58 protein-coding genes (1 of these 58 running past the window's edge) are annotated in these 57,671 nt (G+C 30.8%); 27 read left to right on the top strand and 31 right to left on the bottom strand.

The window, feature by feature from the left end; genetic code table 11:
• The first annotated feature begins 11 nt into the window (after nt 1-11).
• Entirely contained in the window at nt 12-1,265 is a 1,254-nt protein-coding gene (locus CONE_RS03410) for a D-alanyl-D-alanine carboxypeptidase family protein (RefSeq protein WP_015397344.1), read from the top strand.
• A gap of 5 nt (nt 1,266-1,270) precedes the next feature.
• Nucleotides 1,271-1,537, top strand: a complete 267-nt coding sequence (locus tag CONE_RS03405; protein WP_015397343.1) for a YbeD family protein — start codon at nt 1,271-1,273, stop codon at nt 1,535-1,537.
• 63 nt (nt 1,538-1,600) lie between these two features.
• Here the strand turns inward: CONE_RS03405 and hslU are convergent, their stop codons facing one another.
• The 7 genes from hslU to CONE_RS03370 all read right to left on the bottom strand — a co-directional run bounded on the left by hslU (nt 1,601) and on the right by CONE_RS03370 (nt 8,260).
• Nucleotides 1,601-2,935, bottom strand: coding sequence for an ATP-dependent protease ATPase subunit HslU (gene hslU / locus CONE_RS03400; RefSeq protein ID WP_015397342.1), 1,335 nt, complete (start codon nt 2,933-2,935; stop codon nt 1,601-1,603).
• Nucleotides 2,936-2,981: 46 nt separating this feature from the next.
• On the bottom strand, nt 2,982-3,521 hold the full coding sequence (gene hslV / locus CONE_RS03395) for an ATP-dependent protease subunit HslV (protein ID WP_015397341.1): 540 nt from the start codon (nt 3,519-3,521) through the stop codon (nt 2,982-2,984).
• Nucleotides 3,522-3,652: 131 nt separating this feature from the next.
• On the bottom strand, nt 3,653-4,114 hold the full coding sequence (gene dksA / locus CONE_RS03390; protein WP_041862216.1) for an RNA polymerase-binding protein DksA: 462 nt from the start codon (nt 4,112-4,114) through the stop codon (nt 3,653-3,655).
• A gap of 65 nt (nt 4,115-4,179) precedes the next feature.
• Nucleotides 4,180-5,208 (bottom strand): CobW family GTP-binding protein, encoded by a 1,029-nt coding sequence (locus CONE_RS03385; protein WP_015397339.1) that lies wholly within the window; start codon nt 5,206-5,208, stop codon nt 4,180-4,182.
• 224 nt (nt 5,209-5,432) lie between these two features.
• Entirely contained in the window at nt 5,433-6,425 is a 993-nt protein-coding gene (locus CONE_RS03380; protein ID WP_015397338.1) for a tyrosine recombinase XerC, read from the bottom strand.
• A gap of 19 nt (nt 6,426-6,444) precedes the next feature.
• Complete coding sequence (dapF, locus tag CONE_RS03375) at nt 6,445-7,326, bottom strand: diaminopimelate epimerase (RefSeq protein WP_015397337.1); 882 nt, start codon at nt 7,324-7,326, stop codon at nt 6,445-6,447.
• Between the two features lie 22 nt (nt 7,327-7,348).
• Entirely contained in the window at nt 7,349-8,260 is a 912-nt protein-coding gene (locus CONE_RS03370; RefSeq protein ID WP_015397336.1) for a lysophospholipid acyltransferase family protein, read from the bottom strand.
• Nucleotides 8,261-8,761: 501 nt separating this feature from the next.
• Between CONE_RS03370 and metK the strand changes: the two genes are divergently transcribed.
• Together metK and CONE_RS03360 are read left to right on the top strand one after the other, a co-directional pair.
• The gene (gene metK, locus CONE_RS03365; protein ID WP_015397335.1) at nt 8,762-9,913 is read left to right on the top strand and encodes a methionine adenosyltransferase; all 1,152 of its coding nucleotides are present in this window, start codon (nt 8,762-8,764) and stop codon (nt 9,911-9,913) included.
• Nucleotides 9,914-9,945: 32 nt separating this feature from the next.
• Nucleotides 9,946-10,173, top strand: coding sequence for a DUF1289 domain-containing protein (locus CONE_RS03360; protein ID WP_015397334.1), 228 nt, complete (start codon nt 9,946-9,948; stop codon nt 10,171-10,173).
• Nucleotides 10,174-10,298: 125 nt separating this feature from the next.
• On the opposite strand, the gene CONE_RS03355 is transcribed toward CONE_RS03360, so the two are convergent.
• Nucleotides 10,299-10,913: a 5-formyltetrahydrofolate cyclo-ligase gene (locus tag CONE_RS03355; RefSeq protein ID WP_015397333.1), complete on the bottom strand. Its 615-nt coding sequence runs from the start codon at nt 10,911-10,913 to the stop codon at nt 10,299-10,301.
• Between the two features lie 118 nt (nt 10,914-11,031).
• On the opposite strand from CONE_RS03355, the gene CONE_RS03350 reads away from it, so the two are divergent.
• Entirely contained in the window at nt 11,032-12,144 is a 1,113-nt protein-coding gene (locus tag CONE_RS03350; protein ID WP_235043360.1) for a tRNA nucleotidyltransferase/poly(A) polymerase-related protein, read from the top strand.
• Here the strand turns inward: CONE_RS03350 and CONE_RS03345 are convergent.
• From CONE_RS03345 to CONE_RS03325, 5 genes are all read right to left on the bottom strand, one after another.
• The gene (locus CONE_RS03345; RefSeq protein ID WP_015397331.1) at nt 12,133-13,329 is read right to left on the bottom strand and encodes a class I SAM-dependent methyltransferase; all 1,197 of its coding nucleotides are present in this window, start codon (nt 13,327-13,329) and stop codon (nt 12,133-12,135) included. The two genes, CONE_RS03350 and CONE_RS03345, sit on opposite strands and share 12 nt — an antisense overlap.
• A gap of 14 nt (nt 13,330-13,343) precedes the next feature.
• A complete protein-coding gene (locus tag CONE_RS03340) occupies nt 13,344-14,780 on the bottom strand; it encodes a DEAD/DEAH box helicase (protein WP_015397330.1) in 1,437 nt (478 codons plus the stop codon).
• Between the two features lie 265 nt (nt 14,781-15,045).
• Nucleotides 15,046-15,759, bottom strand: coding sequence for a uracil-DNA glycosylase (locus CONE_RS03335; protein WP_015397329.1), 714 nt, complete (start codon nt 15,757-15,759; stop codon nt 15,046-15,048).
• 21 nt (nt 15,760-15,780) lie between these two features.
• On the bottom strand, nt 15,781-16,416 hold the full coding sequence (locus CONE_RS03330; protein WP_015397328.1) for a LysE/ArgO family amino acid transporter: 636 nt from the start codon (nt 16,414-16,416) through the stop codon (nt 15,781-15,783).
• A gap of 150 nt (nt 16,417-16,566) precedes the next feature.
• On the bottom strand, nt 16,567-17,355 hold the full coding sequence (locus CONE_RS03325) for an exodeoxyribonuclease III (protein WP_015397327.1): 789 nt from the start codon (nt 17,353-17,355) through the stop codon (nt 16,567-16,569).
• Between the two features lie 89 nt (nt 17,356-17,444).
• Here CONE_RS03325 and pyrE point away from each other — a divergent pair, with 89 nt between their 5' ends.
• A complete protein-coding gene (gene pyrE, locus CONE_RS03320) occupies nt 17,445-18,113 on the top strand; it encodes an orotate phosphoribosyltransferase (RefSeq protein WP_015397326.1) in 669 nt (222 codons plus the stop codon).
• A gap of 28 nt (nt 18,114-18,141) precedes the next feature.
• Here pyrE and gatB read toward each other — a convergent pair whose 3' ends face one another.
• From gatB to gatC, 3 genes are read right to left on the bottom strand one after another with little or no spacing between them, the layout of a single operon-like run.
• A complete protein-coding gene (gatB, locus tag CONE_RS03315) occupies nt 18,142-19,611 on the bottom strand; it encodes an Asp-tRNA(Asn)/Glu-tRNA(Gln) amidotransferase subunit GatB (protein ID WP_015397325.1) in 1,470 nt (489 codons plus the stop codon).
• 11 nt (nt 19,612-19,622) lie between these two features.
• Nucleotides 19,623-21,146, bottom strand: a complete 1,524-nt coding sequence (gatA, locus tag CONE_RS03310) for an Asp-tRNA(Asn)/Glu-tRNA(Gln) amidotransferase subunit GatA (protein WP_015397324.1) — start codon at nt 21,144-21,146, stop codon at nt 19,623-19,625.
• A gap of 3 nt (nt 21,147-21,149) precedes the next feature.
• A complete protein-coding gene (gene gatC, locus CONE_RS03305; RefSeq protein WP_015397323.1) occupies nt 21,150-21,455 on the bottom strand; it encodes an Asp-tRNA(Asn)/Glu-tRNA(Gln) amidotransferase subunit GatC in 306 nt (101 codons plus the stop codon).
• Between the two features lie 186 nt (nt 21,456-21,641).
• Here gatC and CONE_RS03300 point away from each other — a divergent pair, with 186 nt between their 5' ends.
• From CONE_RS03300 to rodA, 5 genes are read left to right on the top strand one after another with little or no spacing between them, the layout of a single operon-like run.
• Nucleotides 21,642-22,685, top strand: a complete 1,044-nt coding sequence (locus CONE_RS03300) for a rod shape-determining protein (RefSeq protein ID WP_015389849.1) — start codon at nt 21,642-21,644, stop codon at nt 22,683-22,685.
• Between the two features lie 42 nt (nt 22,686-22,727).
• The gene (gene mreC, locus CONE_RS03295; RefSeq protein ID WP_015397322.1) at nt 22,728-23,576 is read left to right on the top strand and encodes a rod shape-determining protein MreC; all 849 of its coding nucleotides are present in this window, start codon (nt 22,728-22,730) and stop codon (nt 23,574-23,576) included.
• A 16-nt stretch (nt 23,577-23,592) separates the two neighbouring features.
• A complete protein-coding gene (gene mreD, locus CONE_RS03290; RefSeq protein WP_015397321.1) occupies nt 23,593-24,129 on the top strand; it encodes a rod shape-determining protein MreD in 537 nt (178 codons plus the stop codon).
• Between the two features lie 21 nt (nt 24,130-24,150).
• Entirely contained in the window at nt 24,151-26,004 is a 1,854-nt protein-coding gene (gene mrdA, locus CONE_RS03285) for a penicillin-binding protein 2 (protein WP_015397320.1), read from the top strand.
• Nucleotides 26,005-26,039: 35 nt separating this feature from the next.
• Nucleotides 26,040-27,176, top strand: a complete 1,137-nt coding sequence (gene rodA, locus CONE_RS03280) for a rod shape-determining protein RodA (RefSeq protein ID WP_041862215.1) — start codon at nt 26,040-26,042, stop codon at nt 27,174-27,176.
• 64 nt (nt 27,177-27,240) lie between these two features.
• Here rodA and CONE_RS03275 read toward each other — a convergent pair whose 3' ends face one another.
• From CONE_RS03275 to CONE_RS03260, 4 genes are all read right to left on the bottom strand, one after another.
• Entirely contained in the window at nt 27,241-28,293 is a 1,053-nt protein-coding gene (locus tag CONE_RS03275; protein WP_015397318.1) for an Ldh family oxidoreductase, read from the bottom strand.
• A 21-nt stretch (nt 28,294-28,314) separates the two neighbouring features.
• Nucleotides 28,315-29,805 carry a DASS family sodium-coupled anion symporter gene (locus CONE_RS03270; RefSeq protein WP_015397317.1) on the bottom strand — a complete coding sequence of 497 codons (1,491 nt, stop codon included), beginning with the start codon at nt 29,803-29,805 and terminating at the stop codon, nt 28,315-28,317.
• A gap of 103 nt (nt 29,806-29,908) precedes the next feature.
• Nucleotides 29,909-30,808 carry an acetylglutamate kinase gene (gene argB / locus CONE_RS03265; RefSeq protein WP_015397316.1) on the bottom strand — a complete coding sequence of 300 codons (900 nt, stop codon included), beginning with the start codon at nt 30,806-30,808 and terminating at the stop codon, nt 29,909-29,911.
• A gap of 112 nt (nt 30,809-30,920) precedes the next feature.
• Entirely contained in the window at nt 30,921-31,517 is a 597-nt protein-coding gene (locus CONE_RS03260; protein WP_015397315.1) for a BON domain-containing protein, read from the bottom strand.
• Between the two features lie 92 nt (nt 31,518-31,609).
• Here CONE_RS03260 and rsmI point away from each other — a divergent pair, with 92 nt between their 5' ends.
• Complete coding sequence (gene rsmI / locus CONE_RS03255; RefSeq protein ID WP_015397314.1) at nt 31,610-32,536, top strand: 16S rRNA (cytidine(1402)-2'-O)-methyltransferase; 927 nt, start codon at nt 31,610-31,612, stop codon at nt 32,534-32,536.
• A 626-nt stretch (nt 32,537-33,162) separates the two neighbouring features.
• Here rsmI and hprK read toward each other — a convergent pair.
• Nucleotides 33,163-34,095 carry an HPr(Ser) kinase/phosphatase gene (gene hprK / locus CONE_RS03250; protein ID WP_015397313.1) on the bottom strand — a complete coding sequence of 311 codons (933 nt, stop codon included), beginning with the start codon at nt 34,093-34,095 and terminating at the stop codon, nt 33,163-33,165.
• Nucleotides 34,096-34,201: 106 nt separating this feature from the next.
• Entirely contained in the window at nt 34,202-34,525 is a 324-nt protein-coding gene (gene hpf / locus CONE_RS03245; RefSeq protein ID WP_015397312.1) for a ribosome hibernation-promoting factor, HPF/YfiA family, read from the bottom strand.
• An 816-nt stretch (nt 34,526-35,341) separates the two neighbouring features.
• Between hpf and CONE_RS03240 the strand changes: the two genes are divergently transcribed.
• From CONE_RS03240 to CONE_RS03225, 5 genes are all read left to right on the top strand, one after another.
• The gene (locus CONE_RS03240; RefSeq protein WP_015397311.1) at nt 35,342-36,907 is read left to right on the top strand and encodes a cytochrome ubiquinol oxidase subunit I; all 1,566 of its coding nucleotides are present in this window, start codon (nt 35,342-35,344) and stop codon (nt 36,905-36,907) included.
• Nucleotides 36,908-36,927: 20 nt separating this feature from the next.
• Complete coding sequence (gene cydB, locus CONE_RS03235; protein WP_015397310.1) at nt 36,928-38,082, top strand: cytochrome d ubiquinol oxidase subunit II; 1,155 nt, start codon at nt 36,928-36,930, stop codon at nt 38,080-38,082.
• A gap of 22 nt (nt 38,083-38,104) precedes the next feature.
• Nucleotides 38,105-38,209 carry a cytochrome bd-I oxidase subunit CydX gene (gene cydX, locus CONE_RS03805; protein ID WP_083864254.1) on the top strand — a complete coding sequence of 35 codons (105 nt, stop codon included), beginning with the start codon at nt 38,105-38,107 and terminating at the stop codon, nt 38,207-38,209.
• A gap of 5 nt (nt 38,210-38,214) precedes the next feature.
• Nucleotides 38,215-39,945: a thiol reductant ABC exporter subunit CydD gene (gene cydD, locus CONE_RS03230; RefSeq protein ID WP_015397309.1), complete on the top strand. Its 1,731-nt coding sequence runs from the start codon at nt 38,215-38,217 to the stop codon at nt 39,943-39,945.
• A gap of 74 nt (nt 39,946-40,019) precedes the next feature.
• Nucleotides 40,020-41,624: an amino acid ABC transporter ATP-binding/permease protein gene (locus tag CONE_RS03225; RefSeq protein WP_235043359.1), complete on the top strand. Its 1,605-nt coding sequence runs from the start codon at nt 40,020-40,022 to the stop codon at nt 41,622-41,624.
• A 76-nt stretch (nt 41,625-41,700) separates the two neighbouring features.
• Here the strand turns inward: CONE_RS03225 and ilvA are convergent, their stop codons facing one another.
• Nucleotides 41,701-43,209 carry a threonine ammonia-lyase, biosynthetic gene (ilvA, locus tag CONE_RS03220; RefSeq protein ID WP_015397307.1) on the bottom strand — a complete coding sequence of 503 codons (1,509 nt, stop codon included), beginning with the start codon at nt 43,207-43,209 and terminating at the stop codon, nt 41,701-41,703.
• A gap of 96 nt (nt 43,210-43,305) precedes the next feature.
• The gene (locus CONE_RS03215; protein WP_015397306.1) at nt 43,306-44,013 is read right to left on the bottom strand and encodes a YggS family pyridoxal phosphate-dependent enzyme; all 708 of its coding nucleotides are present in this window, start codon (nt 44,011-44,013) and stop codon (nt 43,306-43,308) included.
• Nucleotides 44,014-44,187: 174 nt separating this feature from the next.
• On the opposite strand from CONE_RS03215, the gene def reads away from it, so the two are divergent.
• The 4 genes from def (at nt 44,188) to CONE_RS03195 (ending at nt 48,291) form a co-directional block, all read left to right on the top strand.
• On the top strand, nt 44,188-44,721 hold the full coding sequence (gene def / locus CONE_RS03210; RefSeq protein WP_015397305.1) for a peptide deformylase: 534 nt from the start codon (nt 44,188-44,190) through the stop codon (nt 44,719-44,721).
• A 5-nt stretch (nt 44,722-44,726) separates the two neighbouring features.
• Nucleotides 44,727-45,683 carry a methionyl-tRNA formyltransferase gene (gene fmt / locus CONE_RS03205; protein WP_015397304.1) on the top strand — a complete coding sequence of 319 codons (957 nt, stop codon included), beginning with the start codon at nt 44,727-44,729 and terminating at the stop codon, nt 45,681-45,683.
• 23 nt (nt 45,684-45,706) lie between these two features.
• A complete protein-coding gene (rsmB, locus tag CONE_RS03200; RefSeq protein ID WP_015397303.1) occupies nt 45,707-47,059 on the top strand; it encodes a 16S rRNA (cytosine(967)-C(5))-methyltransferase RsmB in 1,353 nt (450 codons plus the stop codon).
• 536 nt (nt 47,060-47,595) lie between these two features.
• The gene (locus tag CONE_RS03195) at nt 47,596-48,291 is read left to right on the top strand and encodes a response regulator (protein ID WP_015397302.1); all 696 of its coding nucleotides are present in this window, start codon (nt 47,596-47,598) and stop codon (nt 48,289-48,291) included.
• Nucleotides 48,292-48,346: 55 nt separating this feature from the next.
• Here the strand turns inward: CONE_RS03195 and CONE_RS03190 are convergent, their stop codons facing one another.
• On the bottom strand, nt 48,347-49,252 hold the full coding sequence (locus CONE_RS03190; protein ID WP_015397301.1) for a methyltransferase domain-containing protein: 906 nt from the start codon (nt 49,250-49,252) through the stop codon (nt 48,347-48,349).
• 98 nt (nt 49,253-49,350) lie between these two features.
• Here CONE_RS03190 and CONE_RS03185 point away from each other — a divergent pair, with 98 nt between their 5' ends.
• A complete protein-coding gene (locus CONE_RS03185; protein ID WP_015397300.1) occupies nt 49,351-49,827 on the top strand; it encodes a tRNA (cytidine(34)-2'-O)-methyltransferase in 477 nt (158 codons plus the stop codon).
• Between the two features lie 13 nt (nt 49,828-49,840).
• Here CONE_RS03185 and CONE_RS03180 read toward each other — a convergent pair whose 3' ends face one another.
• The 3 genes from CONE_RS03180 to CONE_RS03170 all read right to left on the bottom strand — a co-directional run bounded on the left by CONE_RS03180 (nt 49,841) and on the right by CONE_RS03170 (nt 51,864).
• Nucleotides 49,841-50,950, bottom strand: a complete 1,110-nt coding sequence (locus tag CONE_RS03180; RefSeq protein ID WP_015397299.1) for an NAD(P)H-dependent glycerol-3-phosphate dehydrogenase — start codon at nt 50,948-50,950, stop codon at nt 49,841-49,843.
• Nucleotides 50,928-51,383, bottom strand: coding sequence for a protein-export chaperone SecB (secB, locus tag CONE_RS03175; protein WP_015397298.1), 456 nt, complete (start codon nt 51,381-51,383; stop codon nt 50,928-50,930). Before secB ends, CONE_RS03180 begins: the two co-directional genes overlap by 23 nt.
• Before the next feature lie 73 nt (nt 51,384-51,456).
• On the bottom strand, nt 51,457-51,864 hold the full coding sequence (locus CONE_RS03170; protein ID WP_015397297.1) for a rhodanese-like domain-containing protein: 408 nt from the start codon (nt 51,862-51,864) through the stop codon (nt 51,457-51,459).
• Nucleotides 51,865-51,990: 126 nt separating this feature from the next.
• On the opposite strand from CONE_RS03170, the gene gpmA reads away from it, so the two are divergent.
• Together gpmA and CONE_RS03160 are read left to right on the top strand one after the other, a co-directional pair.
• A complete protein-coding gene (gpmA, locus tag CONE_RS03165) occupies nt 51,991-52,734 on the top strand; it encodes a 2,3-diphosphoglycerate-dependent phosphoglycerate mutase (protein ID WP_015397296.1) in 744 nt (247 codons plus the stop codon).
• A 100-nt stretch (nt 52,735-52,834) separates the two neighbouring features.
• A complete protein-coding gene (locus CONE_RS03160; protein WP_235043357.1) occupies nt 52,835-54,163 on the top strand; it encodes a S41 family peptidase in 1,329 nt (442 codons plus the stop codon).
• On the opposite strand, the gene obgE is transcribed toward CONE_RS03160, so the two are convergent.
• From obgE to rplU, 3 genes are all read right to left on the bottom strand, one after another.
• Nucleotides 54,158-55,201 (bottom strand): GTPase ObgE, encoded by a 1,044-nt coding sequence (obgE, locus tag CONE_RS03155; RefSeq protein WP_015397294.1) that lies wholly within the window; start codon nt 55,199-55,201, stop codon nt 54,158-54,160. The genes CONE_RS03160 and obgE overlap by 6 nt on opposite strands.
• A gap of 68 nt (nt 55,202-55,269) precedes the next feature.
• A complete protein-coding gene (rpmA, locus tag CONE_RS03150; RefSeq protein ID WP_015397293.1) occupies nt 55,270-55,530 on the bottom strand; it encodes a 50S ribosomal protein L27 in 261 nt (86 codons plus the stop codon).
• Nucleotides 55,531-55,550: 20 nt separating this feature from the next.
• Nucleotides 55,551-55,874 (bottom strand): 50S ribosomal protein L21, encoded by a 324-nt coding sequence (rplU, locus tag CONE_RS03145; RefSeq protein WP_015397292.1) that lies wholly within the window; start codon nt 55,872-55,874, stop codon nt 55,551-55,553.
• A gap of 362 nt (nt 55,875-56,236) precedes the next feature.
• On the opposite strand from rplU, the gene CONE_RS03140 reads away from it, so the two are divergent.
• The 3 genes in view from CONE_RS03140 to panC are tightly spaced (at most 36 nt apart) and all read left to right on the top strand, a layout consistent with a single transcriptional unit that may run on beyond the window.
• Entirely contained in the window at nt 56,237-57,184 is a 948-nt protein-coding gene (locus CONE_RS03140) for a polyprenyl synthetase family protein (RefSeq protein ID WP_015397291.1), read from the top strand.
• 36 nt (nt 57,185-57,220) lie between these two features.
• Entirely contained in the window at nt 57,221-57,409 is a 189-nt protein-coding gene (locus tag CONE_RS03135; protein WP_015397290.1) for a DUF3460 family protein, read from the top strand.
• A gap of 18 nt (nt 57,410-57,427) precedes the next feature.
• Nucleotides 57,428-57,671 carry the 5' end (the start) of a pantoate--beta-alanine ligase gene (gene panC, locus CONE_RS03130; RefSeq protein WP_015397289.1) on the top strand. It continues 620 nt past the right edge of the window, so 244 of the gene's 864 nt are visible here — the first part of the coding sequence; the start codon lies at nt 57,428-57,430; its stop codon lies beyond the right edge, outside the window.

Here is a 57,671-nt window from a genome sequence, read left to right as displayed (position 1 = left end):
CATATTGACTGATGAATATGTTTTTAAAAATTAAATGTACTTTAAGTTTCATTGCAAGACTTACTTTTGCTGTCTCTTTAATAATGTTAATGAGCTCTTCTTTATCTGTGAGATCAGAGGATAACAAATTAGATGGTATCCTCTCTATTTCAAATGATTCAGACAAACCATCGATCCCTGTAAGCAGTGTTTCATTTTTACCCAAACCGAATATATCTTCCAAGTCATGGATAATTGTAGATGTGAATAGTGAACAAGTACTAGCATATTCAAATCCAGATTTGAAAGTTGAGCCTGCTTCATTAACAAAAATACTGACTGCATATCTTGTTTTTGATGCCATAGAAGATAAACGTTTAGATACAGAACAAAATGTTATTGTATCTGAGAAAGCTTGGAGAACTGTTGGTTCCAGAATGTTCCTAGAGCCAAATAAAAAAGTATCTATTAGCGAATTATTACAAGGTATGATTGTACAATCAGGTAATGATGCATCCATTGTTTTGGCAGAGTCTGTTAGTGGTGATGAAGATTCATTTGTATATTTAATGAACCGTGAAGCAAAAAAAATAGGTATGGAAAGTAGTAGTTTTACGAATGTTACAGGTTTGCCTGATCCACGTCATTTAACTACAGCTCGTGATCTTTCTTTATTATCAATAAGTTTTTTAAAAAAACATGAATCTTTCTTGCACTATTATAAACAAAAAGAATTTACTTTTAATGGAATAACTCAGCCAAATCGTAATCGTCTACTATGGTCTGATCCATCAGTGGATGGATTAAAAACTGGATATACTGATACAGCCGGATATTGTCTTGTTTCTACCGCACTTAGAGGTGATCGCCGTATACTAGTAGTGTTATTGGGTGCTAACACAGAAGCTATAAGAACTGAAGAAAGTTTGAGGCTTTTAAATTGGGGGTTTCAAAATTTTGATACGCTTGCAATGTTTGAAGAGAAAAGTTCAAAATCATTAGAAGCAAGGGTTTGGGAAGGAGTCTCAGATAAAATCAATCTTAGACCAAAGGATCCATTATGGTTATCTGTGCCTAGAGGTAGAGCAGGAGATGTGAAATTAATTATAGAGAGAATTGATCCATTAATAGCTCCATTATATAAAGATCAGATTATCGGAGTCTTGCAGTTTAGTATAGATAACCAAATATTGAAAACTGTAAAACTTAGAATAAATAGTAGTATTAATAGGGCAGGTTTATTTGGTCGAGTTAAAGATATTATTAGACGCTGGTTTGAGCATTAGTGAATATGTATAACACAGGAACAAATATTATTTATCCTAATTATTTTCCAATCAAAATTATTGGAAAGAACAATCCTGGATTTGTTGATGATATATTTAGTTTATTGAACTCTTATGAAATTTCTATAAAATATTCGTGTGATAAACTGACTTTAAGCAAATCAGAGAAATATATTAGTATGACTTTAAATATTTATATTGTTTCTAGAGAACATTTTGATAGCTTATATAAGCTTTTATACGCACATCCTAATGTATCTTTTATTATATAAATATCAAATTTCTCTAATAGAAGAAGTGATGATACATATCTTGCATCATCACTTCTTTGTTTCTTATAATATATACCTAGATAAGTCTTGATTTAATACTATTTCTTTCAGTTGATGTTCAACATACATTGCATCTATTATTATAGTTTTTCCATTAGCATTAGAAGTATCAAAAGACAGTTCTTCAAGGAGTTTTTCCATTAAAGTATATAATCTTCTAGCTCCTATATCCTCTGTTCTTTCATTAACTGAATATGCAAGTTCTGCTATTTTAGTTATGCCACTATTTTGAAAATCAAGTTTCACATTTTCTGTTTCCAGCAAAGCTGAATATTGTTTGGTAAGAGACACATTCGTATCAGATAAAATATGAGAAAAATCTTCTATAGATAAAGAATTTAGCTCTACCCTTATAGGGAATCTACCTTGTAGTTCTGGTATAAGATCAGAAGGTCTTGATAAATGAAAAGCACCTGATGCAATAAATAAGATGTGATCAGTTTTCACTATTCCATATCTTGTATTGACTGATGTTCCTTCTACTAGGGGAAGCAAATCTCTCTGAACACCAAGTCTGGAAACTTCTGCATTATCAGATCTGTTTCTAGTTGCTATTTTATCTATCTCATCCAAAAATACAATTCCATTTTGTTCAACATTCCTGATCGCATTGAATTTTATTTCATCCTCATTTATTCTTTTTGAAGATTCTTCTTCAATGAAAATTTTGAAAGCTTCTTTAATTTTTACTTTTTTTGTTTTTTTTTTCTCACTAGAAATTCCAGCAAAAACAGTTTTTAATTGTTCTGCTATTTCCTCCATGCCAGGTGGAGTCATTATGTCTAATTGTGGCGATGCAAAATTAACTTCTATTTCTATCTCTAAATTATCTAATCTTCCTTCTCTCAAACGTTTACGGAATGTTTGTCTAGTATTATTTTCATTAGATTGATCTGATTCCTCATCTAAGTTTCTAGCATTAGGGATGATTATATCAAGTATACGCTTTTCAGCTGATTCTTCAGCCTGAGATTTTATTAATGATATCTCTATTTCTCTAGTTTGCTTTATAGAGTACTCAACCAAGTCTCTAATGATAGTATCTACATCTCTACCGACATAACCAACCTCAGTAAATTTAGTGGCTTCTATTTTAATGAAAGGAGCATTAACTAATTTTGCTAGTCTGCGTGCTATTTCGGTTTTTCCAACTCCAGTAGGACCTATCATTAAAATATTCTTAGGATATATTTCTTGACGTAATCCTTCCGGCACTTGTTGTCTTCTCCAACGATTTCTTAATGCTATTGCTACAGATTTTTTGGCACGATTCTGTCCAACGATATACTTGTCCAGTTCAAGAACTATTTCTCTTGGTGTCATACTTGAAGCTGACATGTCTTAATTCCCTTATTATAAATATGTAATTACTAAATAATAGTTATTAATTATCTAAAGTTTCAATTATATGGTTACCATTAGTATATATACATAGTTCTGATGCAATTTCTAATGATTTTTTTACTATTTCTATTGGAGATAATTCTGTATTATAAATTAGACCCATAGCTGCTGCATGTGCATATGGTCCTCCAGAGCCTATAGCTGCTATTCCATGCTCCGGTTCGAGAACATCACCATTTCCGGTAAGAACCAAAGTGTGTTCTTTATTAGCAACTATTAACATAGCTTCCAATCGTCTTAGAATCTTATCAGTACGCCAATCCTTGGTCATTTCTACGGCAGCCCTTATTAGATTACCCTGATGCTTATCTAATTTTGCTTCAAATAATTCTTGTAATGTAAAGGCATCTGCTGTCGCTCCAGCAAAACCTGCTAGCACTGTGTCTTTATGCAGTTTTAGAATTTTTTTTGCTGTTCCTTTTATAACTATATTGCCCATGGTTACTTGACCATCACCACCTAATGCAACTTTATCGCCACGACGGACACATATTATGGTCGTAGCATGAAACGACTCCATAAAACCTCCATGTTTTTATATAACTATATAATAAATATTATTTTTAAAAGTTTTATAGTTAAGTTTTAGTTAAGTTTAATTACGAAAAATATATCAATTTAAGACTATGCTGGTTACAAATAAGAATATAGTTATTCACCATATAATTTTTGTCGAATTTCTCTTCTTTCTTGTGCCTCTAGAGATAAAGTTGCAGTTGGTCTTGCTAAGAGTCTAGGTATTCCTATAGGCTCACCTGTTTCTTCACACCATCCATATTCACCATTCTCTATTCTAGCGATTGATATTTGTATTTTTTTCAACAATTTTCGCTCTCTATCCCTAGTTCTTAGCTCAATTGTATGTTCTTCCTCTATAGTAGCTCTATCAGCAGGATCTGGTACAAATTGAGTTTCTCTTAGGTATTCAGTAGTCTCTTCAGCTTTTAATAAAATTTCTTGTTCTAATTGTTTAAGTTTATTTTTAAAAAACGATAATTGCTCATCATTCATATATTTATCTTCTGGCATTGAAAGAATATAATTCTCACGTAAAAGATTATTATCTCTTACATTTGTAGTCTCTTGGCTTGTATTTTTATCGTTATTTTTCATAAAGGTATCCATTAATCATTTAATGCTACTAAAAACAATTAATAATTTTGTCTTAGATCTATATATTAAGTTTTACTAATATCCACGGTACATTCGTTTAGTTTTTCTATAAATAAATTTTTAGGTAATTTATGACCTATAAATACTATTTTTGTATTTGGCTTTTGTGTGAATTCCCATTCATTTCCTTGCTCTGCACCCATTAACATATGAACGCCTTGAAGTATGATACGTTTATTTGTATCATGCATATACAGAATACCTTTATACCTCAACATATTAGAACCATATTTTTCTGTAAGCTCACTAAGAACAATTTCTAGCTTTTCGGAGTCAAAGGGCTTGTTTGATAAAAAAACAAAAGATCTTATTTCATTATCATTATGATGACATGTTTCAGAACAAAGGTGCTCTTCTTCTTTTAAAAATTCTGAATCTATATTAAGTACGTCATTTAAATTAAATCCATTAATATTTAATATATTATCCACATCTATATCACCGAAATTTATCTTTGTAATAGGAGATCTTGGATTAATTTTTATTAAATGCTTTTTTAATAAACTAATTTCGTTATCATTAACCAAATCAGATTTTGATATTAAAATTTTATCAGCAAATCCTATTTGTTTTTGTGCTTCAATTCGATTTTTTAGTGTTTCAACACCGTGTTTAGCGTCTACTATAGTAACTACAGAATCCAATCTATAATAATCAGCAATATCGTTATCCATAAAGAAAGTTTGACAAACTGGTCCTGGATTTGCTACGCCAGTCGTTTCAATTATAACATGGTCAAATTCTAATAATTTGTTTAACTGTTTTATTTTTAAATCTAGTAAAGTTTTTACTAAATCTCCACGTATGTTGCAACATATACATCCGTTAGAAAGTTCTATAATTTCTTCTTTTGTTTCTTTAATTAAGAGTTCATTGTCGATACTTTCAGAACCAAATTCATTTTCTATGATTGCTAAACGGTAATTTTTTAATTTAGATAGAATCTTTTTGAGTAAAGTAGTTTTTCCAGCACCTAAGAATCCGGTAATTATTGTTACTGGGATCATTTTATTTAAATTTTTATAAGGAGCCATAACTATATTCTCTATGGAGTTTGATAGTATATTTACAGATGGTTTTAATATACTAAATATATATTCATATACTTATATAAGATCAAGATTTTTAAATTTAAGCTTGACTCGATACCTTTATTTAATTTGTTCTATATTAGTTTAAGACCATAAGCATATGTTATAAGAAATTAAGCGTCAATTTAATTTATTAAAATAATAATAAAATTGCTAATAAGGTTAGATTATTTTTTTCTGATCGCTCTTGGATGTGTTTTGTCATAAACTGATGCTAAGTGTTGAAAATCAAGTTTTGTATATATTTGAGTTGTTGATATTGTTGCATGACCTAATAGTTCTTGCACAGCGCGCAAGTTTTGTGAAGATTGTAGTAAATGGCTTGCAAAACTATGTCTTATCATGTGAGGCGATATATGAATAGATAAATTTGACTTTTTTGATAATTTTAATAACTGCGTTTGCACAACTCTAGGTGATAGTCTCCTTCCTTTTATACCAAGAAACAAGGCACATTTGTCACTTATAGAACTAGTTTCTAGTATAAATTTGTCACGCAAATCAATCCATTTTTTTATAGATTCTAGAGCAGTATTCCCTATTGGCAATTTTCTTTGTTTATTCCCTTTTCCTAGAACTATTACTTCAGATTGATTTAAGTCGATCCAGCTTGTAGATTTATAGTTGGTGTTATTTTCGTATTTTATATCAATTGAAATCAATTCAGATAAACGTAATCCGCTAGAGTATAATAATTCAACAACAGCTTGATCACGAAACATAACACAATCAGAAGATGATTTGTCTACATAATATTTGTTTTTATCAAGAAAGTTCTTCATTTGATCGACAGAAAGTGATTTTGGTAGTGGTCGAGTTGCTTTTGGCGATCGAATTCCAGATATTGGATTATTCATCATATTTACTTTTGGGCCCCACCAATTGTAAAAACTCTTCCATGCTGATAAGGTTCTTGCTATTCCCCTAGGACCAATACCTTGAGAATATCTTTTTGCAAAAAAACTTCTTGCATTTTCTGTTGTTATTTCTTCTAGAGATATATTGTTTTCATGTACAAATTTATCCAACAAAGATAGATCATGTTTGTAATTATTAAAAGTATTATTTGAGTAGCGTAAATTAGTATAAATGTATATTAGCCAATCATTCAGTGGTTTTTTTAAATTAGTTTTTTTGAAATTAATGTTTTTTGTTAGCAATAATCGTCCTCTTTTATTTTTAATATTTGTTTTTCAGAGGTATAATTTTCATTATATCTATAGTACCGTCAAAAACAAATTCAGCTGACCCTTGCATTTGAACATTTTCTCCATCCCAAAATATTAATAATGTGCCACCACGTGTATGTACTTGTACTGGTGAATCTAATAAACCTCTTCTAATTCCTGATACAACTGCAGCACATGCTCCAGTACCACAGGACAATGTTTCTCCTGATCCTCTTTCATAAACTCTTATTGAAATATTTTTACGGTCAATTATTTGCATAAATCCGACATTTATCCCTTGCGAAAATCTTTCATTTGATTCCAAAAAAGGTCCTACTTTTTTAACAAAGTCATCATCAAGTTTTTCTACACATATTACGGCATGAGGGTTTGGTATAGATAATACAGAAAAATAAATATTTGTATCAGAATCTAATTCTAACTCCCATAATATCTCCTGTGATTGTATTTTTGATTGTAAGCCTGAATTATTAAAAGGAATAGATTTCAGAGATAAATCAGGAGAACCCATATTAACTATTACTGAATTATCATTATTTTCATATAAAGATATTAGGATATTTTTTGATATCTCTGCTATTATAGGATTCTTGTTTGATAATTTATGTTTATGTATGAATCTAACAAAACATCTTGCTCCATTACCACAGTGTTCTACTTCACTTCCATTTGCATTGAATATTCTATATCGAAAATCAGCATTTTTATTGTTAGTTTTTTCTACTAATAAAATCTGATCTGCCCCTATACCAAAATTTCTATCAGCCATAGCTTTTGCAAGCTCTGTTGTCATAACAACAGGTTGTTCTATTCCATTTATAACTATAAAATCGTTACCTATGCCGTGCATTTTAGTAAAATTTAGTTTCATTTTTAATACCTTATCTTTATCACTAGTATAAGCTCTTTTGTCCAATAGGCCTTGTCTTGAACCTTCTATGTATCCAATAATACTGAGAAGGAGCTTTTCTTATCCAACACTCTATTTTATTATTTAATAGAGTAGTTGCTTCCTCTACTGAAAGTTCCCCAGGAAAATCTTTTAATGGATCCATTATTATAACTTTGTATTTACCAGTTTTTGTATCTATGTAAGGAACCATTGGTACTACTGTAATATCCCATTTTTTTGCTATAATAGCAGTTGTAGTTAATGTGGATGTTTGAATTCCAAAAAATGGAACAAATATAGATTGTTTAGGGCCAAAATCCATATCAGGTAGGTAAACAACGGGCCTATACTCAGAAAAATGATTAAGCATTTTTCTAATATTATTTTTATTTGCTATTAATATAGTTTTATTGAACCTTGATCTTCCTTTTTTTACAAAGTAATTTAGTTCATTGTCCCCAGATGGTCTATATACACATGCCATAGTTTGAAGGTTTAAACTTAGTATAGTGCCAGCAGCATCCATTCCAAGCAAATGTGGCATAAATATCATTACCTTTTTTTTATTTTCAATTAGATCTTGAATTACATTTATGTTTTCTATGCTAACTATGGATTTTATTCTTTCTGGGTCTCCGTACCACAATATGCTTCTATCAATAACTGATAGTGCTATTGTATTACAGTGTTCTATCAACAATTCTTTTATCATTTTTTTGTTTAAATCAGGGAAACAAGCATGTAAATTTTTACGTGCTACCTCAACCCTTTTTCTTAAAAAGATATAAATAATATGTCCGAAAATATAGCTTGTCTTTAATCTATACTCATCACTTAATCTAGATAATTTTTTGAAAAAAAATTCTAGAAAAATAATTTTTAATGCTCGAAATTTTATACAGAAGTAAGTCACTTTATTAATCAATCATTAGAGAGGTTTCTTACATGTTATCTTATATTTAATTTTTCCTCTATTTCTCACATAAGTTTTATAGAACTTATTAGATATAGAAGACTATGCTAATATGATACACGGTTAAAGAACATACGCTTTATTTGTGTAAAATTTTGCAATTAATATTATTACATAACTAATATAATCCTAGTATTTGCATGTTATGCTTTTAATTCATTATACATTATTGTTTGAAAAATAATATTAATATGGGAATGAAAACTTGCATATCTTATTCAAGACAATTAATTGTTAAATTTTTTTATTGTTCATACAAAAACAGACTATCACTTGAAAAATATTTTTTATATGAATAAAAATTTGAAATAATACAATGTGAGTAATTTTAGTTATTGTTTTTTGAAGTAAATGATGCCCTTAATTTATAGATTGAGATAAAATAAACACAATAGTTCAATTCGATGTAGTTTAGCTTAAATATTAAAAGGAATCATTTTTGTGCAAGATAACGATTTTTTATTTACCTCAGAATCAGTTTCTGAAGGACATCCAGATAAAATAGCAGATCAGATTTCAGATGCAATCTTGGATGCAATAATAGCAGTCGATCCTAATGCGCGTGTTGCAGCTGAAACTTTATGTGGCTATGGAATAATAGTTTTAGCTGGTGAAATCACTACATATGCAGAGGTGGATTATGTAAAAATTGCAAGAGATATTATCAAAAAAATCGGCTATAATAGTTCAGACTACGATTGCACAGTCATTTCTTCTTACGGTAAGCAATCTTCAGATATAGCAGCTGGAATTTCACCAGTTAAAAATAAAAATTCTTTGGACCAAGGTGCAGGTGATCAAGGATTAATGTTTGGTTATGCCTGTGATGAAACTGATTGCCTTATGCCAGCTCCAATATGGTACGCTCATAGACTAGTTCAGCGTCAGAGTGAGCTAAGAAAAGATGGTAGATTGCCATGGTTACGTCCGGATGCAAAATCACAGGTAACATTTAGGTATGTTAATGGTAGGCCTTATAATGTTGATACTGTTGTTTTTTCTACCCAGCATTCTCCCGATGTTTCTCATAAAACGATAGTAGAATCTGTAATTGAAGAAATTATAAAACCCAGTTTTCCAGAAAATATAATTACAAGCAAGACAAAGTTCCTTGTTAATCCTACTGGTCGTTTTGTAATAGGTGGTCCACAAGGTGACTGTGGAATTACTGGTAGAAAAATTATCGTAGACACATATGGTGGAGCTTGTCCGCATGGGGGAGGGGCATTTTCTGGCAAAGATCCTTCTAAGGTAGATCGATCAGCTTCTTACGTAGCTAGATATATCGCGAAAAATATTGTTGCCTCAGGTTTGGCTAGGCAGTGCCAAGTACAAATTAGCTATGCTATTGGATTATCAAATCCAATTAATGTCACAGTTTATACTGAGGGTACTGGTATTATTCCGGATAATGAAATTTCCAAATTAGTTTTAGAAGTATTTGATTTGAGACCTAAGAGCATAATAAATATGTTAGATCTATTAAGGCCTATTTATCTTAAAACTGCTACTTATGGTCATTTTGGTCGAACAGAGCCAGAATTTACTTGGGAAAAAATAGATAAAGTTGAGAAAATAAAAAATCTTATATAATTTTATTAATTTGTATTAAAGTGAACTTATAAATGATATTTATTAATAATCCCTCAGTAAAAGATTCTGAAAATAGTATTTTAAGTGTTACTGATGTTCCTTGTGTGGGTATTTGTACTACACTTTTCGATGACATTTGTCGTGGTTGCGGACGTACATTGTTTGAAGTTTCAAACTGGGTGATTTTAAACAATGATGAGAAATTAGCTGTGTGGAATCGCATAAAGTCAGAGGGATACCCACGAAAAAATAATATTTAGTCTAAATTTGTAAAATTCTAATGTTTCATTTTATTAGTAGGATTAAGGTGGTAATTACATAATGCCTATCCTACTATATTTTTTTATTTAAGATTTCATGCTTTATGTAAATTCACAGCGCCATCTTATGGTATATATTCTTTATATGATTTATTTATCCAGCCACTTGGTGTCACTATAGCATTTAATCTTATATCATGTTGAGCAGCTTTATAAGATTCTGTTATTAACCCTTGGTCCCATGCTATTCCTATAGTTATAAATTTATAATTCTGATTTATAAGTTCTGCTAATGTTCTATCATAGTAACCACTACCATATCCTATACGGTCTCCAACATTACTATATCCTAAAGTTGGCACAAATATTATATTAGGTTTTGTAATTACAGATTTTGAATATGGTTCTAATATGCCATATTTACCTTTTATTAGTTGTACACTCGGATCCCATTCTCTGAATTCCAGGTATCTATCAGAATCTTTAGTAACAGGCAAACTAAGATTTACATTTTCTAGTTCTGATAATTTATTGTTTAGCCATATAATATTAGGTTCCAATTTCATTGGCCAGAATGTTGCTATTTGTAGGCTATTTTCTGTTTTCAGAGAATTTGCAGTTATATTCTTTATCCAATGGAAAAGTTGTTTTTGTATACTATCGCTATCAATATCTCTTTCTTCTGCAGACATTTCTAGTCTTTTTATTTTAAGAATTGATCTAATTTTTTTATTTGTCATCTTTTACTCATCTATTTTTTTCATATAATTACATGATTATGACTAATTTATATTGATTTTATAAAGTATTATATTGTTATGTAATTGTAATAATAATGTAATGTATCTTTTTGAACTCATGAGTAATTATTATATGGATGAAGATAATTTTATTTGCGGTCTAGAAATATATGCAGTAGGTGGTTCTGTACGTGATAGTTTGTGCAATCTGTCAGTTAAGGATAGGGATTGGGTAGTAGTAGGTTCTACTCCTGATGATATGGAGAAAAGAGGTTTTAAAAGAGTTGGGAAAGATTTTCCAGTCTTTATACATCCAATTACTAAAGAAGAATACGCTTTAGCCAGGAAAGAAAAAAAAGTAGATGTAGGTTACAATGGCTTCAAATTTTATACAGGATCTGATGTAACCCTAGAAGACGATCTAAAGCGTAGGGATTTGACAATAAATGCTATTGCTATAGATAAAAAAGGAACTCTGATTGATCCTTGTAGAGGCTTACATGATTTAAAAGCAGGTATCTTACGTCATGTTGGTTTTGCTTTTCAAGAAGATCCTTTGCGAGTTATGAGATTAGCTAGATTTTGTGCTAAATTTGATAATTTTCAAGTTGCTGAAGATACGATAAATTTATGTTGTAACTTAGTTCAAAGTGGGGAGCTTAAATATTTGAAACCAGAGAGAATTTGGAAAGAATTATCTTCAGGTTTAATGGAGAAGTCTCCATCTAGAATGATAGATTTTATGCTTAAAACTGGAGCTATCGAGTACGTAGCACCTGGTTTGAATTTGAATAAGATGGTAAAAGATGCCTTGGATAAATTTTCTATTGATATTAGTTTAGCCAGTAGATATGCTTTATTATGTATAAATTCTAATAAAATTGAAGAAATAGGTAATAAACTCAAAGTTCCGTCTTCCTGTAAAAATTCTTCAAAATTACTTCAATTAATTGCAGATATTGTTTTTAAATTGAAAATTAATGATAACCGTAAAATAATAAACCTTCTATATAAATCAGATTTCTTTAGAAGACCGAAGCGTTTTACAGAGTTATTGAAAGTTCTTTATATATTGGAAAAATTTGATATAGATAAATGGCTTAATATGTTAAACAACATCACTAAAATTGAAATGATACCTATTATAGAAGCTTGTGGAAAAAATCCGTTACAGATAAAGAATGTATTAGATATTGAGAGATCGAAAATTTTGAATGAATTATGGTATTAGTTTGTGTGATCTATCATTATGTGAAAATCCCATGAGATTTTTTTGAAAATTTTTTCCTATTGCAATGACTTTGAATAATTCTCCCATTTCAATTTCTGATAGTAATTTCTGAACAGCTCCTAGTGTCTCAATATGGTTTTTTAAATTTGATTTATCAAGATCCTCAACAACATTTATTATGCCTGAGTTTATAAGGAAGTTTGCTAATGATGTGTATCCTAATACATCTAACCCACATTCTGCAGATACTTCAGCTATAGATGAAAAATCAACATGTGATGTTATATCTTGTATGCCAGGTGCTATAAATGGATCAGAATATGCTATATGATTTAGATGGCACATCAATGTGCCAGTTGTACGTTGCGTATGATAGTATTCATGACGTGGAAATCCATAATCTATTATAAATACTACACCTCTTTTGAGCCATTCTGGTATGGTTCTAATCCAAGCATCACTTTGAAAATTTATTTCTGAAGTATAATTACAGTCTATTATAGGTATTATTTTTTCCATAGCTTCTAATAATCTATTATCTGCTGGTTTGTATATCCAAATAAACTCCCCTCTTTGGTTTATCCCAACCCATTTTTCTAGGATTTGTTTATTATCAGAATAATGAAATATTGATACTGGCATAGCATCTAGTAATTCATTAGCAATAATACATCCTTCAAAATCATCCGGTAATTTTGATAACCATTCAATCTGATTACTAAATGAATTTAATGTTTGTTTTTGAATAGAAATTAAGGGATTGGAAATTTCTATTATTTTATAATTTACTTTAACATCAATATTTCTAAATTCTTGTATGATGTTTTTAGCTAATATACCTGAACCAGCTCCAAACTCTATAATATTTTTGGAGCCAAGATAATCTAATGTTTGAGCAACTTGTCTTGATAATGTTTTTGCAAATACTGGGGTTAATTCAGGAGCTGTAACAAAATCTCCATTAATAATATTATTTAGTCTGTTGCTTCCATCGAAAATTATATTCTTTTTGGAAGCATAGTAACCAAAAAATGGATTGTACAGTGCTTCATTCATCCAGTCCTCAAATTTTATTGCGTGCTCATTTGTAGACTGGATTTTCTCATTAAGAAAATCCATCATCAACATTAAATGTTCTTTTGATGATGGGTGTAAGTTTTTTAAAATGGACCTAATCGTACTCATTTTTAAAGTATTTTTTAAGCTCTTCTAGATTCATTAAATTTAGTATCTCTTACATTTTCTTTAAAACTGCTTCTTTTAGATGTATTTTGTTTTCTACTTTGATTATTATTAGTTTTGGATGGAGTTCTATCAGAATAAATCTTTTTTCCATCTATTCTTTCAGAAGAAATCTTTTTTCCATCTATCCTTTCTTTTGTTTTATTTGCAAAAGAAAATTTTCTAGATGTGTTATTTTTACTGGATAGTTCATTCCTATTCGGATTGACTCTATATTTGTTTTTTTTGTTAGGGCTATCGTTAGAAACTTTAGAAATTTTAGGTTCTAGTCCTTCTATTGTTTCTGCCAAAATAGTTTGTCCTATATATTTTTCTATTCTGCGTATTTTATGTCTTTCTTCATTAGTAACCAAACTTAAGGCTGAACCATTCCTTCCAGCTCTTCCAGTACGTCCAATTCTATGTACATAATCTTCAGCCTGCATAGGTAGATCAAAATTAACGGCATGACTTATGCCATTTATATCAATACCTCTTGCTGCAATATCAGTAGCAACAAGCACACGAATTTGTTTCTTTTGTAGTTGAGATATTGTACGTGTGCGTTGTCTTTGATTCATATCGCCATGTAATGCAGCAACAGAAAAACCACTGTCTGATAAGCATTCTGCCAATTTATCAGCACCTTTTTTAGTTGATGTGAATATTATCGCCTGATCTAAAGATGCTTCGTTAAGCACATGGTTTAATAGTTTAACCTTATGTTCATTATTATCTGCATAAAATAACTTTTGAGTTATATTATCATGCTTCTGTTTGCTGCTAGTTAGAGAAATATGTTGAGGACTATTCATCATCTTTTTTGCAAGTCTATCTATCGACTCGTCAATAGTTGCTGAAAATAACATAGTCTGACGATCTCTAGGGGTATTTTTGACAATTGTTTCTATATCTTCTATAAAACCCATATCTAGCATTCTATCAGCCTCATCAAGAACTAATATTTGTATACCAGCTAAACTGACCTTATTAGATCTCATCTGATCTATCAATCTTCCAGGTGTTGCAACTAATATATCAACTCTTTTAGATAAAGCTTTTATCTGTTCTCTATATGGCATTCCGCCAACTATTGTTGCGATTCTCAACCACGGCATATTGATGCCATATGAAGCGGTTGCCTTAGTTATTTGTAAGGCTAGTTCTCTAGTAGGAGTTAAAACTAATACTTGTGGATTAATATTGTTAGATTTTGGTTTTTGTGACAATATTTGTAATATTGGTAACATGAAAGCAGCAGTTTTACCGCTTCCTGTTTGTGCAGATACTATTAAGTCTTTACCGGATAATGCTTGTGGAATAGTAGCTTCTTGTACTGGTGTAGGAGAAACAAAGCCTGCTGTTTTCAGAGCAGAGAATATATTAGAGCTAATTCCTATTTTTTCAAAAGACATGCTTTTACCTTATTATTAAATATAAATATTGTGTCACTTAAATTTTATCATTTAAATGACAATCGACGGGTAACATCGTGCCGACCAAATCTATATCTATTTAAATATCAGGCTAAAGGAGGTCAGGTAATCGATGAATGAAGACCTATTATAAGTTTATCAATAGGGCTGAAAAACCCAATATGAAACCCAGGCACATTAGTACCTTTCGTCATCGGTTCAGCATATCTTAAATTATTGCAACAATCTACTTATTTATGACAATTTACCAAATAATAGGTTTTTTTCTGTGATTAATCAGCCACTCATTTGCTATTTTGAAGTGATTGCATCCTATGAAAGGTAATGGTTTTTTACAAGCTGATAGTGGTGAAGGATGATTAGCTTTAAGTATCAAATGATTATTTTTAGTCGAACTAATTAACACATCTTTCGATTGTGCATAGTTACCCCACAACATAAAAACCTTTGGCGAATCATCATCAGATATTAGTTTTATAATAGAATCAGTTATAATTTCCCAACCTATTTTTTTATGAGATAGTGGTTGTCCTTCTTCAACTGTTAAAATAGAATTGAGAAGCAGTACTCCTTGATTAGCCCAGCAATCCAGATTACTTAATTTCACAAATTCCCTAGATGGGTATTCAATGGATAGTTCTTTACATATATTTCTTAAGCTTGGAGGAAGCTTCTGGCAATTTTCTAATACCGAGAATGCAAAACCATTAGCTTGTCCATTACCATGGTAAGGATCTTGCCCTAATATAATGATTTTAATATCAGAGATTGATGATATTCTATGTAAGGCTTTTGTGGGGTTGAATGGATATATAGTAGCTCCATCTAACAGTCTTGCTTCTATAAATTTATTTATACATAGCAATGTTCTAATATTGTCGTAAGAAAACATTATTTCATGCCAGACATCAGGCAATCTTTCTATAAAACCTATTAAGTTTTTTGATAGTAATTTCAATTTAAATGTAATTTTTTATAGTTATGTTTCAAATTTAAGTACTAATAATATAGCCATAAAAATCATTATTATAGATATAAATCCATCTAATATCCTCCATGCTTTTTGGCTAGAGAAGAATGGAGCAAACATTCGTGATCCTAGGCCGAGTATGCTAAGCCAAATTATACTTGCTACTATTACTCCAAAAGCATACGCCAAGCTCCTGTCTCCAAAAATACTTGATAATGACCCTATTAATATCAAATCTAACCAAAAGTGAGGATTCAGTAAACTAAATCCTAGAGCTCCTATTATTGCTGATTTTCTTGTCATTATTGTACCACTAGCTGCTATAAGGTTACTATTATTGTTTATTGATCTTTTAGCCGCTTTGTAAGCATAACTAATAAGAAATAATATACCAAATATTAATACTATCGTTTTAAAACATGGGATTAATAGTATTATCTCTTTTAGACCGAATACGCTAAGGGTAATAAAAATAGCATCAGATAGGGCACATACAGTTAATATTGTCAATATGTGTGATCGCATTATGCCTTGGCGTAATATGAAAGCACTTTGTGCGCCGACGACAGCAAATAGGCTAAGACCAGTAAGAAAGCCACTAGACAATGCTTCAAAGGTTGGAGAGTAAAAGAATGAAGCTAGCATGTTCAAGTTTTAAAAGGAGATAGGTTTAATTGTTATATGGCAAATAATGACCAAATTTTAATAAAGTTTTTATTGTTTCGGTAATATTTAACGAATTGATTTTATTAGAGATTTTAACCTTATATATTTTATCTTGTAAAGAATTCTAATCTAAATTTTAAAATTATAGCTTATAGAAAGTGGAGCATGATCACTAAATCTATTTTCTTTATATATCTCATAATTAATTGCTAATTTTGCAATATTATTTGTAGCAAATTGATAATCTATTCGCCATCCAACATTTTTTTCCCAAGATTTATTTCTGTTGCTCCACCATGTGTATTGATCTGAATCATGATTTAGCTCTCTAAAAACATCTAGCAAATTGTATTTTTTTATTATTTTAGAAATCCAATTACGCTCTTCTGGTAAAAATCCAGAATTTTTAGTATTATTTTTCCAATTCTTTATATCTATTTCTTTGTGAGCAATATTCCAGTCACCACATAATATAAATTCACGATTATAATTTCGATTCTCGTAATATATTTTATCTAAAAGAAGCTCAAAATCTTCCAGGAATCTAAATTTTGCATGTTGTCTATTTTCTCCACTTGTTCCTGATGGAAAATAAGCATTAATAATAGATAAATTCTCTAGATTTATTCGAATCAATCTTCCTTCACAATCAAATTCTTTGTTTCCCATGCCCTTAATTATGCTTTGTGGTTTTATACTCGAATATATTCCTACTCCACTATAACCTTTCTTTTCTGCACAAAAAAAATGTCCTTCGTATATCAATGGATTGATAATATCATCGTTAAGATCATTGTAAGAAATTCTGGTTTCCTGCATACAAACAATATCAGGCTTTTGGATTTTTAACCAGTTTACGAAACCTTTTCGGATAGCTGATCTTATTCCATTAAGATTTATAGAAGTTATTTTTAACAAATTTAACCTTTTTTTCGTATAATAGTAAGCTTATGTTTAGTATTGGCATTTTATAGATTATTTTTAACATTATAAAGGTTTATTATAATATGACCACTCTGGAGAATAATTCAGTTGATTTTGTAAAATTTGCATTGAGCTGCGAGGCATTATGTTTTGGTGATTTCGAAACAAAATCAGGAAGAAATAGTCCATATTTTTTTAACATTGGACGTTTTGATAGTGGTTACAAAATTAATCAATTATCAAAATTTTATACAAATGCTTTATTAAATTCAGGAATTGCATTTGATATGATATTTGGTCCTGCTTATAAAGGGATACCGTTAGTTATCTCAACCTCTATTAACTATTCATTGATGCTAAATAAAGATCTACCTTTTTCATTTAATAGAAAAGAAATAAAATCTCATGGTGAGGGTGGATTATTAATAGGATCTCCTTTGAAAGGGAAAGTTGTGATAATAGATGATGTTATTACTTCAGGAATTTCAGCAAGGGAATCTATAAATATAATAAAACAATCAGGAGCAGAACCTGTCGCTATGCTAATTGCTCTTGACAGAATGGAGTATTCTGTAGAACGAGGCATATCTTTGAGAAAATCAGCGGTACAAGAAGTTATAGAAACTTATAATATACCGGTTATTAGTATAGCTTCTTTAAACGACATTTTTTCTAATGTAATTAATGATGTAAATCTGTTTAAGTATCGCAAGAGAATTTCACAATACCGTGAAGCATATGGAATTCTCTAACGAGCTTTTTTGTCTTAGATACTTAGATTTATGTTTCAACTTTTTCCAAGTCTTTCTTGTATAGCTCTATGCTATGTTTTAACATAGCATTTATATCTCTGGGATTGATTCTGCCATTGCTTGCTTTCATTACTTGACCTATTAATGAATTGAATGCTTTTTCTTTTCCAGACAGATATTCCATAACAGCAATCTTATTCTTTGATATGACGCCATCGATTATTTCTGTAATTATTGATATATCGTTAATTTGATCCAAGCCTTCTTCTTTTATTATTTCATCAATATTGTATTGACCTTTATCCCACATAATTGATAGAACATATTTTGCATTTTTATTTGATATTGATCCATCAATCACTCTATTTATTAATGACGCTAATATATAACTTGTGATTTTATTTTCCTTGATACTTTTATTATCTCGATTCATAAGAGTGCTTAATTCTTGGCTTATAAAATTCGAAACAATTTTTTCATAGTTTTTTGGAATATATTTAATAACAGATTCAAAATATTCAGCTGTCTGTATATTAACAGTCATCTGCAGGGCTTCCTCTCTAGAAATACAGTAATCAGATTCGAATCTCTTTATTCTAGTTAAAGGAAGTTCTGGCATACTTTCTTTAATTTTTGATATGTATTCGTTAGATATATTTAATATTTGTAGATCGGGGTCAGGAAAATATCTGTAATCAGTAGCACTTTCTTTCGTTCTCATGCTTCTAGTCTCATCATTTTCCGCGTCATATAATCTTGTTTCTTGTATTACATGTCCACCATTTTCAATTAACTTAATTTGTCTATTAGATTCAAATATAATGGCTTTTTCCAAAAATCTGAATGAGTTTAAGTTCTTTATTTCAGTTCTCGTTCCGAGAATATTGCTGCCTGATTTACGAACAGATACATTTGCATCACATCTAAATGATCCTTCTTGTAGATTGCCATCACATATACCTAACCAAACAACTAAGTTGTGTAATGCTTTTGCATACATATAAGCTTCTTTAGCTGATCTTATTATTGGTTCAGTTACTATTTCTAATAAAGGTATTCCTGCTCTATTAAGATCTATTCCACTATTATAATTTTTATGTAAGGACTTCCCGGCATCTTCTTCTAAATGTGCTTGTGTTAATTTAACTTCTTTCTCTTCTCCATCCATGTAAAAAGAGATCGCACCATTCTTCATTATAGGGTTTCTAAATTGGCTAATCTGGTATCCTTTAGGTAAATCTGGATAGAAATAGTGTTTTCTCTCAAATACAGAATTTTTTGAAATTGTAGCTCCTGCAGCTAAACCAAATCTTATAGCATATTCAACTGTCTTAGAATTTAATGAAGGCATGCTTCCTGGAAGCGCCATATCTATTTCATTTGTTTGTTTATTCGGTTGTGATCCAAATAATGTGCTACTACTAGAAAATATTTTAGAATTTGTAGCTAGTTGCACGTGTGTTTCTAAACCTATGACTATTTCCCATCCAGACTTCATATTTTTATGCCTTATATTTTCGGATATTGTTTGTGCCAGTTAGTAACATGTTGATAGTAATCAGACAAAGCTAATATTAATCCTTCATCAAAGTAATTTCCAATAATTTGTAATCCAATAGGAAGATTTTTATTATTATCGAATCCACAAGGTATGGACATTGCAGGCAGTCCTGATAAACTAGCGCCTAATGTATACATATCACCCAACCAGTCCAGGGTATTACTAGAGTCCTCTCCAATGTTTTTTGCAGTTTCTTGAGAAACTGGCCCCATTATTACATCACATTCATTTAATAATGCATTTTTGAAATCTTGAGCTATAATCCTTCTGGTACATTGAGCTTTTAAGTAAAAATCTTCATAATTCTCACTAGATAGCATATGAGCACCTAACAATATACGTCGTTTCACTTCTAAACCAAAACCTTCAGCTCTAGATCTTGTAATCATTTCATCTAAGGTTTTATAATTTTTTGTTCTGTGACCATAACGAACTCCATCAAATCTAGATAGGTTACTATAGGCTTCAGCTGAAGCTATTACATAATAAGTTGGTATTGTTAGCTCAGTGTATGGTAATGAAATTGTAACTATAGATGCTCCTAGATTTTCAAAATCATATATTGCTTTTGTCACTGATTTTAAAATTTCGCCAGAAAGATTATTTCCAAAAAATTCTTTAGGAAGTCCTATCCGTATACCTTTTAGAGGAAAGCTATTGTTTTTATTAAATCTATTAGCATGTTTATCAAAATCTGCACGTATTCTACCTGGCTGATTTGTTATATTGTTACATTTCTCCAAACAGGTAGCATCTTTACCATCGAATCCTGTTATTATGTCTAAAATATCTAATAAATTTCTACTATTATTTGCTATTATACCAGCCTGATCTAGGCTAGATGCAAATGCAATAATGCCGTATCTTGAAGTAGAACCATATGTTGGTTTTATCCCACTAACACCACATAACGCTGCTGGTAGTCTCACTGATCCACCAGTATCAGTAGCAGTAGCAGCTACTACCATTCTTGCAGCTATAGCTGCAGCAGAACCACCCGATGATCCACCGGGAACCTTTTTATAATTCCAAGGATTAGCAACTGGACCATATGCAGAGTTTTCATTTGTTGATCCCATAGCGAATTCATCACAATTTAATTTTCCCAATGATACTGCACCAGCATTGCTTAGTCTTTCTACAACGGTTGCATTAAATGGACTAAGATATCCTTTTAGCATTTTGCTGGCAGATGTTGTATACCAGTCTGTAGTAACAAAAACATCCTTATGGGCAATCGGGATGCCTGATAAAGGACTAATTAATCCATTTGAAATATCTTTATCTACTTTTTTTGCTTGGGATATAGTTGTTTCTGGTCTTATATCAAGGAAAGCATTTATACCAGCTAAAGATTCAATAGTATCTAAACAGCTTTTTGCTAATTCTACAGCACTTATATCACCTTTAATAATAGCTTTACGCAGAGATGATATTTCTTCAAATTGTGTGTGTAATGGTTGTTTTGTCATAATCTACTCAACTGTTTTAGGAACTAAGAACATGTTATCTTCAAATTGAGGAGCATTTGTAATAACCTTTTCCATAAAATTATCTAAACAGCCTACATCTCTATCATTTCTCAGAAACATAGAAATTTCTTCATGTATTGATACAGGATGCAAAAGAAGTTTACTATCTTTATTATTTACAGTTTTTATGCGTTCAATAATATTTAAACTCTCATTTAATTCATTAGCAGTATCAGCGCACTGTTCTTTACTAAGTTCGATTTTTGCTAATTTAGCAATATTCTCTATATCATGTTTATCAAGTGTCATAAAAGATTCTGTATGTGTTAAAATGTTAACTATGATCCGGTAGTTTGTTATTGTACCTGATAAAAGGCCACCTATTATAAAATCGATAATTATAGTTTACTCATTTTGGGTTAGACAATAATTAATTTTTTTGAATTTTAACAGTAATAGGTTTTTTTTAAATATTTTTTAATAAGCTAGATATCAATGTTTGGATTTCTACGTAGTTATTTCTCTAGTGATATGGCAATTGATCTTGGTACTGCTAATACTCTTATTTATGTAAGAGGAAAAGGTATTGTACTTGATGAGCCATCAGTTGTTGCTATTCGTCATGATGGTGGACCTCATGGAAAAAAAATTATTCAAGCTGTTGGTCATGAGGCTAAACAGATGTTGGGGAGAGTGCCTGGTAATATGGAGGCTATAAGACCAATGAAGGATGGAGTTATAGCAGACTTTACTGTTACTGAACAGATGTTGAAGCAATTTATTCGTATGGTTCACCCACGCAACATGTTAGCACCTAGTCCTAGAATTATAGTTTGTGTGCCGTGTGGTTCCACACAGGTAGAGAGACGGGCTATTCGTGAATCAGCTCTTGGAGCAGGGGCTTCTCATGTTTACCTTATAGAAGAACCAATGGCAGCAGCTATTGGAGCCGGTTTATCTGTTTCTGATGCTAGTGGATCTATGGTAGTTGACATAGGTGGTGGAACTACAGAGGTTGCTATAATTTCCTTAGGTGGCATGGTATATAAAGGTTCTGTAAGAGTTGGTGGAGATAAGTTTGATGAATCTATCGTTAATTATATTAGACGTAATTACGGCATGTTAATTGGCGAGCCAACAGCGGAATTAATAAAAAAACATATAGGATCTGCTTTCCCTGGTTCTGATATAAAAGAAATTGAGGTTAAAGGTAGAAATTTGGCAGAAGGAGTGCCTCGTAGTTTTACTGTATCTTCTAACGAAATACTAGAATCGTTGACAGATCCATTAAATCAGATTGTATCTGCAGTCAAAATAGCACTTGAACAAACACCGCCAGAGTTAGGTGCTGACATAACTGATAAAGGAATTTCTCTTACAGGAGGAGGCGCCTTGTTGAGGGACCTTGATCGTTTGCTTCAAGAAGAGACAGGATTGCCTGTAGTTGTAGCACAAGATCCATTAACTTGTGTTGTACGCGGTTGTGGTGAAGCTTTAGAACATCTTGAAAAGCTAGGATCAATTTTTATAAATGATTAATATTTGTAATTCATAGTGTACTTATTGTTTTATTGAGGAAACATGAAATCCCATGATGTTCCTACTCTTTTTAGACAAAGGCTATCTTTAGAGTTAAGGTTGTTGTTTCTGATGATATTTGCTTCATTGCTTTTAATGGTAGATAGTCATTATAGTTTTATTGAGCCATTTCGTAGAGTAGTAGCGGTTGCTATATATCCATTCCAGAGGATTGTAGTTGCGCCAAGAGATGTTGTTATTCAGTTTAATTCTTACATTAATGCAGCTAGTATTATAAGAAAAGAAAATGAATTTTTGCAAAGACAACGAATCGAATTAGCTCAGGTTACGACACGTATGGCTCAATTGCTTGTAGAAAATAATCAGTTGCGTAATTTGTTAGGAATAAAAGAGAATATTCAACAACCTTCTGTAGTAGTGGAAATACTTTACGATACCGTAAATTCTTTTAATAGGCGTTTAGTTTTTAATAAAGGCAGCAATTCTGGAATATTGCCTGGAATGCCTGTTATAAACGAATCTGGTGTTGTTGGTCAAATTATACGAGTTACACCAATGACTTCTGAAGTAGCTCTTATATCTGATAGTTGTATTGCTATACCTGTCCAGATAAGTAGAAATGGTATGAGACTAATATCTTTCGGTGCAGAATCTGGAAAAATAGAAGTTCGTTATTTGCTGGATAATGTGGATATCAGAGAAGGTGATAAATTAATTACTAGCGGAATCGGTGGAATATTTCCAGCTGGGTTGCCCGTTGCCGAAATTACTAAAATAGAAATTGATAAATCAACAGGTTATCATAGGGCTGTATCTGATAACCTAGCTCAACATGAAAGATATCGTCATTTCATAGTGCTTCAGGTTGACTTAAGGAATATTACCGAGTAATTATTAGAGGTATTAGGTGAATATTAATAAGAAATACCGAAATATAGGCATACCAACAAACGTTGATAATACCAAAATAATGGAGCCTATAGAATCACAATTTATATACCTTACGATAACTGTTTCTTGGATTATCTCTTTGTTGCCTTGTAAACTTTTTCTGGAGCTTCCAATTGTTGTTATCTCCTTTTGGTGTATTTATGAATCTTCTAAAATAGGATTATTGACAGCATTTTTCTTTAGTATATTAATTGATGTGCAACAGTCTTTAATTATGGGTAGTAGTGCTTTGGAATATTTATTGATAGCATACTTTTCACTTTTTCTACATAGAAGACTATTATGTTTTGATATATTTAGCCAATCATTGCATTTGCTTCCAATATTTTTCTTTTCTAAGCTAATAAAAAGTTTGTTCATTGCCTGGATTAATGGTTATTGGATTGGTTGGTTATTAATATTAGACACGTTGATTGTTGCTATTATATGGCCAATTATAGGATCGGTCTTACTAAAATATAAACGTCTTCAGACAGAATCTGATATGTCGTAGACCATTGATTTTAAAATATTTATGATAGATGTTAATAATTCGAATCAACAAAGGAATAAATTTTATACTAGAGTTCTAATAGGTTATGCATTTGCAATTTTTTGTTTCTTCTTGCTATTTTGTAGATTATGGGTACTACAGATTAGTCGACATGATGGTTTATCAAAAAGTGCTGATAAAAATCGTATAGCTATAGTTCCGATACCTTCAAAAAGAGGTGAGATTTTTGATCGTAACGGTGAAGTGCTAGCTTGTAATAGTTACACTTATAAAATAGATATAATTCCAGCTATAGCTGGAAATTTAAAAGATATTCTGGAAAAACTAGAACCAATAATGTGCTTTAACCAAAATGATATAAGAAATCTAAAGAAAAAAATATCAGAAACAAATGGTTATAAACCTATAACCATTTGTAATAAATTAGACGCTTATAAAGCTTCTTGGTTTGCTGCTCATTATTTTAATTTCCCTGGTTTAGAGTTAAAAGCTAGATTGTTGAGAGAATATCCTAATAAAGATTTAGCTGCTCATGTATTAGGCTATGTTGGGAAAATATCTGATAAGGAACTGGAAAACTTAGAAAAAACAGGCAAAATAGGTAACTATAGAGGGTCAGATTTAATAGGAAAAAAAGGAATTGAAAAAGTATACGAGGAAATTTTACATGGTCGTGCTGGTTTAGATGAGTTGGAAATTACCGTTACTGGTAGACCTGTACGTAAAATAAGATCTATTGATCCCATCGCAGGTTCTGATATTTTTTTATCTATTGATATTAAGTTACAGAAAATAGCTGAAGAAGTCTTTGGCGATAGAAAAGGTAGTTTAGTAGCCATTAATCCTAGTAATGGTGAAGTTCTTGCCTTAGTGTCAAAACCATCTTTTAATCCAAATTTATTTGTTGATGGAATAGATCCAGAAAGTTGGAATTATCTAAACAATTCCTTAGATTGCCCACTAATAAATAGGGCATTACATGGGACATATCCAATTGGATCTACCTATAAACCATTCATTGCTTTAGCTGCTTTAGAGCTTGGTAAGAAAAAAGCATCAGATGAGATATTTGATCCAGGATATTTTGAATTTAAAGGACATAGATTCAGAAACCCTGGCAGCGTAGCATACGGTATAGTAAATATGAACAAGGCTATTGTTGTTTCATCTGATACTTATTTTTACTCTTTAGGATTAGATATTGATGTTGATATACTTCATGATTTTGTAAAACAATTTGGATTCGGTCAGATAACTGGTATTGACTTGGATGGAGAAAAAAGAGGAATATTGCCATCAACTGATTGGAAATATAATAGATATAAAGATAAAAAACTTCAAAAATGGTATACAGGAGATACCATATCTTTGATGGTTGGCCAAGGATATAATTCATTTACTATTTTACAGCTTGCTCAAGCAACTGCAACATTGGCAAATGATGGGATATACAGAAAACCTCATATAGCAATCAAAATGAGAAATTGCCAAGATGATTTTGTAAAAATTGCCATTGATGATAGTATAAATATTCCACTCAAGAGAGATAATATTAGTTTTATAAAAAATGCAATGATAGAAGTTGCTCATTTTGGCACAGCAAAAAAATCATTCCAAAGTGCTCCATATCTAGTTGCAGGAAAAACAGGAACAGCACAGGTGTATAGTTTAAAAGGTGGAAGATATTGCACAGACAATATTAATGAAAATCTTAGAGACCATGCTATGTTTATTGGTTTTGCCCCAGCAGATAACCCAAAAATTGCAGTTTCTATAATTGTAGAAAATGCGGGATGGGGATCTAAAGAAGCAGCACCAATAGCTCGTAAAATTTTTGATTATTGGTTATTGCAACAAAAATACAATGATCGATAAGATATAGATCTATTTTGTATAAGGAAATATTAAGGTTGAAAAATTTTCATATTTTTGTATTACGCAAGATAATTAGTTGTGTAGATTTTTATTTATTACTGATATTAATAGCTTTCATGGCAATTGATATGGCTGTTATATATTCTGCTGCTGGTTATTCTAGTTATCGTTTTCTGGGACAATTTGATCATTTTTTATTCTCTTTGTTTGTAATGTTATTAATAGCACTTATGCCTACTTATTTGCTAAGAAATTTTTCTATACCTTTTTATGTATTAGGTATTGTTTTACTTTTATGTGTGGAATTTTTTGGTGAAACAGTTAAGGGTGCAACTCGTTGGTTAAGTTTAGGTTTTATTCGTATTCAACCATCAGAAATTCTAAAAATTGCTTTACCAATGATGTTATCTTATTTTTTTGATGTGCAAGATAAAGATCATTTAACTTTTAAAATTTTTTTAATAGCTATTTTAATTTTAATAGTTCCTTGTTTGTTAATATTAATACAACCTGATTTAGGAACGGCTTTATTAGTATTTGGAGCTGGTATTTCTGTAATTTATTTTGCTGGGTTGTCATTTAAGATAATATTTCCTATATTTTTAACTTTTGTTCTTGTCATATCATGTCTTTTATATTATGAAGATGTTCTATGTAAAGATGGAGTTAGTTGGATATTTTTGCATGATTATCAGAAAAATAGAATTTGTACTTTGTTAAATCCAAGCTCTGATCCTCTTGGAAGAGGTTTCCATACTATACAATCCATTATTGCTATTGGATCTGGAGGATTATATGGCAAAGGTTATATGTTAGGAACACAAACACATTTGGATTTTATACCAGAACGCAGTACGGATTTTATTTTTGCTGTTTTCGCCGAAGAATTTGGATTATATGGTTGTGTTTTTCTGTTGATTTTATATAGTCTTTTGATTTTTAGAGGCTTGCTGATTTCTATGCAAGCAAATTCTCAATTTTCTAGATTATTAGCAGGGTCTATAACTATGATGATTTTCATATATGTATTTGTCAATATTGGAATGGTTACCGGCATATTACCAGTAGTAGGTGTTCCTCTACCTTTCATGAGTTATGGAGGATCTGCTCTATTAACTATGTGTGTAGCATGTGGAATATTAATGAATATAGGAAAAGTCATAGATAAATAAAAATGTAAAAAGGGCATAACTATAAAAATAGTCATACCCTTCCTTTTATAATGATAAACTTATTTCATTTATTAGGTATTTTTACGCCCAATTTATCTGCTAATTGATATATATTTTCCCAAATTGAATGCTCAAACTCTACAGAATCTTTGTTTTTAGATCTATTTATAGCTTCAAATTCTCCTGGGTACTGTACTTTTTCGATTCCAGGTTGAGGAGGGCATGAATGAAGATATTCCAAATATGCATTAGTCTCCTCTTTAATCCATTCGCTATTAGAATTTACCTTATTAGGATCTATTACTATTGCGAACATATTATTCATAGCAGCCCCACGTCTAGGATTATTAGGCTGTATAGTACCGCCTCCAGTAAGTATACCAGCTAATAATTCAGCTACTAGACCCAAAGCATAACCTTTATGAGCTCCAAAAGGTAATAAAGAACCAGGAGGATTAGTAAAAAGAGCATTAGGATCATTTGTTGGATTTCCAGATGCATCTATTAATGATCCAAAGTCTGCTTTCATACCTTTGGTAGCAAGAACCCTAGCTTTATTTATAGCCATAGAACTTGTTGCCATATCTACTACCAATGAAGGATACTTATCAGATAATGGTATAGAGAAACACAAAGGATTAGTTGTCATTCGCGCTTCTTTACCACCATATGGAGCTACAGTTGGTTCTCTATTTATTACATTTGTAAAAGCAATAAAGATCATTCCAGCCTTTGAAACAATCTCTCCATAGAACCCCATACGTCCAAGATGATGTGCATTTCTTAATGTAAATGTACATTGACCGTATTTTTGGGTGTTTTCTATAGCTTTTTGCACAACGACCTTGCCAACATGTTGTCCAAAACCCCTGCAACCATCAAATCCTAAAAATGTACCTTGATCGTTTATTAACTCTGGTCTGCCATCTGGATTCAAAAATCCTTTAGACAGTACTTTATAGTAAGTAGGTAATATTGATAATCCGTGACTAGTATATCCCACCTGATCAGAGCTAACTAGATGTTGTGCAACATCTAGTGCTATATCAGTAGGAACACCTTGTGCTATCAATATATCCTTGCCAAAATTAATAGCTTGGTTGATATTAAGTTTCATAATGTTCTTACTAATTACCTTTTATAGACAACCTAACCAACGCCAGTAGGTCATGCTGAATAATACCATTAATAAATAACCGACTACGGTTAATACTATACCAACTTTCGCAAATTGTTTTGCATTAAAAGTTTCAGTACCCATACAGATCATATTTTGAGGTGCATTTACAGGTAGAATAAATCCAAAACTTATTACAAAACCTAACAGCATAGTTATGCCGGCTCTATTAATATCACCAGGCATTGTGTTCAGCATAGATATTATTATTGGTAATAAAGCTGAAGCTAAAGCTGTAGCACTAGCGAATCCAAGGTGTATTATTATCAAGAATGCAGCCAATACCGCAAATATTCCAACAGAACCAAGTTGATCTATTCCAGTATTTAAAACTACCTTGTTTCCCAACCATTGACCTGCATGTGTTGTTAGTAAAGCAGATCCAAGGCTGACGCCAATTCCGAATACTATAACAGTTCCCCAAGGAATACGTGACTGCACATCTTTCCAAGACATAACTCCGAATCCTGGTAAAATCAGTAAAACCAAACCTATATATGTTGTTGATGTTGTATCAAAACTATGTATTTTGCCTTCAGTCGCCCAAAAGAATAATAGCAGCATAGATATCGCTAATAATTTCTTTTGTTGAGCAGGCATTGGTCCTAGTTCTAACAGAGATTTTTCTACTGCTTCTTTACCAACTTTTATTCCATCTGGTTCAGGAGGCAACATTTTTAAAACTAATGCGATCAAAAATACTGACATTAATGCTGACCATGGAGCACCGGCAAGAAACCAGTCTGACCATGCTACATTTTCTCCTAGCATTTTATTCATAAAGCCAGCAGTCAACAAATTTTGAGCTGATGCTGTTTTTATTCCAATATTCCATATACCGGTGCCTTGAGCAACAACTATCATTATACCAGCAGCTATGTTAGAACGTTTGTTCAAACCAAATGATGTAATTATACCCATCATAATAGGAACAACAGCAGCACTGCGAGCAGTGGCACTTGGTACTGCTAAGCTCAGTATTATTGTAACAGCTATACAACCTATCATTATGCTTTTTGTGCTAGTTCCAACTTTTGACAATGTAAATAGAGCTATACGTTTGTCAAGACCAGTAAAAGTCATAGCAGCAGCAATAAACAAAGCTCCCCAAACTAATGCTAATGCAGAGTTAGAAAATCCTGATAGTGCTAATCCCATTGCAGAGGCAGTCCCGAAAGCCACATTCGGATTATCTATCGATGGAGATGTTCCAATTAAAAATGCCATTAAAACTGTGATCATAATGGCACTTGCTTCATAAGAAACTGCTTCTGTAACCCATACGACTACAGCAAAGGCCAATATTGCCAGCATTCGGTGTCCAGCCAAAGGCAGATCACCAGATAGTGGCAGAAAAAGTACCCCAACGAGAGCAAGTATTCCAAATAACAAACCTTTTGGAATGCGACTCGCGACAGCTGGGGTAGGAGGATATAATTTTGACTTCACCATTCTCACTCTCCAATTCAGCTATACAAAAAAATAAGATTAAACCTATACTATATTACTTATTTACACTAATTATCAATTTTTTATTTTATTATTAAATCTATTCTTAATAAATCATAGTTCCTACACCTTGATCAGTTAGTAACTCAAGTAGTAGACAATGTGGCACACGACCGTCAATTATATGAACGGAGTTTACTCCATTCCTTGTAGCTTCTAACGAAGATGATATTTTTGGTATCATCCCCCCAGAGATTGTACCATCAGCAAATAATTTATCTATAGATTGTGATGATAATGAACGTAATAATTGTCCTTTTTTATCCAACACACCAGGTATATTTGTCATCATAACAAGTTTCTCTGCTTTAAGTATCTCGGCAATTTTACCTGCTACTATATCAGCATTTATGTTGTATGCTTCGTTGTCTTCACCATAACCAATTGAAGAAATAACCGGTATAAATTGATCATCCTGAAGGGCTATAACAATTGAAGGATCTATGGAAAGAACCTCTCCAACAAATCCAATATCTATTAGTTCTGAGGGATTATTAATACTTGGTATAAGTTTTTTTTTGGCTTTTATCATAGCCCCGTCTTTTCCTGTTAACCCTACAGCTTTTCCACCAAATTCATTTATCATCATAACAATATCTTGTTGTACTTGGCCACCTAAAACCCATTCTACAATTTCCATTGTTTCACTATCTGTAATTCTCATTCCCTGAATAAATATAGATTTTTTGCCAACCCTGTTTAATGCTGCATCGATTTGTGGTCCTCCGCCGTGAATTACCACTGGATTCAATCCAACTAATTTTAATAGTACTAAATCATGAGCTACAGTTCTTTGCAGGTTATAATCTGTCATTGCATTACCACCATATTTAATCACAATGGTTTTGCCATGGAATTTTCTTATGTATGGCAGAGCCTCTGAAAGAACTGTTGCTTTTATATCTGGAGAGATTTTATTATCTATAATATTGAGGGTGTTGGTCATGATAACTTTGTTTTGTTGATTGTACAGGTTGTCATCTTAATCTTTTTAAATTTTCTTAAAAGTTTCCAACTTCACTCTATAATAACTAGTGACTATTTAACAACCAAATTATCTAATTTTTAGAAATATTAGTTGCTTTTTTGTCTATATATTCAAACAATTTTATCACTTGTTTAACACCATACATGTTAGCTGCTATTATTGCAGCTTCATTTCCTTCATTTTTAGTAACTAGTCCCATTAAAAATACTGTTCCTTTATCAATAATAATTGATATCGCTCCTGATTGTACATTTTTATTATTTATTAATGCTGCTTTTATTTTAGAATAGATCCATTTTTCACAAGAGATATTAATAAAAGTTGGAATACATTCCAACTTTATTTGGTTTATTATTGATTCTATATTGTTGACAGAATTTGCTATTCTATTAATATCAGAGATATAAGTAATATCATCAACTTCTCCAGTCAATAGAACTCTTCGATTGTATGATTTAACTAAAATTCGAGCTTGATTTTTATCCTTTAAATAATTGTAAATACCTCTTTTAATTTTTAGCTCGATGATTTTATCTTCAAGTTGTGCTCCAGCGGTTCTTCTATCTAACATTATTGACATGGTGGCTATAGCAGTTCCTCCTAACAATACGGGAGTACAACCAGATAATATTGCAGCAATGATCAATATTAATATAAAATTTTTCATTTTTAGGTATTTAAATGTGATTTTTTATTTATTTGAGATATTTGTGCTTATTTTATTGCACCCTTCTAACTTTTAATTGTACATAATCAAATATGAATAAGACAAATTTTTTAAAAAATATGAATTTTACTTTTGCTATAGAGCAAATTGCTGCACAAGATTGGCCTATATCTACTCTTTATATAGTAGCAACCCCTATTGGAAATTTAGCCGATATAAGTCTTAGGGCTATTTATTCTTTATCTGTAGTTGATTTGATTGCTGCAGAGGATACTAGGGTCAGTCATAATCTATTAAGTTTTTATGGAATAGAAAATAAATTAATTACAGCGCATAGGCACAATGAATTAGAAGCATCTAATAAAATTTGTGAATATTTAAATTTAGGTAAAAGAGTTGCTTTGGTATCAGATGCTGGCACTCCTGGTATAAGTGATCCAGGATCTAGGATTATATCAAAAGTTAGATCTCATGGTTATAGGATTATACCAATTCCAGGTGCTAGTTCTGTTACTACTGCTCTTATGGGAAGTGGAGTTACTACAGATGAGAATCCATCATATGCTTTCGCTGGTTTTGTTCCATCTAAACAAAATCAAAGATTGTTTTGGTTTAAAGAATGGAGTAACAAAACATTTCCAGTAATAATGTTCGAATCTTCTCACAGAATAATAGATAGTTTAGAGGATTTGAGAAAAATATGTGGTAGTGGAAGATTTCTGACAATAGCAAAGGAACTTACTAAAAAATTCGAAAAAATAGATACAATTCCTATTGGAGAAACGTCCAAATTAAAGTTAAATAACTTGCAATATTTTAAAGGTGAGTTTGTTATTATTCTTCATAGTGATGAACTTAAGGATTTAGAAACAGACAGATTAATAAATATTGATTCGTTTATGGAAATCTTGCTTGATTGTATGCCTTTATCTGAGGCCGTTAGAGTTATATCCAAAACAACTGGCATATCAAGAAAATTTTTATATAATAAGGCTATTTCATTTAAGGCCGATATATGAATATCCTTATAGAAGAAATAGATTATATGTTTTACTGTTTTTTAAGTATCATAGATAATATAAATTGTTATATTTTGAATGTCCTAAGACTCGTAAATGATCAAAATTGATATTGGTCAACCAAATCAATGATTTATAAAAAAATAGATGATTTTTACTTACCTTTAAGGTTAATTTAATTGTACAATTTTTAAAAAATTGTTGTTGTAATTTATAAAAAGGCTTTCTTATATAGAAAGTATAATTTTATTTATAATTAAAACCATGTTTTATGGTTATTGCTACGAATACAGTATTATTCCAGATAATCTATTAATTTATACACAAAATAAAATTAACAGTTGATTAATCATGAATATTATTCATATAGTTTTTTGTTAAATTAAATAGATTTAAAAGTTTTTAAGCATTACCATGTTGATTTTTATGTTGTGATACTAGCCTTATATATTAAGAACATAGCATTAAATTCTTTTGCTTATCAAAAATGATTTCCAATCATAAAGATTCAGTATTTTTTTAAAATTTCTTTCAACTAAATATAAATTTCTTGGTTTATCAATATAAAAATGTCCTTAGCATTACTGCTATTAAATTTTATTAATTCAAAAATAACACATATAAATTTAATTATTGTTGCTTAAAATTGCAATAGTTTGTCGTTCTATAAAATCTCCAAAGGTGTCTATGCCACGCATTTGTAGAATTGTATTTCTTACTGCAGCCTCAACTATAACTGCTAGATTTCTTCCAGCAGCAACTTGTATTGTGACAGACCTTATGGGTACTCCAAGAATATTTTTAGTAACTCCTTTTTGCAAAGGTAGTCTTTCAAAAACATCATTGTTAGATTGTTTCATCAAATCAACTACAAGTTTTAATCTCATTTTGTGGCGAACTGCGATTTCTCCAAATATTGTTCTTATGTCTAATAACCCTAACCCTCTAACTTCCAGTAGATTTTGTAATAATGTTGGACATTTTCCTTCTACAATACTTGGGGCTACCTGAAATAATTCTACAACATCATCTGCTATCAACACGTGGCCTCTCGATATGAGCTCAAGTGCTAACTCGCTTTTTCCAAGACCTGATTTACCAGTAATGAGTACCCCAATTCCGAATACATCCAGAAATACACCGTGAATTATTTCAATAGGGGCTAGTTTTTTACTAATATACACTCTAAGAATATCTATTAGTTTTGCTGCATCTATGTGAGTTGATAATAGAGGTATATTATATTGACTGCAGTTATTAATTAAAACTTGGGGGGCTTGTAGGTTATTTGCTATCAAAATAGCTGGAGATTTACCATTATATAATTCTTTTATATAATTTATTTGTCTGCTTTTTTCAAGACGGATATAGTAATCCATCTCTTCCAATCCAAAAATTTGTATTCTAGACGGGTGAATAAGGTTCAAGTGTCCGACAATATTAGCAGAAGAGGTATCTTCATCTGAAATTAATCGGTTAGAGGATGACTGTCCTGCTATCCATTGAAACTTGATTTTATCATTATTATCCTGAACTAATTCTTGTAATGTTGGTAGCATGCCTAAATATTTTATTAAATGTTATTGCCAATGAAAATACCTATTAAATATAAACTTGTCATATATTTAATCAAATAAAAAATAGAAAATCTTTGCTAATTATTAGTTAAATAATAGATTTAATAATTACTAAAAGGTATTTTTCTTTTTCTTTTTCTTTTAGTTTAACCAATTGTCTATCAACTTTTTCTGCTAAATTGTCGATTGCATCGTATAAATTAGTGTCAGATGATTTGCAATGTAATATAGTTTTACTTATGTGTCTAATGTTTATTTCGATGTTATGTTGTGAATGCTCTATGTATACAGAAACACTTATGTGAAGCTCTTTATCAATTCTAAGTAGAGTAGTATTATTTAATTTTTTTGATATGTATTCATGCATTGCTGCTGTTATCTCTACATTGCGACCTATGATATTTAGATCCATAACATTCTCCTATTTGTTCTAATGGGAAATATTATTTTATGCTTAATAAAGGATAGAGACAATGTCTACATGTTAAATTTTTTATTATATATGATTGCCTAACTAATTTATCAGATAAAATTTTTCATAGATTAAGCTAGATATAAATCAACTTTCATTTATTATATATGCTCATAACATATTTTTAAAAGCTGTTAATTTTGACAAAAGCTTTTGATATTACACTTAATAAAATATTACCATCAGAAAGTTCTTAGTTGCCATAACTAGGCAATCATGCATACATGCTTAGATTTCAGCCTATACAAAGCTCAAGTGTAATTAGAGGTTAGATTGGCCTGATATTTGTCCACTAGTATATTCAATATTTTCCAATTATCTTATAACAACCTTTTACTGATATTATAGGGTCATTATTCAATTTAAATGATATTTTTCAATTAACCCAGTTTCAACCATAGGGTTCTTACTGTCAGATGACGTGATACCTTTGTTTAATATTTTATGTCTTAGTCAATTTTTATAAGATATTTTTTTTGTTAATGTTTATTTTGTATTGCAATGTTGTTTAGTTATCATTAGTTTTATAATAATTATCCCTTATATATCAAATAACTATTGTTAAGCTAGTCAAAGTTGTAGAATTATATTATATATCAATGGTTTTTTATCAGTTATATGAGGAGTTATTTATTCAGTTCTTATAAATTTCATGGTTCTATAAATACTTTTTTATAATTACTATGTGATATTTATAGTTTTGTTGTTCTATTTTGTGTAATTGGTTTATCTGTTTTTCATAGAAAAGGGATTTTGATGGGTTATTTTGACGTAGTCGATCTTTCCAGATTTCAATTTGCTGCTACAGCTTTTTACCATTTTATTTTTGTTCCATTAACGCTTGGCTTGTCTGTTTTGCTTGCGATTATGGAAAGTGTTTATGTAATAACTGGCAAAGATATATGGAAGCGTATCACAATATTCTGGGGTACTTTATTTGGCATTAATTTCGCTTTAGGTGTTGCAACTGGTGTTGTGATGGAATTCCAATTTGGTATGAATTGGTCTTACTATAGTCACTATGTTGGAGATATTTTCGGAGCTCCTTTAGCACTTGAAGGTTTATCAGCTTTCTTCTTGGAAGCCACGTTTGTTGGTTTATTCTTTTTTGGTTGGGATCGTCTATCAAGAGTAGGTCACTTAATAGTTACATGGCTAGTAGCTTTCGGTACTAATTTATCTGCTTTATGGATTTTAGTGGCTAATGCTTGGATGCAGAATCCAGTAGGTGCTTCTTTTAATCCAGATACAATGAGAATGGAAATGGAAAGTTTTTTTTCTGTTCTTCTTAGCGAAACTGCACAGAGTAAGTTTTTACATACAGTCAGTGCTGGATATATAACTGGTGCTATTTTTGTTTGTGGAATTAGTTCTTGGTATTTGCTTAAAGGTCGCAATTTGGAAATTGCAAAAAGGTCATTGTCGGTTGCTGTAGCATTTGGGTTTTTCGGATCACTTTCTTCTATAGTATTAGGTGATGAGAGCGGTTATCTAGCTTCTAGTCATCAAAAAATGAAAATTGCAGCTATAGAGTCAATGTGGGAAACTGAACCAGCTCCTGCTTCCTTTAACTTGTTAGCTATCCCTAATCAAAAAGAACGCAAAAATGATTTCGAGATTAAAATACCATATGTTATGGGTATAATAGGAACTCGTTCTCTTGATAAAGAAATATCAGGTATTAATGATCTTGTTGATAATGCTAAAGTTGAAATTTTAAGAGGTATTATTGCTTTCGATGCTTTAGAGAAGATCAGATCTAATTCTGAAGATAAAGAAGCCAGAGAGTTATTTAATAAAAATTGGAAATCTTTAGGTTATGCATTACTAGTTAAGCGTTATCAATCTGATTTAAGCAAGGCAACTTCTGATGATATTGCTAAAGCAGCTTTGGATACTATACCAGGAAATGTTACTGCTTTGTTCTATTGTTTTAGAATCATGGTAGCCCTTGGGTTCTATTTTGCAATTCTTTTTGCTACTTCTTTATGGTTATCAATGAAGAAAGGTTTGCATAATTATAAATATTTACTAAAAGTATTCTTGTTTAGTATACCTCTACCATGGATCGCGTTAGAATGTGGCTGGTTTGTTGCCGAGTATGGAAGACAGCCGTGGGTTATAGAGGGAGTGCTTCCTACTTATTACGCAGCTTCAGGTTTGTCTTTGTTAGATTTATCAATTAGTCTTGGCATTTTCTTATCTATCTATACCACGTTATTTATAGTAGGTTTCAGATTAATGTTAGCAGCTATTAGAAAAGGTCCAGATTTTGAAGAAAATAATATTGACCGACATAGTCTTTTTTCAAAAGATAATTAATAATATTTATTGAGATCATCATGGAATCTTTTATTTTTTTAGAATATTCTACCTTAAGGTTCTTATGGTGGATATTTTTGGGAGCATTGCTTGTTGGTTTTGCTGTTACTGATGGGTTTGACCTAGGTGTAGCAGTTTTATTACCTTTAGTTGCTAAAAGTGATAACGAGAGAAGGGTATTAATAAATTCTATTGGTCCTATTTGGGAAGGTAATCAAGTTTGGCTAATCACAGCTGGTGGGGCTATTTTTGCTGCCTGGCCTTTGATATATGCTGCATCTTTCTCAGGTTTTTACTTAGCTATGTTGTTGGTATTAGTTGCGCTAATTATAAGACCGGTTGGATTTAAATATCGTAGCAAACTAGACTCTAGCTCATGGCGCAGTACCTGGGATTATTTATTATGTTTCTCAGGAGTTGTAGCTTCTTTAGTATTTGGCGTAGCTATGGGTAACATAATTCTAGGTGTTCCAATTGGTTTCGATCATATTAGCTTAAGAGTGTCTTATCATGGTAGTTTTTTTGAACTATTCAGACCTTTTACTTTAGTTACGGGAGTTCTTAGTGTAGTGATGCTTGCTATGCATGGTGCAAATTTCTTAGTACTGAAGACAGAAGGTATTTTGCAAGAAAGATCTATGTTTTATGGGAAAATATTCTCATTGTTAACAGCAGCGATTTTTATAGCTGCTGGATTTTTTGTAAAAAATATCGATGGTCAAATAATAACAAGCACTATTAACTATAATGGTGCTTCTAATCCATTATTAAAGGCGATTGAATTACAACAAGGAGCATGGTTATTAAATTATGAAAAATGGCCTATAGCTTGTATGGCACCTATATTTGGTATATTGGGACCTATAGTATCGTTTATATCTATTAAAAAACAATATCATATTTCAGCATTTATTGGATCAAGTGTTGGTATTGCTGCTATTATTGTCACTGTAGGAGTTTCTTTATTTCCTTTTCTTATGCCTTCTTCTTTTGGAAGCTATAGCAGTGGATTGACAGTTTGGGATTCCTCTTCAAGTCATTTGACTCTTTGGGTTATGTTTTTGTCGACTATTTTATTTTTACCTATAGTTATCGCTTATACTGCTTTTGTATACAAGGTAATGAGAGGGAAAGTTAATGATAAATCCGTTGCTGAGTCTCATAATTCTTATTAGTTTTTAATATTGGAGGTTTAAAATGTGGTATTTTTCCTGGATTTTAGGGTTGGGTTTTGCTGCAGCCTTTAGTATTATTAGCGGGATACTTTTTGAATATAAGAATAATTCGAATAATGCTGATTAATTTTAATGAGTAAAAGCAATATGCTTAGTAAATCTGGCAAGATTTGGCTTGGAAAGCTTGTTGCTTTTGCTAAATTTCATTTGATAATTGCTATTTTATTGCCATTACTTGGTAGTATTTTACTGATTTTTCAATTATGGATATTATCGAATATATTAAATTCTGTTTTTATTGACCATGTCAATAGAGATTATTTGATATATCCTATTTCTTTGTTTGCTTTTTTAGTAATTATGCGTGCTACTATTGCATACGTACAAGAATTATATGCTATAAAAGCATCTGAGACTATAAAAGCAAATATAAGAAAAATATTGTACGAGAACCTATTTGCAAATGGTCATATGTGGACTAGAAGTCAAGTTTCTGGAGCTATTGCTAGCAGCATAGTTGAACAGGTAGAGCTTTTGGATGGCTACTTTCGCAAGTATTTACCCATATCTGTTAGTGCAGCAATTATTCCTATATCTTTTTCAATTTTGATATTTTATTTCGATAAAATTATAGGTATGATACTATTTATAAGTGTCCCACTTATACCATTATTTATGGCATTGATTGGTTACGGTGCAGAGCGTGCCAGCAGTAAATATCTGGATTCTTTTTCATGGCTTTCTGGTTTTTTTGCTGATAGGCTAAGAGGGTTAATGACATTAAAGTTATATGGTTGTGAAGAAAGAGAGCTTGACTCAGTAATAAAAGCAAGTAATGATCTTAAAGATCGTACATTGTCGGTTTTGAGAATTGCATTTTTATCATCTGCTGTTTTAGAATTTTTTTCTGCTATGGGTGTTGCCTGTATTGCTGTATATGTTGGTCTAACTTTTCTAAATTTTATTCATATAGGAAAAGATCAAATTAATCTGCAGCTAGGTTTATTTTTTTTATTGATAGCTCCAGAAGTTTATAATCCTTTAAGACAAATGGCTTTGTACTATCATGATAGAGCATCAGCTCATGCAGCGGTAAATAAAATTGAAGAATTATTTAATGGATTGCCAGATCTTGATGGTTCGATGACCGATGATATTAAAATTCATAAAAAGACTATTAATGAATTTACTATAGACACTTCAATATTAATATCTGCCAGAAATTTAGAAATAAAAGATTTTAATTCTAATAAAAACATAGTTAATAAATTGAGCTTTAATATTCTTAGATTCGATCATATTGCTTTGACAGGAGTTAGTGGCATTGGAAAGACATCTTTATTAGAGTCTATGGTAAGATTAAGACCTTATGATGGTCAAATTATCTTTGAGGGCTATGATCTTATTAATTTGGATGAAAATATTTTGAGGAAAAAGACTTTTCTTGCAAGTCAGCGTCCTTATATATTTCAAGATAGTGTATTAGAAAATATTAAAATAGCAAAACCTGAAGCTTCTCGTACTGAGATATTAGAAGCAGTTAGGCTGTCTTTAGTGTCTGATTTCATTGAAAATCTTCCTAATGGTTTGGATACTATATTAGGCAAAGAAGGAGTTGGAATTTCTAGGGGACAGATTCAAAGAGTCAGTTTAGCACGCCTATTTCTCAGAAATCCGGACTTTATATTGTTAGATGAGCCTACTGCTCATTTAGATCAAGATACAGAAAAAAGACTTTTTAAAAACATAATTGATTTTTCACAAAATAAAACTTTAGTTTTAATTACACATTCGCCATTTATATACAAAAAAATGCCTATAATTTGGCATTTGGATGATGGCAAGATTAATAATAGTTTATGAAAACACTATTCAATCTTTTACGTTCTCTATATTTAAACAATAAGCTCTATTTGTGTCTTTCTATTTTTTTATTATTGATTACAACCATATCTGGAATTATTTTATTAGGAATCTCTGGATGGTTATTAACTGGAGCTTATATAGTTGATATAGGAGCCATCTTCAATCTTTTTATGCCTTCTGCCATTATAAGAATACTATCATTAATGAAGGTTATATTTCGTTACGCAGAGAAATTAATAGGGCATACTGCTATTTTTAAATTATTATCAGATCTTCGTGGTTTTGTATTTGAATCAATGATCAAATTAAATCCTAAGGAGCTATCTAAATATCGTAATGGAGATTTAGTATCAAGGATAACTAGTGATGTTGATATATTAGATGTGGTGTTTTTGTTATTTTTAGAACCATTTATTGTGATAATTTTATTAGCTTGCTTGTTTTATCTATTTCTTCATTGGTTTATGCCTATAAATTCCTTAATTATAGTAATTGTTTCATTTATTTCTATTGTTTTTGTTCCTTCATTATTAATAAAATTTTCTAAAAATAATGGAATGTATATCCAGCAGTATTCTTCTAATATCAGAGAATTTATTTTAGAAATGATAGATTCGCATATTGATATAACAATTATGCAGTTACAAGAAGCAAAAAAAAAGGAATTTAATTATGTTTGCTCCTGTATATCTAATTATAAAAAAAAGCAATCTATTATAGCTGCTACTGGACAGTATGCGTTATCTATTATATCTGGATTTGGGATAGTATTAATTATTTACTTCGATATAGGTTATTTTGAAGAAAATAAGATTGAGGCTCCTTTGCTAATAGGCATCTTATTAGCATCTTTCGGTTTATTCGAAATGTTTTCTTCCCTAGTAAAAGGATCTTCTTGCTTAGGTTCTTCTATCAAAGGTGCTGAAAGAATTAGTACTATTATTAATACAAAGAATAGTATAAATGATGTGGATGACCCCATTAATTTACCAAAATACGGAGAAATAATATATAACAATGTTGATTTCTCTTATATTAATTCAATATCAAATGATGAATCATCTGTATTGCGCAATATAAATCTAAAAATAAGTATTGGAGAACATGTTGCTATTATAGGGCCAAGCGGATCAGGAAAATCTACCTTGCTTAGCTTATTGCTCCGTTTGGAGGATGTTTCTAATGGCTCTATTAGTTTTGGAGGCTATGATATAAGGAGATGCAAACAATCAGATTTGCATAACAGAATAGCTTTTTTGAGTCATGATCCAGCTATATTTCTAGGAACTATAAGAAGCAATATAATTTTAGGTAATCAATCAGCATCTAATGATCTAATATTTGAAATACTTCATTTAGTTAAATTATGGGATTTTGTTAGAAATTTGCCTTATGGACTGGATACTTTCATTAATGAGACAGGATCTAATCTTTCAGTCGGCCAAGCTCGTAGATTATGTTTGGCTAGAGCATTAATATCACCAGCTTCTGTTTTAGTTTTTGACGAACCAACATCTGGATTAGATAAGGTATTAGAACGGGAATTTTTCAGAGATTTGAGGTTGGCAGTAGGTAAAAATCGTAGTGTATTAATGGCAACACATGCTGATGTCTTGCCTTATGATGATATAAAATCGTATAAGTTAAAAAAAGGTCATCTCTTGTTAGATGACTAGATATTCTATAAAAATTAAAAAAACCCCATTATCTATAAATATATAATAGTAGATAATGAGGGAATTATCTTGGTTCTTAAAGGAATAAATTATAGGCAGGATTGTTTGTCTCATCCCAATAGGGGTAGGATAATTCTGTTAAGAATTCTTTAAAAAGTTTCCTATCTTTATTTGGAACTTGAATTCCTATCAATATTTGTCCGTAGTCAGCACCATGATTTCTATAATGAAAAAGACTAATATTCCATTCAGGATTCATTGTGTTTAGAAAACTCATAAGTGCTCCAGGTCGTTCTGGAAATTCAAATCTATATAACATTTCATTATCACTAAGATTTGATTTCCCACCAACCATATGTCTAAGATGACTTTTTGCCATTTCATCATATGTAAGATCTAGAACATTGAATTTATTGTTGCGAAATGTTTCTGCTAAATTATTTGCTTCATTCGATGAGGATATTTGCAGTCCTACAAATACGTGTGCCTTGTTTGCATCTGATATTCGGTAGTTGAATTCTGTAACGTTACGCTTATCAATTAGTTGACAGAAATTCTTAAAGCTTCCACGTTGCTCAGGTATTGTAACTGCGAATACTGCTTCGCGCATTTCCCCAACATCAGCTCTCTCTGCTACAAATCTAAGTCTATCAAAATTCATGTTTGCACCACATGATATAGCAATTAAGTTTTTCCCTTTAATATTTTTTTCTATTACATATTGTTTAGCTGCTGCTACTGACATTGCACCAGCTGGTTCTAAGACCACTCTAGTTTCTTGAAAAACATCTTTTATTGCTGCGCAAATTGCGTCTGTATTAACAACAATAAACTCATCTACATATTGTTTAGTTAGTTTGAATGTCTCGGTACCTACAAGTTTTACTGCTGTTCCATCTGAGAACAGACCAACATCCTTCAGATGTATACGTTTCCCAGCTTTTATACTACGTAACATTGCATCAGAGTCAGATGTTTGAACTCCAATTATTTTTATTTCTGGCCTCAATTGTTTTATATATGCAGCAACACCTGATATTAAACCACCACCACCCACAGCTATAAATATAGCTTCTATAGGATCAGGGTGCTGTCGCAGTATTTCCATACCAACAGTGCCTTGTCCAGCAATTACATCTGGATCATCAAAAGGATGTACAAAAGTTAGTTTCTCTTCTTTTTCTAGAAGCAATGCATGATTATATGCATCCGTATAGCTTTCCCCAGCTAGCACAACTTCTCCTCCTAGACGACGTACGGCATCTATTTTTAACTTAGGACTGGTAGTAGGCATTACAATTACAGCTCTACATCCTAATCTTGTTGCAGAAAGGGCTACACCTTGAGCATGATTACCAGCAGATGCTGCTATTACTCCATGACTTAGTGCTTCTTTCGACAGGTTAGCCATCTTATTATAGGCTCCCCTTAATTTAAAGCTAAAAACTGCTTGAGTATCTTCTCTTTTTAATAGTAAGTTATTAGATATCCTTTTACTTAGAAGAGGAGTTGGGTCTAATTTAGTTTCTATTGCTACATCGTAAACTTTAGATGTTAGAATGCGTTTTAAATAATCTATGGGCATATTAATAAGTTTTGTTAATAAATATTGTTAATCTTAGTTTTTTTTATCGATAAATTTAATTTTGAAATATATTGTTTTAGTATTAATGATATCCTTTTATTTGTAAATCCTTTTTCCGAAAAGTATAGAGCCTAGCCTTAATTCGGTAGAACCTTCTTCAATCGCAATTTCAAAATCGTTACTCATACCCATGGAAAGTTTTTTCAAATTAACTCCAGGTATTTTTTGCTCATTTACTTTTTCCTTTAATTTACGTAGTAAACTAAAGCAATTTCTTATGATTCTATGATCTTTTGAATTTTCTGCAACAGTCATTAGACCTACAATTTCTAAAAATTTATATTCTTCGGAGACTTTGATTATAAAATCTATTAATTTATCAGGATCTAAACCATATTTTTGTGGTTCTGAAGAAGTTTTTACCTGAACTAATGTTTTTAATGATTTTTTTTCTGATTTGAGATACTTATTTAGTACAAAAGCTAGATCTAATCTATCTAGCGATTCTAATTCATCTATGTAATTAATAGCTTCTTTTACCTTATTAGTCTGTAAATTTCCTATCATTATCCATCTGATATCTTTATTAAACTGTTTATATTTTTCACGAATTTCTTGTATCCTGCTTTCTCCAAAAGAAGTAAAGCCAAATTTAATAATTGATTTTATGTATCTATTATCAAAATTTTTACTAACAGGTAGTATATTAATTTCATCTGGGTCACGTCCTGATCTAATGCAAACATCTGTAATAAGTTGTTTGACGTAATTTATTCTATCCGCAATACCATCAAACTCATTCATATATATTCCATTGAGTATTAATGTAAATTTAATTCTAGACGCTTACTAGTTTGTAATATTTGCATTTTCTTATTTTAACTGAATTATAAAAATTTGATATAATATGAAAAATTGTAAAATACAATTATCACAAATTTTTTGTGACGTAAATTTAATATCTGATATTTATTTCAAATGGCACTACTTAATATACTGAATTATCCTGATAAACGCCTGCATAATATAGCCAAACCAGTTTCTGTTGTAGATTCTAGAGTTAGAGGCATTATATATGATATGTTAGATACTATGCATAATTCAGAAGGTATTGGATTAGCAGCAACTCAGGTAAATATTCAAGAGCGTATAATTGTTATTGATATTAATGAAAATGAAAATTCCAATTGCATAACTCTGATCAACCCTGAGATAATTTGGAGAAGCGATAAGTTGGAAACTGATAACGAAGGATGCCTATCTGTACCTGGTATATATGATAAAGTTGAAAGATACTCTGAAATTGTTTGTGTTGCTCTGGATAAGAATAGTAATAAGATAGAGTATCGTGCTGATGGATTATTTGCAAGGTGCATACAGCACGAAATTGATCATTTAAATGGAAAGTTATTTGTGGAATATTTGTCAAACTTTAAGCAAGATAGGATAAGGTCTAGGTATAAGAAATATAAGATCAAAACGGCCTATAATACTAAGAATATTCAAGGATAGCTTTTATGCGTATATTATTTGCAGGAACTTCTGAATTTGCTTATGATCATTTGCATAGCTTAATATCACTTGGTTATGATATTCATACTGTTATAACCAAGCCAGATCATCCTTCTGGACGAGGGTTAATAAAAAAAGATGGTATTGTAAAACGTTTAGCCATGATGAATAATATAAAAGTTATTCAACCTAATACATTAAAAAAAGAGGATATTCCTTTAAGATTGATTGATGAGTTGGAAGATATAAAACCTGATATTATGATAGTAGTATCGTATGGTATGATACTACCTAAATGTATACTTGATATACCTAGACTTGGTTGTATAAATGTACATGCCAGTTTATTACCAAGATGGCGAGGAGCTGCTCCAATACAACGTGCAATAGAATTTGGAGATAATCATACTGGTATAACTATTATAAAAATGGACGAAGGATTGGATACTGGTGAAATTCTATTTAAATCAAGTATTCCAATTCTTAACCATTACAGTGCTTTTAATTTACAAAAATTATTATCCGAAGAAGGATCTAATGCTATTAATTATGTTTTAAAAAATATTGAAACAATAGTGCCTGAGCCACAATCAATTTCTGGCATAACATATGCAAAGAAAATAAAAAAGGATGAAGCATTATTAGATTTTTCTGATGATGCTCTTTCCTTATCTAGAAAAATTCGTGCATTTAATCCATCGCCAGGAGCTATTATAAAATTACGTAACTTTGGTGAACCTTTAAAGGTATGGAATGCTATTCCGTTGGAGACTAAATGTAATGTAGTAATTCCTGGATCTGTAGAATCATTTGATAATGAAGGTATAAATGTTTTTACTAGAAGTGGAATATTGCGTTTAACCGAATTACAGAGATTAGGAGCAGTTCGTTCTTCTATCAAAGATTTTATTAATGGATATAAGCATAGATTTTATATGCATAAAGATATTATGGCAAACTAGTTTAGGTAGGTTTATGAAATCAAATGAAAATGAAAGCTATAAATCATAATGATCTAAAGATTCAATTATCGGACACTATGAATCTGACTGCATATGCTATATTAGAAGTATTACAAGGAAGATCATTGACATGTTTTCTAGACAAAATAGATGCTCCTATTAGGTCATCTGTTCAATCATTGAGTTTTCATTCGATGAGATATTTAGGATGGGCAAGTTCCGTTGGTAAATGTTTAATAAAAAAATACCCCAACAAATTATTTGAATCTTTATGGCTATTGTCATTGACTTTATTAAAATTTTCTAATATTCAAAAAAAAGAAAATAATTTAAATTTCATTCCAATATATAAAGAATTCGTTATAGTTAACGAAGCTGTCAATGCTATAAATAATATGCCTTTATTGAAACCATATAAATCATTACTAAATGCTGGATTGAGAAATTTTCTAAGAAAAAGATCTTTATTGGAGGATAAAATAGCAGATAAACATGAAGCATGTTGGAATTATCAACATTGGTGGATAAATAGTTTGCGTAATGTTTATGGCAGTTCATGGAAAATAATACTATCATCATCCAATAGTCCTGCACCATTAGCTATTAGAGTCAATTCCAAACAAATGGATAGAGATAATCTAGTAAATATATTCTTAGATAATGATATTGATTGTTGTAGTTTTGGAGATTCTGGAATTATTGTGAAAAAAAAGATTCAATCCAAAATAGATAATCTAATAGGGTTTTCGGAAGGATGGTGGTGTGTACAGGATGCTGGTGCTCAATTAGTTGGACAAATATTGGGTGTTGAGGATGGCATGACTGTTTTAGATGCATGTGCTGCTCCTGGTGGTAAAGCTTCTCATCTATTAGAATTGGCAAATATAAAACTTCTAGCTTTAGATTGTGATGAGACAAGACTAAACAGAATGAAAAATAATTTAGAAAGATTGAAATTATATTCAAATAATGTTGACCTTATGCTGGCTGATGCCGCTGATACAGATAAATGGTGGGATGGAAAATTGTTTGATGCTGTTTTAGCTGATGTTCCATGTTCTGCTTCTGGAATAGTTAGGAAACATCCTGATATTAGGTGGTTAAGAAAAGAATCAGATATACAAAAATTTGTATTGAGACAAATAAAAATTGTAGATGCTTTATGGAATACCGTAGCTCCTGGAGGGAAATTATTGTATGTAACATGTTCTATTTTTTATGAAGAAGGTATCGGCCAAGCATTGGCCTTCTTAGATAGGCATAGCGATGCTATTTTTCTAGATTCTCCATCTCAGATTTTACCTATAGACGATAATAACGGAGATTACGTATCTCATGATGGTTTCTTTTTTGCATTGTTTAAGAAAAAATCGTAGCTTGTTACTTTTTATATGTAATCTACTCATAATTATTTAATTTCAGATCAGCAAATTAAATTAGATAAAAAGCATATAATAGTGTTATAACATATTCTCTTGTGAAGAATGATATGTTCTTGACAAGTTTCTTGAAGAGTTTTTTATTTATAGTTTCTTTTAACAAAAAGAAACTATAAATAATATCCATCATATATATTTTTGATAATTTTATATATTCAAAATAGGAGTAGAATATCCTTATTTAAATGGATACTTGTATATATAACGATTAACTTTGTTATATATACAAGTATCTACGAATTTAATGATATGTCATAATATAATCTTTGAACTAATTAGCAGTTTATTGTTATATATATTTTTTAGCTATTAGTCTGCAACAAATGTTATTAAAACTGTTAGATCATTAATGATTCTAATTTAATATTTGCATTAACTATGTTATGTTTATTTTTAATTTTTTTAAAGGGGATATCGCAGAATGAGTGGTTTTTTTGTATTTAAGGTATTGGCTATCTAATGGGTGGGTATTTATGGCCAAAATCTTAGTAGTAGATGATGAGGTAGGTATACGTGAACTCTTATCTGAAATCTTATATAATGAGGGACATACAGTTGAGCAAGCAGAAAATGCAGCACAAGCTAGAGAGGTCCGTTTACGTTTACGTCCTGATCTTGTTTTGTTAGATATTTGGATGCCTGATACAGATGGTGTAAGTTTACTAAAAGAGTGGATTTCACAGGGTTTATTGACTATGCCTGTTATAATGATGAGTGGTCATGCAAGTATTGATATTGCTGTTGAAGCCACGCGTATAGGAGCTATGGATTTTCTAGAAAAACCAATCTCTTTGCAGAAGTTACTAAAAACTGTCGCTGCTGGATTATTGAGAAACAGAACATTACAATCCTCGAGTTTTAAAGCACCGCGTTCTGTTACAAAAGAAGTTATAAGTTCTAATGAGGACTCTAGTTGGTCTGATACTTGTTTAGTTCCGATTGATCAAAATGGTAGCTGTAAACTCGGTAATGTTTCTTTAGACCAGCCATTGCGCGATGCTCGTGACGCTTTTGAGCGTGTTTATTTTGAGTACCACCTTATGCGTGATGGATATAGCATGACTCGTGTTTCTGAAAGAACAGGTTTAGAGCGTACACATCTTTATCGTAAATTAAAACAGCTTGGCATAACTTCTACAAATAGAAGAAGGAACAATGATGCTAAATAACATGTTATGTTATATTGAAATTGTAATTTCAAATTACTTTAGGTGAATTTATCAATTAGAAGGCTAGTTTTATTATTTTTTCAGAGTTGTTATTATTACTAGTCTTCCGCCAAGCGTGTCCATATATAACTTCAATAGTTAAATTAATTAATGAGTTGTTGCGCTGTTTTTCTAGTGATTCACACAATTTAGTTATCCATACTTTGCTTGCAAGGCTTTTTTTGCGGTTTATACAAGCATTACCACCGATAGAGTGGACTTCTTTTAAAAGTTGTAATGAGTTTTTATATGTTAATGTGATTGTATCCTTATGCATAACAGGATTTTCAAATCCATTATGCATAAGCATATCTCCAATATCATGCATATCAATAAAATACATCATTTCCGTTTTTATGTTGGCGTCACTTACAGCTGCTCGTACTTCTTTTATTGTATCAGGACCAAAGTACGAAAATATTACTAATCCATTATCACTAAGTATCCTATTCCATTCATAAAGAACATTTTCTGGTCTATTGTTCCAATGTAAGGCCAAATTAGACCAAATCATATCGATAGATCCAGATTTTAATCCAGTCATGCTCATGTCTGATTGTATAAATGTAGGCATAGACTCTTTAGTTACTATGCTTTTTATTTTATTAAATATTCCTCTTTGGCTCCATTTTTTGTGACCCATATCTAATAATTGGAAGGATATATCTACTCCAATATAATTAAAGTTTTTATATATAGATTGCAATATAGGTAAATTATTACCAATTCCACAACCTGAATCTAATACATAATTTGGTTTTATTTTTATATATTTTAGAGTACTTGCTAAACGATTTGCTATTTCAGCATACAAAAACTGCGAATTTATAACACCATTTCGCCTAGAGAACTGTTTAGACACGTGATGTATATTCATAGGTATAGGTACGATAGATTCTTCTTTACCAATTTGGTTGAGCATATTATGATCCTAGTACGGTAAAATTTAATATAGTTTTTTATTATGTCGTAAATTCATAGCGACTTATTCAAATAATTATATATTATGTATGGAATTATATGTTTAATGTTATTTTGGTTTGCCCAGAGATACCATCAAATACTGGTAATGCTATTCGTTTATGCGCAAATACAGGAAGTTTTTTACATATAGTTAAACCTATGTCATTTGATCTTGATAATAATAAATTAAAAAGAGCTGGTTTAGATTATCATGAATGGCAGCCAATACGTACACATGATAACTTAATAAATGCTATAGATTTTATTGGAGCTCCTATAAATAGGTGTTTTGCTATAACAACGAAATCTAGTAATATTTTTTCAAAAGTTAAATTTTATCCTGGTGATATATTTATTTTTGGTAACGAGACATCTGGTCTTTCTAAAGAAAATATGGATCTTTTTGCAGAGTATCAGAAGCTTTGTTTACCTATGTTAGCTGGTCAAAGGAGCTTAAATTTATCTAATGCTATCGCTGTTACAGTATACGAAGCTTGGCGGCAAAACAATTTCAATTTATCTAAAATAGTTTAATTTTGTAGCATGATTATTCTTGACCTGGATCTCTATCCAAAAGTATTTTTACTGCATCTAATGGTTTTTTTTGTTCAAATAGTATTGAACAAACAGCTTCAGTTATTGGCAGATTTAGATTCATCTTTCTGGCTCTTTTTCTAACAGATAGAGCGCATCTGACTCCTTCTACTGTGATTTTTGAGTTTAATAATTCTTCTACTGGAAACCCATTTCCTATTTTTATTCCTATATTACGATTTCTTGATAGGTTACTGGTAGATGTTAATACTAAATCTCCCAGTCCTGACAAACCGTAGAAAGTTTCACTAATAGATCCTAGAGCTAATCCAAAACGTTTTATTTCAAAAAGTCCTCTAGTAATTAAAGCTGCTCTTGCATTGCATCCTAGATTTAATCCATCTGATATTCCACAGGCTATTGATATAATATTCTTTAATGCACCACCCACTTCAACACCTACAACATCCTTACTGCTATATATGCGTAATTTATTATTATGTAGAGCATCTATTGTTATATTGCATAAATTGCTAGAATTACTAGCTATCGTCAATGCAGTTGGTAAATTTAGAGCAACTTCATGTGCGAATGAAGGGCCTGATAATATACCATGTGTAAATTTTGATGATATTAGATCTCTTTGTATTATTTCATGTATAAGATTTGATGTTTTATTCTCAAAACCCTTACAAGTCCATATTACTGGTATATTTATAGATGATAGATAATTTGAATATTTTAACAACAAAGAGCAAATTTCAGATACACCAGAGACAGGGACACCAATTATAATTAAAGGTTGAGTATTATCTGATAATATAAATTCTAGAGCATGATTTATATTATTTGTAATTTTTAGATTATCATTAAATTTTATACCAGGAAGATAAGCTTTATTTTCTCTACACAGTAGCATATTGTTTGCTTGATCAATATTTCTAGACCACATGCAAGTACTATTTTTTTTAGATGATGCTATGGCTAATGCTGTTCCCCAACTACCAGCTCCCAATATCAGAACATTTATTTTATTATAAAAAGAACATATTTCTTGTTCATCTTTATAGGAATTGAAAAACTTTAAATGTTTTTGATCATTAGTCATTGGAATATTGCTCATACAAGGCTTGAAAATTTACATCTTCTAAATGGAATGGTGGCATCGACATTCTAGATAATATGTCAGATAAGTTAGCCCTTAGATAGGGATACATTATTGTATAGCATGTTATGCTCAATAATTTATCTATATCCAGCTTGTCTATATTTTTAAACTCAAAAATACCTGACTGAGTTATTTCTATAATATAAAGTATTTTTTCTGATAGCAAAGCATTAACTGTAACTGTTATATCTGATTCGAATATATTATCTGCAATTTTTCCACCACCAACTTTGATATTAACATCTACTTTGTATCTATCCATTTCGAGAAAAATACCTGGAGCATTGGGCATCTCTATAGATAGATCTTTTAAATATATGCGTTGTATATTAAATTTTTGAGCAGTGTCTGATTGATTTTGTGTATTATTATAGTTATCATTTTTCATGATCTTCTTTCTCTTAAATTTACTTCGTTTAAATTCTAATAATGTTTTGTATTGTTTAATTATATTAAAGTGTCTATTTTTTTATTATTGGAAGTTCATTGTTTATCCATTCATCAATGCCACCAATTAGGAATAAAATATTACCGGAACCTTGATTTTTTATTGATGAAGCTACTTTTAAAGAATTAGTTCCATCTTTACAAACAAGTATTAATGATTTATTCAGGAATTTTTTGTTAGATTTAAGATCATCCGAATTTGTATTATATGATTGTGGTATGTGTTTTTCTTTAAACTCATTTGGTGACCTTATGTCTGTTAGTATGGCCTCATTTTTGTTAACTAAATTTATAGCTCCGTTCAGATCTATACCCTGAACATTTTTTCTAATATAAGGCATTAGTAACATAATAGCTGAAATTATGGCAATGAATAAGAATAGAATATTATTGTTTTTAATAAAAAAATGTACTAGATCCACTTTGTTTCCTGAAAGTTATAGTTTATTTAGATTTGGTCGTTAGTTTTTAGTGTATGTCAGATAACATGTTACGTTAAATAAAAAAATAAGAAATTATATTTTAAATATTTATGTGAGTATATCAATATGTATAAATTAGTTTTGATGCGTCATGGAGAGAGTGTTTGGAATGCAGAAAATCGTTTCACTGGCTGGGCTGATGTTGATCTTACAGAAGCAGGAAAGCTCCAAGCATTATGTGCAGGACAGTTATTAAAAAAAGAAGGTTATGAATTCGATGTTTCATATTCATCAATGCTGAAAAGAGCTATACGTACTCTTTGGATTGTGCTTGATACAATGGATATTATGTATACGCCAACTCATTTAAGTTGGCGTTTGAATGAGCGTCATTATGGTCAATTACAGGGTCTTAATAAGGCTAAAACCGCTACTGAGTTTGGAGAAGATAAGGTATTAATTTGGAGAAGATCATATGATATAGCTCCAGATTCATTATCAGTCGATGACGAAAGACATCCACGTTTTGATTCAAGATATAAGAACATTATAAGTAATCTATTACCTTCTAGCGAATGTTTAAAAGATACTGTTAATAGGGTAGTACCATTTTGGAATGATAATATTCTTCAAGCTATTAAAAATGGAAAAAATATATTGATAGTTGCGCACGGAAATAGTCTAAGAGCTTTAATAATGCATATTGGGGATATATCTGATAAAGATATAATGTCTTTAAATATACCAACAGGTCAACCTATGATATGCGAGCTAAATGAAAAATTCAAATTGACAGGATATCATTATTTAGGGAATCCTAGTGATATTGAAGTAGCTATCTCTGCAATTGCATCACAAGGTAAAAAATAAACATTTATTACTATTTTGTATAATATTTTTTTAATTTTCCTGTTAATATTTTTTCTTTGATTAATAATTAATATTCATAATGTTTAGAAAACTTTGCTACGTGATTTTTTTTCTATCTTTCTTTTTTTTTATTTCTATTTTTAATATAAGTAGTAATTTTTTAATAAATGAAAATTCCTCTGTTTATTTAGAAGAATTAAAGAAAATTGTTAGAGCTTTTGCTATCGTTAAAGAAAATTACGTAAAAGAAGTTGATAGTGATAGTATTATTAATAATGCAATATCTGGCATGATATCAAAACTTGATCCTCATTCTTCATATCTAAATGCTGAAGATTACAATGATATAAAGGCAGTTACTCATGGAGAATTTGGTGGTCTTGGTATAGAAGTTAGTTTCGAAGAAAATATGGGAATTAGGGTAATAGCTCCATTAGATTTGACCCCAGCTTCAGCTGCTGGAATTATTTCTGGGGATTATATTGTTAAAATAGATGGTATTCCAACTCGAAGTATGTCTCCTGTTGAAGCTATTAGAATGATGAAAGGTAATCCTGGATCACCAGTTACTCTTACCATATTAAGGGAGGGTACTAAAGATCATATAAATTTGATAATCTTTCGTGATACTATAAAAGTTAATAGTGTCAATTGTAACTTAACTAGCAACAACATTTTATATATTAGAATTACACAATTTCAGGAAAATACACTAAATGATATGGTTAGAAGCTTGCAAAGCATAGTTGATACTAATATAAAATTGTTGGGAATAGTTTTAGATCTTAGGAATAATCCTGGTGGGCTATTGAGTAGTGCGATAGGTGTTTCTGGTATTTTTTTACCAAAAGGCTCTTTGGTTGTTTCTACTATTGGCAGAAATATAGAGTCTTGTCATAAATATTTTTCTGTACCTGAAGAATATTCAATAGATGGTTCTGATCATTTAGAATTTTTGCCTTCTTTGTTGAAGAGTACAAAAATGATAATTTTAGTTAATTCTGGATCTGCTTCTGCATCTGAGATTGTTGCTGGAGCTATGCAGGATCATTCTAGAGCGAAAATTTTAGGAAATAAAACTTTTGGTAAAGGTTCTGTTCAGGTAATCATTCCTCTAGATAATGCTTCTGCAATTAAATTAACAACTTCTTTATATTTTACTCCTTTAGGGAGATCAATACAGGCAATAGGCATCATTCCTGACTACATAGTAAATGATACATATATGGGTAATTTATTTTCAGTAAAAACAGAATCAAATTTATATAATCATATAAAAAATGATAAAAATATTGATAGTGATTCTTATAAAGAATCTTGTGATGACAGCTGTGACTCTAAAGACATAAAATTTGAATTTGGCGGCCCTGATGATTTTCAGTTGCAAAAGGCTATTAGCATTATTTCAGATAACAATCAGTGCTTATAAAACTGAATTATTATTTTCATATTCAGTTTTTTGTTTATCTATATATGTCTGTAATTTTTGTACTAATTCAGTTAATCCAGATTTTTCTAAAGCAGATATCGTAAAAACTGGATTTTTCCAGTTTAATTCTTTACATATTATATCCTTAGATTTTTCAAAATCTTGAGCAATATCTATTTTGTTTAAAACTAACCAACGAGGTTTTAGCAATAGTTCATTGTCGTATTGAGCCAATTCGTCCGTAATTATATTAATATCTTCTATGGCTTTATTTATGGATGATGTATCATATTCAGCAATATCTACAATATGTAGTAATATTCCAGTCCTTTTTAAATGTCTTAAAAAAACATGACCAAGGCCAACTCCTTTAGCAGCTCCTGATATTATTCCTGGTATATCAGCAACAACAAAGCTTCTATTAACGGATGTTCTAACTACTCCTAGGTTAGGATGCAACGTTGTAAAGGGATAATCTGCTATTTTTGGCTTAGCATTTGATATTTTTGAGATAAGAGTAGATTTTCCAGAGTTAGGCATTCCAAGGAGACCAACATCTGCAAATAGTCTTAATTCTAGATTAATTTTTCGTGATTCTCCTTTGATACCAAGAGTAAACTGACGCGGAGTCCTGTTTATGCTAGATTTAAAGTGTAAATTTCCAAGACCACCAGATCCACCAACGGATAATATTTCTATTTGCCCATTTATTTTTAAGTCAGCGATTACATGGCCTGTTTCTATATCTTTAATTATAGTGCCTACTGGCATTTTTAAATAAATATTATCTGCAGATGCTCCGTATCTGTCTGATCCTTTACCATTCTCGCCATTTTTAGCTCTATGAATGCGTGAGTAACGAAAATCTATTAATGTGTTGATATTGTTATCAGCAACAGCATATATAGATCCACCGCATCCTCCATCACCACCATCGGGACCTCCTTTAGGTATGAATTTTTCTCTTCTAAAGCTAGCCACACCATTTCCGCCATCACCAGCTATTACTTCTATAATAGCTTCATCAATAAACTTCATATTATTTTTTCATTTAGGTCGATGTAATAAATGATTTATAAACATAAATCATTTATTACATCGATAATTTATTTATTAATGATAACGGATACTGTTTGTTTTTTTAGTGCTCCCTTGACAGAGAACAGTATTCTTCCTTCTTTCAAGGCAAATAATGTATGATCTTTACCGATTCCAACATTTTTGCCAGCGTGAAAGCGAGTACCTCTTTGTCTTACAATGATGGATCCAGCAGTTATATGCTGATCTCCAAATGCTTTTACTCCTAAGCGCTTTGATTCTGAATCTCGACCATTTCTAGTGGAACCACCACCTTTTTTATGTGCCATATTATTTAGTTCCTGTATATTTAGATAAAATCATTAAAATTAATATCTTTGATATAAATTTCTGTATATTTTTGCCTATGACCTTGATGCTTCTGGTAATGTTTTCTACGTCTAATTTTAAATATTTTTACTTTATCATGTTTTCCATGATTTAGAATCGTAGTTGTTATAATTGCTCCAGGAACTGTAGGTTGGCCAATAATCACTTTTTCTCCAGACTCTATCATTAAAACACAGTCTAGGATGATTTCTTGTCCAATGTCAGCTGGTATCTGTTCTATTTTAAGTTTTTGGCCGATGGTAACTTTGTATTGTTTGCCACCAGTTTTTACGACCGCGTACATAGGATATTCCTCAATGGTATAACTAGATCTCTATATTGTTTGTGTTATTCTATCGCTGAAAACATTTCCACGTAAAATAATAATTACTCGATATATTGGAAGGACTGTTTAAAGATATAGAATAAAATGTATGTAAATTATACATGTTTTATGCTTGATTGATCATTCTATTATTACAAGGACAAAAAGTCAAAAATAATCCATAACCTAATAATTATATTCTTATTAATATTAATAAGAATATAATTATCGAAAATATTTCATAAGATTTTGTTATAAGCAATCATTAGTATAAAATCTATCTCTAAGTAATAAAATTTTTTGTCTTACTGTTCTGGTAAATTTTGGATAAAGTTATTTTTATGGAATCAATTAGCGATGATTTAAAAGAGGTTGACAAAATCATATGCGATCAGTTGAACTCTGAGGTGGCTTTGGTGCGCACCATAGGTGAGTATATAGTTAATTCTGGAGGCAAACGCATAAGACCATCTATGGTCATAATCATAGCATTATCGCTAGGTTATGAAGGGAGCAAACATCATTTGTTAGCAGCAATAATAGAGTTTATTCACACTGCTACTCTTTTGCATGATGATGTAGTAGACGAGTCAGAGTTACGTCGTGGATTAAATTCAGCAAATTCAATATTTGGAAATGCAGCTAGTGTTTTAGTAGGAGATTACTTGTACTCTAAATCATTTGAAATGATGGTGTCTACTGATTCTCTACGTATTATGGAAATTTTATCAAAAACTACTACTATAATAGCTGAAGGAGAAGTTTTACAGTTGATGAACATTAAAGATCCTGATGTATCTCTAGATAGTTATATGCGAGTAGTGAGATTCAAAACAGCTAAGTTGTTTGAGGCATCAGCACATGTTGGAGCAATTATTGCTGGTGCCAATTTAGATCAGGAAAATAATGCTTCTGCTTATGGTAGACATATAGGTACATCTTTTCAATTAATTGATGATATCTTAGATTATTCTGGTGATTCAGCCATTTTGGGTAAAAATATAGGTGATGATTTAAAAGAAGGAAAGCCAACATTACCATTAATAAGAGCTATGAAAGTTTGTTCTAAAAAACAACGTGTTGTTTTACGTAATGCTATAATTAGTGGCAATGCCGATCTTGAAGATGTAATAAATATTGTTAAAGATACAGATGCTTTAGCATATACTACTAAAGTAGCTGAAAATGAAGCGAAAGAGGCTCAGAAATCTGTATTAAATTATCCTTGTTCTAAATATAAAGAAATTTTAATAGAATTACCATTTTTGTTTTTAAATAGAATTTCTTAGGTGTAAATTAAATAATTATCAATATGGGATATTAAGATGTCTAAAAGTTATGAATCTGATATTACTTTTTTTATAAGAGAATATAACAAGAATAATCCATTATTAAGGAAGCAGCAGGTTGATGGAAGAAATATATTATGGGATCGAAAACTCGAAACAGACTTACTGAAAGAATTTGATTTATCTAGGGTTTCTCAAAAATCATATGTTTATCAAACAGATTAATAATTTCATTGTCCAGTTATGAAGATAGTATATTCAATCTCTGATTTGTGTAAGTTTTTAGACAGCGTAAATACTAAAATATCTTTCGTTCCTACAATGGGAAGTTTACACAATGGTCATTTAGAATTAGTGAATCTTGCTAAAGAAACAAAAAATTTTGTTGTAGTAAGCATTTTTGTTAACAGATTACAGTTTGGCCCAAACGAGGATTTCGATAAATATCCACGTTCCATAGATGAAGATATTAGTATTTTAGTTAACC

Source organism: Candidatus Kinetoplastibacterium oncopeltii TCC290E (genome assembly GCF_000340865.1).
Lineage (GTDB): Bacteria > Pseudomonadota > Gammaproteobacteria > Burkholderiales > Burkholderiaceae_B > Kinetoplastidibacterium > Kinetoplastidibacterium stringomonadis.
Note: the sequence above shows the minus strand (reverse complement) of the source record. Positions and strands in the feature narration are given on the sequence as shown.

Excerpts from the sequence above, each read along its gene's own strand:
- CONE_RS03410 (WP_015397344.1), top strand. The coding sequence starts at position 12 with ATGAATATGTTTTTAAAAATTAAATGTACTTTAAGTTTCATTGCAAGA.
- CONE_RS03405 (WP_015397343.1), top strand. The coding sequence starts at position 1,271 with ATGTATAACACAGGAACAAATATTATTTATCCTAATTATTTTCCAATC.
- hslU (WP_015397342.1), bottom strand. The coding sequence starts at position 2,935 with ATGTCAGCTTCAAGTATGACACCAAGAGAAATAGTTCTTGAACTGGAC.
- hslV (WP_015397341.1), bottom strand. The coding sequence starts at position 3,521 with ATGGAGTCGTTTCATGCTACGACCATAATATGTGTCCGTCGTGGCGAT.
- dksA (WP_041862216.1), bottom strand. The coding sequence starts at position 4,114 with ATGAAAAATAACGATAAAAATACAAGCCAAGAGACTACAAATGTAAGA.
- CONE_RS03385 (WP_015397339.1), bottom strand. The coding sequence starts at position 5,208 with ATGGCTCCTTATAAAAATTTAAATAAAATGATCCCAGTAACAATAATT.
- dapF (WP_015397337.1), bottom strand. The coding sequence starts at position 7,326 with ATGAAACTAAATTTTACTAAAATGCACGGCATAGGTAACGATTTTATA.
- CONE_RS03360 (WP_015397334.1), top strand. The coding sequence starts at position 9,946 with ATGATATTTATTAATAATCCCTCAGTAAAAGATTCTGAAAATAGTATT.
- CONE_RS03355 (WP_015397333.1), bottom strand. The coding sequence starts at position 10,913 with ATGACAAATAAAAAAATTAGATCAATTCTTAAAATAAAAAGACTAGAA.
- CONE_RS03350 (WP_235043360.1), top strand. The coding sequence starts at position 11,032 with ATGAGTAATTATTATATGGATGAAGATAATTTTATTTGCGGTCTAGAA.
- CONE_RS03345 (WP_015397331.1), bottom strand. The coding sequence starts at position 13,329 with ATGAGTACGATTAGGTCCATTTTAAAAAACTTACACCCATCATCAAAA.
- CONE_RS03340 (WP_015397330.1), bottom strand. The coding sequence starts at position 14,780 with ATGTCTTTTGAAAAAATAGGAATTAGCTCTAATATATTCTCTGCTCTG.
- CONE_RS03330 (WP_015397328.1), bottom strand. The coding sequence starts at position 16,416 with ATGCTAGCTTCATTCTTTTACTCTCCAACCTTTGAAGCATTGTCTAGT.
- pyrE (WP_015397326.1), top strand. The coding sequence starts at position 17,445 with ATGACCACTCTGGAGAATAATTCAGTTGATTTTGTAAAATTTGCATTG.
- gatB (WP_015397325.1), bottom strand. The coding sequence starts at position 19,611 with ATGAAGTCTGGATGGGAAATAGTCATAGGTTTAGAAACACACGTGCAA.
- gatA (WP_015397324.1), bottom strand. The coding sequence starts at position 21,146 with ATGACAAAACAACCATTACACACACAATTTGAAGAAATATCATCTCTG.
- gatC (WP_015397323.1), bottom strand. The coding sequence starts at position 21,455 with ATGACACTTGATAAACATGATATAGAGAATATTGCTAAATTAGCAAAA.
- CONE_RS03300 (WP_015389849.1), top strand. The coding sequence starts at position 21,642 with ATGTTTGGATTTCTACGTAGTTATTTCTCTAGTGATATGGCAATTGAT.
- mreC (WP_015397322.1), top strand. The coding sequence starts at position 22,728 with ATGAAATCCCATGATGTTCCTACTCTTTTTAGACAAAGGCTATCTTTA.
- mrdA (WP_015397320.1), top strand. The coding sequence starts at position 24,151 with ATGATAGATGTTAATAATTCGAATCAACAAAGGAATAAATTTTATACT.
- CONE_RS03275 (WP_015397318.1), bottom strand. The coding sequence starts at position 28,293 with ATGAAACTTAATATCAACCAAGCTATTAATTTTGGCAAGGATATATTG.
- CONE_RS03270 (WP_015397317.1), bottom strand. The coding sequence starts at position 29,805 with ATGGTGAAGTCAAAATTATATCCTCCTACCCCAGCTGTCGCGAGTCGC.
- argB (WP_015397316.1), bottom strand. The coding sequence starts at position 30,808 with ATGACCAACACCCTCAATATTATAGATAATAAAATCTCTCCAGATATA.
- CONE_RS03260 (WP_015397315.1), bottom strand. The coding sequence starts at position 31,517 with ATGAAAAATTTTATATTAATATTGATCATTGCTGCAATATTATCTGGT.
- rsmI (WP_015397314.1), top strand. The coding sequence starts at position 31,610 with ATGAATAAGACAAATTTTTTAAAAAATATGAATTTTACTTTTGCTATA.
- hprK (WP_015397313.1), bottom strand. The coding sequence starts at position 34,095 with ATGCTACCAACATTACAAGAATTAGTTCAGGATAATAATGATAAAATC.
- hpf (WP_015397312.1), bottom strand. The coding sequence starts at position 34,525 with ATGGATCTAAATATCATAGGTCGCAATGTAGAGATAACAGCAGCAATG.
- CONE_RS03240 (WP_015397311.1), top strand. The coding sequence starts at position 35,342 with ATGGGTTATTTTGACGTAGTCGATCTTTCCAGATTTCAATTTGCTGCT.
- cydB (WP_015397310.1), top strand. The coding sequence starts at position 36,928 with ATGGAATCTTTTATTTTTTTAGAATATTCTACCTTAAGGTTCTTATGG.
- cydX (WP_083864254.1), top strand. The coding sequence starts at position 38,105 with ATGTGGTATTTTTCCTGGATTTTAGGGTTGGGTTTTGCTGCAGCCTTT.
- cydD (WP_015397309.1), top strand. The coding sequence starts at position 38,215 with ATGAGTAAAAGCAATATGCTTAGTAAATCTGGCAAGATTTGGCTTGGA.
- ilvA (WP_015397307.1), bottom strand. The coding sequence starts at position 43,209 with ATGCCCATAGATTATTTAAAACGCATTCTAACATCTAAAGTTTACGAT.
- CONE_RS03215 (WP_015397306.1), bottom strand. The coding sequence starts at position 44,013 with ATGAATGAGTTTGATGGTATTGCGGATAGAATAAATTACGTCAAACAA.
- def (WP_015397305.1), top strand. The coding sequence starts at position 44,188 with ATGGCACTACTTAATATACTGAATTATCCTGATAAACGCCTGCATAAT.
- fmt (WP_015397304.1), top strand. The coding sequence starts at position 44,727 with ATGCGTATATTATTTGCAGGAACTTCTGAATTTGCTTATGATCATTTG.
- rsmB (WP_015397303.1), top strand. The coding sequence starts at position 45,707 with ATGAAAATGAAAGCTATAAATCATAATGATCTAAAGATTCAATTATCG.
- CONE_RS03195 (WP_015397302.1), top strand. The coding sequence starts at position 47,596 with ATGGCCAAAATCTTAGTAGTAGATGATGAGGTAGGTATACGTGAACTC.
- CONE_RS03190 (WP_015397301.1), bottom strand. The coding sequence starts at position 49,252 with ATGCTCAACCAAATTGGTAAAGAAGAATCTATCGTACCTATACCTATG.
- CONE_RS03185 (WP_015397300.1), top strand. The coding sequence starts at position 49,351 with ATGTTTAATGTTATTTTGGTTTGCCCAGAGATACCATCAAATACTGGT.
- CONE_RS03180 (WP_015397299.1), bottom strand. The coding sequence starts at position 50,950 with ATGAGCAATATTCCAATGACTAATGATCAAAAACATTTAAAGTTTTTC.
- secB (WP_015397298.1), bottom strand. The coding sequence starts at position 51,383 with ATGAAAAATGATAACTATAATAATACACAAAATCAATCAGACACTGCT.
- gpmA (WP_015397296.1), top strand. The coding sequence starts at position 51,991 with ATGTATAAATTAGTTTTGATGCGTCATGGAGAGAGTGTTTGGAATGCA.
- obgE (WP_015397294.1), bottom strand. The coding sequence starts at position 55,201 with ATGAAGTTTATTGATGAAGCTATTATAGAAGTAATAGCTGGTGATGGC.
- rpmA (WP_015397293.1), bottom strand. The coding sequence starts at position 55,530 with ATGGCACATAAAAAAGGTGGTGGTTCCACTAGAAATGGTCGAGATTCA.
- rplU (WP_015397292.1), bottom strand. The coding sequence starts at position 55,874 with ATGTACGCGGTCGTAAAAACTGGTGGCAAACAATACAAAGTTACCATC.
- CONE_RS03140 (WP_015397291.1), top strand. The coding sequence starts at position 56,237 with ATGGAATCAATTAGCGATGATTTAAAAGAGGTTGACAAAATCATATGC.
- CONE_RS03135 (WP_015397290.1), top strand. The coding sequence starts at position 57,221 with ATGTCTAAAAGTTATGAATCTGATATTACTTTTTTTATAAGAGAATAT.